Below are 50,837 nucleotides of genomic sequence, written 5' to 3' on the forward strand. Positions count from 1 at the left end.
AAACCAGAATTTTAGCTAAAACTACTGCACTTACTTTGGTTCAGTACATTAATAAAACATACTTTAATCGAAATATTAATAATCTAAAAACTCAAATTATTTAATATGCACAACGGGTAAGAATCATTCATTTTCAGAATAACTTCTGTCTTGGTAAATGGATATTTAATTCTTTTCAGAATTTTCTCTAAATCTTCTGTTGTATATTAGGAGTGGAGTCAAAACCTGTAATTCCTTTTTGTAATTTCATAAATTTTGGTCGTCAATATATTTTAAAAGTAATATTTATTCTTTCAATTTATTTGATTCTCAATTTTAGGAAATTGTTAAATTTTTAAATTATATTTTATGAATCTGATATGATTTATTGTGCCTTATTTAACAAATTCATTACCTTTGTTTCTTTACTTTTGAGAATAACAAAACCATAAATTATTATAACATGAAAAAACTTATATTTTCGGTATGTTTTACAACTATTTCGTCTATTATTTCTTTTGCACAAACTAAAAAGGAGAACATAAAAGTAATCTACAACACAGATTTTATTTTAGATTTCGATAAGATCAAAAGTAGTATCCCTGCTGCGTATCAAGCGAGTTTCAAAAGTGAAATAGATCGCGGAATTTCGGTGAAATTTGAGCTGGAAAGTAATGGCAAAATGTCTTCTTTCAAACCTGAAATTAAAATTGATAATAATCAATCCAATGACAATTCTATTGTGCAGATGATTATTGCTGCAGAAGCAAATCCACAATATAAAGATTATGAAAAAAATGAATTTTATAATGTGAAAGATTTTGGCGTGAAAACCTTTTTGATTAAAGATAAAATCTTTGATTATCAATGGAAAATCACAAAAGAAAAAACAGAAATAGCAGGTTATAACGCGACAAAAGCAGTTGGAATAGATGAGGAAGGAAGAGAGGTGATAGCGTGGTATACAACAAGTTTACCTTATAGAGATGGTCCTTATCGTTATGCAAATTTACCAGGATTGATTGTGAAAGCAGAAATGTCAGAAGATGAGTTCAAGGCTATTTTTACAATGAAAGAAATCGAAATTTTAGATAAAGATATTGTGATTACTTTGCCAACAAAGGGAAAAGTTGTGACAGACAAAGAATTTATGGCGGAAATGAAAGCAATGAATGAACGTCATAAGCAAGTAAATCAAGGAGTTGATAAATAACAAAAGAAGGGTTGCAGAAATGTAACTCTTTTTTTGAATAAATATTATTGATTTAATCAATCAATTAAACGAATAATCATTTTGATTTTTGATAATTCTAATCTGTTAGTTTTGGAAAAACTAGAGATATGACAAAGAAAGGAAATCACTACAAATTAACATTAGAACAGACCGAATTATTAGACAAAGATGCACCATTACAGGCTCCAATCGTTTTAGATTTTATGAATCATGATGAGATTTTTAAGATTATTGAAATGATAAAATCTAAAAATCCGTTCGAAAATGAAAATCAATCAGTAGAATTTGCAATAGGTTTAAAGTTGTTTTTGGAAGTGGTTATGAAGAATAAAAACAATCCAATTTTTGAGGATTTACTTCCTGCGATAAAAGCTTTTATGCCTAAATTGAAAGAAAATTTAAAGTAAAAAAAGATGATTTGGCAAAATGAACTAACAGCATTATTTGGCGTAAAATATCCGATTATTCAAGCGCCAATGTTTGGAGTAACGACATCAGAAATGGTTGCTGCAGCAAGTAATTGTAACTGTTTAGGTTCTTTGCCAATTGCTGATTTGGATGCAGAAAATTCATTGAAGCGAATTTATCAAACCAAAAAATTAACGAATAAACCTTTTGCTATCAATATTTTTGCGAACGATATTCCTGAAATCACACCAGAATTAAAGCAAAAGTATAATGCAACAAAAAATAAGTTAATTGAGCTTGCGCGTCTACAAAACTTTGATATCGTTTTTCCTGAGATTGAAGCTGTAAAACCAAATGGTTATAAGGAACAAATAGAAGTAATTTTACAAGAAAAGTGCAAAATCTTGAGTTTCACTTTTGGCAATTTTGACGATAATTCTATTAATCGTCTTAAAGAACATCATGTGACATTAATAGGGACTTGTACAACGCTGGAAGAAGCGATACAATTGGAAAAATCGAATATTGATGTGATTTGTGTACAAGGAATTGAAGCAGGTGGGCATCGTGGAACATTTAATCCAGATATTTTGCCTCAAATTGGTGGCTTTTCATTGTTTTCGCAAGTAAAGGATGTTGTAAAAAAGCCGTTGATTTTTGCTGGTGGAATTTATGATACGAAAACACTTTTGGCTGCTAAACAATTGGGTGCAGATGCTTTTCAGATTGGTAGTTTGTTTTTGTGTTCCAATGAAAGTGCTTTAAAATCCTTCGAAAAAGAACGATTAAAAAATGTAAGGGAAAGTGAAATTATCTTGACGAAAAGTTTTTCTGGAAGATATGCACGAGGAATTGAGAATGAATTTATTCATTTATTTGAAAACTCTGAGTTTGTTTTACCTTATCCTTATCAAAATAAATTAACAAATCCGTTGAGAAATGCTTCTAAATTGAACGAAAATACAGCGTTTACTAATTTATGGTTAGGACAATCTTTTAAAAATTTTGAAAAAGATTCTACATCTAATCTTCTTCAAAAATTAATTGATTCTGTGGAAAATTATCAATAATTATCGCATCGATTTTTCAATTCTTCTATCTGGAATTAGCCATAGTAAAGCAATTAAAGCATAAATGACAATACCAATTTCTGGTTTTACAAATGAAATTCCGATTCCAGCCAAATAACCAATACTCGAAGAAATTTCTTTAAAACTTCTACTCACAGATTTCCCAATTATTGATTCTTTTCCTTCTTGTTTTACAGCGATTTTTTCAATAATCATAAATGCTACACTGCTCATAAATAAGACAAATCCATAAAAAGCAACTGGAAAAGTTGAGTCGTAATTTTCGCCCATCCAACCTGTGGAAACTGGTAATAAAGACAACCAAAAAAGCAAGTGCAAATTACTCCATAAAATTCCGCCATTTACTTTCTCAATCGCCTGAAAAAGATGATGATGATTGTTTCAATAAATTCCAACATAAATAAAACTGAACAATATAATTCAGAAATTTTGGGATATAAGGTTTCAAACTCATTATATCATCTCCAAGCGGAACTTTCAGATCCAAAACCATAATGGTAATAATAATTGCAAGAACGCCATCGCTAAAAGCTTCTAATCTGTTTGTAGTCATAGATTTTATTAGTTTTTTTATTATTCAGAATGATGCTAATTTATCAAAATTATCGTAACAATTAGGGATTTGTTTTAAAATTTCTATTATATTTATTTTCATAATTTTAAACAAAGTTTCTCGTAAATAGAGATAGTTTTATGAATACTTTTATTGCAATTCTGAGAGGTATAAATGTGAGTGGTAAAAAAATCATCAAAATGGATGTTTTAACCAAACTTTTAGAGGAACTTAGACTGGAAAATGTTACCACTTACGTGCAAAGTGGAAATGCAGTTTTTCGACAAATTTGACTGATATCAAAGAAATTGGAGATTTAATTCACGATAAAATTGTAGAAAGTTTATCTTTTGAAGTTCCAATTTTGATTTTAACCATCGAAAAATTAAAAAACATCATCGAAAATAATCCATTCTTAAAGGATTTTAGCATCGATAAAGAGTTTTTGCATTATACATTTTTAGCCAATAAACCTGAGGAAATAAATACTGAAAAAGTTGAAAATTCGAAAACTGAAGATGAACAATATTTTATTGCTGATGATGTCGTTTATTTGTATTGTCCTTCTGGTTACGGAAAAACAAAATTGACCAATAATTTTTTCGAAAATCTATTTAATGTAAGTGCTACTACACGTAATCAAAATACAACAACTGCTTTATTGCAATTAGCATTGATGAGAGAAAATTAAATTACAGATATAAAAAAAACCGTTATTAATCATTTAATAACGGTTTTTTATCTTTTTGAATGAAATTATTCAGCGATTAATTTATCTAATAAATCATTAATTTCTTTATCGTTCCAATCTCTCGTTTTTGTTTCTTTCAACACAACTTCACCTTTTTTATTTAAGATATAAGTTGTTGGAAAAACCTTTGGTAACATATTATTCGAAATTGGACTATTTGGCTCATAAACTGGCATTGTATAATTATTTTTTTGCAAAAAAGGATTAAAAACTGTCGGTTTATCCTGAATAGCAATCAATACAAATTTTACTTTTTGTCCTTTTGCTTCATACAATTTCTGAATTGTTGGCATTTCTGCAACACAAGGAGGACACCAGCTTCCCCAAAAATTTAGGAAAACAACTTCACCACTTTTCTTGAAATCAATCAAGTTTGTATTCGCAGCGCCGTTATGACCAATTAAATCAATATCATAATCACTTTCTGTTAATTCTATATCAGAACCAGCAACGTGGCTATTATCTTCCATTTTACTTTTAAAAAATGTACCAATTGGCGTAAACATAATAGCGACTAAAGCGACAACTACAACGATGGCAAAAATAATTTGCTTATTTCCTTTCATTTTTCTTTTTCAATAAAATCTTACACAAAGATGCGAACAAATATCAAGTTGAACAAATAGAAAAAAATGATTAATTACCGATGTTTTCGTCAATCAAATCTAAAATTTCATTTACAATATCTTCACCTTTATTATTGTTGTAATATTTTTGTAAATCTTCGTGAAAATCATCTGCTGAATACGTATCAGGATTACTTTTGAAACGCGCCAACATTTCCATTCCAGCTTGTGGACGAGGACCAAAACGGAAAGCTTCTTCATTTTCATCATTCACTCCAATAATAATCGGAATAGAAGCTGCACCATTTGTTTTGTATTTTTCCATCAACTCCATGTTTTCATCACGTAAAACATAATGCGTCGAAACTTGAAGTGCATTTGCCAATTTCTCCACAACAGGTAAAATTTGAGATGCATCTCCACACCAACCTTCTGTAATTACTAATAATTTTAAATTATTTGTAGTTGATTTAACGCGTATTTCTTGAGCAGGATTTAAACTGAATGTTTTAAAAATTCTGTTCATGCGTTGCAATCCCAAAGCATAATATTGTACATATTCTTTCGGATCATCGTTTTCGATTTCGTTTTCCAAATCATCTTCAACGCGTGTGATATAATCTTCGTATGATAAACCTTTGTTGATGTATTCTGTTAAATTCATTTGATTCTAATTTGTTACAAATATAAAGCAATTCTACGAGCTTATTTTGTAACAATGATGACATTGTTTATCGTTAAAATTTGGTAAATTGCGACTTTCGAAAGTAGAAAAATGTATCAAAATCCATTAAAAAAAACAATAGAATATTTAAAAGGTGCTGGACCTGAGCGTGCTAAAACACTGCAAAGTGAATTCAGAATTTTTAGATACGAAGATTTGATACAGCATTTTCCTTTTCGTTATGTTGATAAATCGAAATTCTATAAAATTTCTGAAATTTCTTCAACAGCTGCCGAAATTCAATTGAAAGGTAAAATTGTTAGTTTAGAAGAAATTAACCAAGGAAAAGTAAAACGTTTAGTTGGGAAATTTCAAGATGGAACTGGAACTTTAGAATTAGTTTGGTTTAAAGTTTCTTCTTGGCAAAAGGAGAAATTAAGAAATGATCTTTACAAAGAAGTTGTGATTTACGGAAAACCAAATGTGTTCAATAATAATTTTAGTATTACACATCCTGAAATTGAATTAGTTGAAGACGCTAAAAATATTCCGCTTGGATTATTTCCTGTTTATCCGAGTACTGAAAAGTTGACGAAAAAAGGAATTACGAATCGTGTTCTTCAAAAAATGATGATGAATCTTTTTGCTGAAAACATCGATATTCCTGAAAATTTACCATTAAATGTTCTTGATCATTATAAATTAATTGGAAGAAATTACGCGTTGAAAGCAATTCATTTTCCGAAAGATATAACGGAATTAAATGCAGCAATTCGTCGTCTGAAATTTGAAGAATTTTTCTTTCTAAATCTTGCAAATCTCTCTCAAAAAACAGTCAATAAACAAAAGAATAGAAGTAATCCTTTCCCAGAAATTGGTCATTATTTCAATACATTTTACAATGAATATTTACCTTTTGAATTGACAAATGCACAGAAAAGAGTGATGAAAGAAATTCGCTTTGATCTTCGTCAACCTGCGCAAATGAATCGTTTGTTGCAAGGTGATGTTGGTTCTGGAAAAACGATGGTCGCATTATTAACGATGTTAATTGCTGTCGACAATGGTTTTCAAGCAGCTTTAATTGCACCAACAGAAATTCTTGCGCAACAACATTACGAAAGTATTACAGAATTATTGAATGGTTTGGATGTTTCGGTTGAGTTATTAACTGGTTCGGTGACAAAAAAAAAGCGTCAACCAATTTTAGAAAATCTTGAAAATGGAAAACTTAAAATCATTATCGGGACGCATGCTTTGTTAGAAGATAATGTGATTTTTCAGAATTTAGGATTAGCGATTATTGATGAACAACATCGTTTTGGAGTCGCTCAACGTGCTAAATTTTGGAGAAAAGCTAAACTACCACCACATATTTTAGTGATGACAGCCACACCAATTCCACGTACACTTTCGATGACAATGTATGGCGATTTGGATGTTTCGGTGATTGATGAATTGCCAAAAGGACGAAAACCAATTAAAACGCTTCATAAAACGGATGCGCATCGTTTAAGTGTTTTCAAATTTATGAAAGATGAGATTGCGAAAGGTCGTCAAATTTATGTGGTTTATCCACTAATTGAAGAATCAGCAAAGTTAGAATTGAAAGATTTGATGGATGGTTACGAGAGTATTTCTCGTACTTTTCCGTTGCCAGAATATGCGATAAGTATTGTGCATGGTCGTCAAAAACCTGCGGATAAAGAATTTGAAATGAATCGTTTCAAAAATAATGAAACCCAAATTTTGGTGGCAACAACTGTGATAGAAGTTGGTGTAAATGTCCCAAATGCGTCGGTGATGATTATTGAAAATTCTGAACGTTTTGGTCTTTCTCAATTGCATCAGCTTCGTGGTCGTGTAGGTCGTGGTGCGGAACAATCGTATTGTATTTTGATGACAGGTGGAAAATTGAATGAAGTTTCGAAACGTAGAATTCAGACAATGTGTGAAACTAATGATGGTTTTCAGGTAGCGGAAGTTGACTTGGAATTGCGTGGTCCTGGTGATATGATGGGAACGCAACAAAGTGGAGTTCTCAACCTTAAAATTGCTGATTTAGCGAAAGACAAAGAGGTTTTGTATGCTGCAAGAAAATGTGTAGAAGCTATTCTTTCACAAGATCCAACACTTTCTTCTTCGATTTATGAGCCAACAAAAAAATATTTTATTGAAAATCATAAAGATAAAGTTGGCTGGAGTCAAATTTCTTAAAATTTAACATTAAGGATATGATTAGATGATTTTTTTGGTATAATTTATGGTAAATTAAAAACAAATATAAAACACTGAATTTTATTAGAAACTTTTAATTTTATCAGTTGTGTTAAATGAAATTAACATTAAAAATTATTTTTAACACAATATTAGCGTCAACCAAAAAATTATAGATTATGATGTACACAAATTTAGAACTTATCAGAACTCCACAAGGAGTAGAGGTTGAAGGAAATTCACTATGGATGTTCAATCAGCATTTGAATTTAATGGTATTAATAGCTAATGAATCGATAAAAATTAAACCTTCTATGTCTTTTCAACGATTTAGAAAAAATTAAATAATATATCTCAAAACCGCTAAATAAGCGGTTTTTTTTATTTCTAAAATTCTTAATCATTTTTATTTATTCATTTATTGCGAAATAATATATCACCTTTTTCTTCCTTGTAAAGGATTGGGTTATAATTATTATAAAAATTAATTATATCTAATAGATTTTATAGATTTGATTTATAGTTATAGTCGATTTAGTTTTGCTCTGTCTTAAAATGATAAATAAAGAATAAAACTATAATTATGATCAAAAGAATTTTAGTATTAAGTTTAGCATTCCTTTGTACGATTGGATTTGTCGAACAATTAACAACAAACACAGGTGCTCTAGTTGGTGATAATCAAAATTCTAAAACAATCGGAAATAACGGACAAGTTTTGTTGGAGGACATTCATTTAATTGAAAAATTAGCAGCATTTGATCGCGAACGTATTCCAGAACGTGTTGTTCATGCGCGTGGAGCTGGAGCTTTCGGAGAATTTGTAGCTGATAAAGATTTTTCTGATGTGACAATGGCTGATTTCTTGTCAACAGCTGGTAAAAAAACACCATTATTTGTACGTTTTTCAACTGTAACGCATCAACAAGGTTCGCCAGAAACTTATCGTGATCCACGTGGATTTGCTGTTAAATTTTACACAGAACAAGGAAATTACGATTTAGTTGGAAACAATTTACCTGTTTTCTTTATTCGAGATGCGATCAAATTCCCAGATATGGTGCATGCTTTCAGACCATCTCTTGTAACAAATGGTGCATCTGATCCAAATCGTGTATTTGATTTTTTCTCTAATTTACCAGAGTCTACGCATATGTTAACGTGGTTGTTTTCAGATTACGGAATTCCTGCAAATTTTCGCCAAATGGAAGGAAATAGTGTACATGCTTACAAATGGGTAAATGCAAAAGGTGAAGTAACTTATGTGAAATATAAATGGATTCCTGAACAAGAAACGAAAAATTTAACACAAGAAGAGGCGAATAAAATTCAATCGACTGCAATAGAACATGCAACATTAAATTTACGTAATGAAATCGACAAAGGAAACTTTCCGAAATGGGATTTATATGCTCAATTATTGAAACGAGAAGATTTTGATAAATTAGATTTCAATCCTGTTGATGTAACGAAAATTTGGCCAGAATCTGTTGCAAAATTAGGTAAAATTGGAACAATGACATTGAATGAGAATCCAACGAATTATTTTCAACAAGTTGAGCAAGCAGCATTTGCTCCAGCAACGTTGGTTCCAGGAATTGAAGCTTCTGAAGATAAATTGTTACAAGGTCGTTTGTTTTCCTATTCTGATACACAACGTCATCGTTTAACGGGTAATTTCCAACAAATTCCTGTTAATGCACCAAAAAATAGTGTAAAAACATATAATCAAGACGGTTATATGTCGATCCATGAGCAAAAAGGTGATGTAAATTATCAACCTTCAACTAATCTTCCTGAAATTGTAGATAATGCAAAATTCAAATATTCAAAATCTGTTTTTCCTGCAGGAGCTATTACAACTCAGCATGTCATTGATAAAGAAAATAACTTTGTACAAGCTGGAGATTTGTACAAATCATTCTCTAAAAAAGATCAAGATAATTTAATCAAAAATTTATCTGGAGCTTTAAATTCGGTTAAAAATAAAGTAATTGTTCATAAAATGATTGCACATTTTTACCAAGCAAATACAGAATATGGAACACGTTTGATGAAGGTTACAAATACTTCTATGAACGATGTAAAGCAATATTTACCAAAATAATTTATTGGATTGGAGTCGATTGAGTTTGGCTCCAGGACTTTAATAAAATCAATATTATCATGAAAAAGCATATATTTTTAGCCTTATTTCTATTCAGTTTTTCTTCAATTTATGCACAAGATTTGTTTAGTGCGGCGAGAGAAAATAATGTGAAGCAAATAGAAGAACTAATTTCGAATGGAAAACATGTAAATGAAGCAAATCAACGTGGATTTACACCTTTAATTTTAGCGATTTATAATAACAGTTCAGACGCTGCGAAAGTATTATTATCAAAAGAAGCAAATCCTAATGCGCAAGATTTATCTGGAAACAATGCGTTGATGGGATCCGCCTTTAGAGGATTTCCTGAAATGGTAAATTTACTAATTGTGAATAAGGCTGATGTTAATCAAGTGAATTTTAATGGAGCTTCTGCTTTGATTTTTGCTGTAACATTTGGTCAAAATGAAATTGCCAAAAAACTAATCGAGGCTGGTGCAGATTTAAACATTAAAGATAATAATGGTAAAACTGCTTTAGATCATGCTATTTTACAAGAAAATAAAGAAATGATTGAATTATTATCGATCAAATAATTTTTATATTTTAATCTAATCAAAAAGCCATTCAGAAAAATTCTGAATGGCTTTTATTATTTTGCAATAAAAACAGGAATATTAACGCGGTGTCTTAACTTATTAATCGTTTCTCCAAAAATAAAATCCATAAAACCTCGGTGTCCGTGCGAACCAACAATCAACAAATCTGCTTGATTTCGTTTACAAATTTCAGCAATCGAATTGATTCGATTATTGTAACCTAATTCGATCTTAGTTTCATTAAACAAAGGATGAATGATTTCTGCATATTGTTCCAAACGTTTCAAATCTGATAAAGATTCCTCATCATTCGTACGTTCTCCCGTATATTTCGCAGAAGCACTTTCAACAATATGAACCAAAATAATGGCAGATTCAGTAGTAGCTAATTGCGTCGCATAATTAATCACTTTTCGATCCGTTTTCGAAAAATCTAACGCAACCACAATCTTTTTGAAATGTTGATTCGAGATTTCTTCTAATGTAAACTTATCAAACGGTTTATGAATTTCTTTTTGATTTTCTTCATTTTTCTTCAACATAATTGGAATAAAAAATGTCAGCAATAATAAAACTAAAAGTCCTATTTCTAATGCTACAAGAAAAATATTTAAAGTGTAAGATTCACTATTTGCCATCCATTTATTCACCTCTTCATACACCAATTGCGCATTCAGAAAAGAAATAATAAAAGCGATTGTCCATGCAAGAAATTTGGTTGTTGTATTTATTGCAAAATTCCCCATTTTCGCTTTATCACTCACAAAATGAATCAATGGAATTACGGCAAAAGCCAATTGCATACTTAGAATAACTTGACTGAAAATCAATAAAGATCCAACTTCTTTTTCGCCAAAAATAAGAATAACCACAACAGCTGGAACAACGGCTAATAATCGAGTTAAAATTCTTCTCAAAACAGGATTAATACGCAAATGTAAATATCCTTCCATCACAATTTGTCCAGCTAAAGTTCCTGTAACTGTAGAGCTTTGTCCTGCTAAAATTAAAGCAACTGCGAATAATTTTGGAGCCAAATCTGTTCCTAAAGTTGTCCCCAATAATCTATAAGCATCGCTCAGTTCTGCAACATCGTGATAACCATTTTTATGAAATACAGACGAAGCTAAAATTAAGATTGCAGCATTGACAAAGAAGGCTAAATTCAGAGCAATTGCGCTATCCCAAAAGTTATATTTGAGTGCTTTTTTGATTGAAAAATCATCGCGTTTTATTTGTCGTGTTTGGACGAGTGCAGAATGTAAATAAAGATTATGCGGCATTACAGTTGCGCCGATAATACCAATGCTGATATACAATGCAGCGCTATTTGGAATAGATGGAATAAATCCTTTTGCAACTTCTCCAAAATCTGGTTTTGCTAAAAACATTTCGGTTAAAAAACATAAACCAATCATCGTGATTAAACCAACAATGAAAAGTTCCATTTTTCGCATGCCTAATTTTTGAAGATAAAGTAGGAGAAAAGTGTCTAAGAAACTGATTAAAACACCATAGATCAAATCTATTCCAAAAAGTAAATTTAGACCAATTGCCATTCCCAAAATCTCAGCTAAATCACAAGCTGCAATAGCTATTTCGGCTAAAATATACAAGATGAGATTCATTCCTTTCGGATAAGTTTCTCGGTTACATTGCGCCAAATCTTTTCGTCGAACAATTCCCAAACGTGTACATAAACTTTGTAATAACAAAGCCATTATGTTACTCATCAATAAAACCCAAATCAAAGTATAACCAAATTGGCTACCGCCTGCTAAATCGGTTGCCCAGTTTCCCGGATCCATGTAACCAACGCTTATTAAGTAGGCAGGTCCAAAAAAACTTAGGATTTTTCTAAACTTTCCTTTTTTGATTTGAACACTTTCGTGCACATCTTCTAATGATTTTGATTGATTTGGCATTGAATGATATTTCTAATTCAAATTTATGTAAAAATGAATAAAAAAAACAGTAATAGTAGGAATTACTGCTTTTGAGATAGTGAATGAATAAAATGGATTATATTGACGAAATCGCAAAGGCTAGACCTACGTTTCTTCTTGAAAATTCGTGAATTAATTCATCTAAAACTGTAGCATCATCAATTGTAGATGGAATTGTGAATGGTGTTCCGTCTGCAATTTGAGATAAAGTTTTGCGTAATATTTTTCCGCTTCGTGTTTTTGGTAGTCTGTTAACTATTATAGATGTTTTGAAACAGGCAATTCCGCCAATTTCTTTGCGTAATAAAGTAATCAAATCTTTTTCGATTTCTTCTTCCGATTTTGATGCGTTTTCTTTTGTAACAATCAAACCTATTGGAATTTGACCTTTCAATTCATCTTTAATTCCCACAACCGCACATTCTGTAATATCAGGATGAGAAGAAACCAATTCTTCCATTGTTGCAGTACTTAACCTATGACCAGCGACATTAATAATTTCATCAGTTCGACCTGTAATAAATACAAAACCATTTTCATCTCTAAAACCTCCGTCACCAGTTAAATAATGATTCGGAAATTGTTGAAAATAACCTTTTATAAATCGGTGTTCATTTCGCCATAAACTTGTCATACAACCAGGAGGAAGTGGAAGCTGAATCACGATAGAACCTTCCTCTCGTATATCATTTTCTTGACCTTCATCGTCAACAATTTTAATATTATATCCAAAAACAGGCAATCCAGCTGCACCAGGTTCTGGCATTATATTTTCGACTCCAGCACAAATTCCTAACATTGGCCAACCGCTTTCTGTCTGCCACCAATGATCAATAACTGGTAATTTTGAAATTTCTTTTAACCAATAATAAGTAGATGTATCACAGCGTTCTCCTGCTAAGAATAAACGTTTCAGACTTGACGTATCGTATTTTTGGAATAATTTTCCTTCTGGATCTTCTTTTCGAATTGCTCGAATTGCTGTTGGAGCTGTGAAAACATTTTTGATTTTATGTTCTTCAACCATTCTCCAAAAAGCTCCAGCGTCAGGAGTTTTGATTGGTTTTCCTTCATAAATAACCGTTGTAACACCATAAATTAACGGCGCATAAACGATATAGGAATGTCCAACAACCCAACCAATATCACTTGCAGTAAGAATTGTATCACCTGGTTCTAAATCATAAAAATAGTTCATTGTCGAATTTAGTGCAGTTGCATAACCTCCTGTATCGCGTACGACACCTTTTGGCGTAGAAGTTGTTCCAGAAGTATACAAAATATATAATGGATGTGTACTTGGAACTTCGATAGGTTCTATAGGTTGATGTTGATACATTTCATCATAGGTATGAACGTTTTCTGCTGATAAATCATCGGTGTGATTTGGACGTTCAAAAATGACAATGTTTTTTGGTTTGTAAAGTGTTAATTCAATTGCTTCATCAATCAATGGTTTATAGTTGATTTGACGATTAATTTCTACTCCATAAGACGCAGAAATAATAACATCAGGTTGAGCATCATCAATACGAATAGCTAATTCTGGCGCTGCAAAACCTCCAAAAACAACAGAATGTATTACACCAATTCTCGCACAAGCAAGCATCGCAACAATTGCTTCTGGAATCATAGGCATATAAATAATTGCTGTATCACCTTTTGATAATCCTAAGGATGTAAGACCTCCTGCAAAACGACTTACTTTTTCTAAAAGCTGATTGTACGTAATTTTTTGAACAACTTCTGTAACAGGAGAATCGTAAATTAAAGCAAATTGTTCTCCGCGTCCAGCTTTTATATTTTCCTCCAAAGCCAAACGGCTCATATTTATTTTTCCGTCAACAAACCACGAATAATATCCGTTTTCATTTTGTTTTAAGATTTGTTCAGGGTAAGTTGACCATGCTAATTTCTGCGCTTCTTCTTTCCAAAAAAGTTCAGGTTCTTCAATACTTTTTGAGTATAAAGTTTTGTAATCCATTTATGTGTGTGCTGTGTTTTATTTGTTTTGTTAAGTTAGAAAAATGTTTAGAATTAATAATAAAGTTTAAAATGTTTGTTTTAGGACAGTTAATTATTTATCAACTATACAATAAAAAGTAGTATATAATTGTAAATTGATAAAATCAGATTATATTAATCAACTTTTATTATTAAATTAATAGTGTAAAAAGTACGTTATAAATTAGATTGATTAAAAATAAAGACTTAAAAAACGTGATAAAATCAGTTGAATATTATAGTCAATAAAAAATAAAATATTGTATATTTAATCCTTCGAAGAAAGCAGATAAATAAAGGGAATTAAAGCTTTTTTCTAAATCAACAAAAACATAAGAAAGATGGATACGCCTCATGTTATTACAGACGAACAATTAGAGAGAGAGAACATTGAGATAACGAGACGTTATAAAGAGATGCTTCAAAATACATATGTCACTTTATCAGATGAAGATAAAAAGCTGATTCGTAAAGCTTTTGATTTGGCTGTTGATGCGCATAAAGATCAGCGTAGAAAAACAGGCGAGCCATATATCTATCATCCGATTGCTGTTGCCAAAATTGTTGCTGACGAAATTGGGCTTGGTGCTACATCAATTTCTGCGGCTTTAATGCATGATGTAGTAGAAGATACTGAATATACGTTAGAAGATATTGAGAAACTTTTTGGAAAAAAGATTGCAAAAATTATAGATGGATTAACAAAAATTGCTGTCTTAAATAAACAAGATGTTTCGATACAATCTGAAAATTATAAAAAATTATTACTGACTTTATCTGAAGATGTGCGTGTGATTTTGATCAAAATTGCCGATCGTTTACACAATATGCGTACGTTAGAAAGTATGCGAGAGGATAAACAGTTAAAAATAGCATCCGAAACTATTTTTATATATGCGCCTTTGGCTCACAGAATGGGATTGTATAACATCAAATCTGAACTAGAAGATTTGAGTTTGAAATACACTAAACCAGATGCATATTTTAATATTGAACATAAATTAACAGAAACTGAAGCCGAAAGAAAAAAATACATTGATGATTTCTGTAAGACTATTTCAGAAAAACTTGAAGCCGAAGGTTTAGAATTTGAGATAAAAGGTCGTTCAAAATCAATCAATTCAATTTATCGAAAAATGATTAATCAAGGAATTCCTTTCGAGGAAGTTTTTGATTTGTTTGCGATTCGTGTAATTTATCGTTCAGATAAAAAGAATGAAAAATTCTTAGCTTGGAAAATTTATTCGTTGGTGACGGATTTATTTATTCCAAATCCAAAACGTATGCGCGACTGGATTTCTCAACCCAAAACTACTGGTTATGAATCGCTTCACGTAACGGTTATGGGACCACAAGCGCGTTGGGTAGAAGTACAAATTCGTTCCGAAAGAATGGACGAAGTTGCCGAAATGGGTATCGCAGCACATTATAAATACAAAGAAAATATATCGGACGACGAAACGAAAGTTGATGAATGGATTCATCAAGTTCGTGAAATGTTGGAGCAAGAAGATACTAAGGATGCGATTGAGTTTATGGATAATTTCAAGTTCAATTTGTACTCCAAAGAGATTTATGTTTTTACGCCAAAAGGAGACTTGCATTCGTTACCAAAAGGAGCGAGTTCGTTGGATTTTGCTTACTCTATTCACACCAATGTTGGTGACCATTGTTTGGGTGCAAAAGTGAATGGAAAATTGTATCCGCTGTCGCATCAATTGCAAAGTGGTGATCAAGTAGAAATCATTACATCAACACAACAAAAACCAAAATTAGAGTGGTTAGAATATGTTGTAACGAGTAAAGCGAGAAGTAAAATTAAAGCTTCTTTAAACTCAGATAAACGTAAAGTTGCAGAAGATGGAAAAGAAATTATTCAACGTAAATTAAGACATTTAAAGGTTGATTTTAGTGAAAATACGATTAATCAGTTACAGCAATACTTTAAGTTAAGTTCGAGTCAAGATGTATTTTATAATGTTGCAATGGGAATTATTGACAACAATGATTTACGTAAATTTGCAGAACGAAATACTGGTTTCACAGGATTGATTAACCGTTTCAGAAAATCAACATTCAATACAACTAAAAAAGATAATATTTCTATCGACAAAACGAAATTAGATAGTCTTGTTTTTGGGAATGATGAAGAGCGTTTAGATTATGAATTAGCGAGTTGTTGTAATCCAATTCCGGGTGACAAAGTATATGGTTTTATCACAGTTTCAAAAGGAATAAAAGTACATAAGGTAGATTGTCCAAACTCAGTTTCGTTACAAGCAAATTATGCGTACAGAATTATAAAAGCGAAATGGATTGATTCTTCTCAACAAGAATTTAAAGCGTTGATTGAGTTACAAGGTTTGGATCGAGCTGGAATGGTGAGTGATATTACGTTAGTTATTTCAAAAAATAACTCGTTGAACATGCATAGTATTAATTTATCTGAGGATGCAGGTATTTTTGATGGAAAGATTACAGTTTCAGTTAAAAATAAAGCCGAATTAGAAAAAATCATGATGGAAATGAAAAATATTGAAGGAATTCAATCTGTAAAACGAACATATAAAAATTAGTTTTTATAAAATATTTAATTAACTTTATATAAATTAACGATTTATGAAAAAAATATTATTAGCTTTTGCATTTCTTCCAATGTTGAGTTTTGCACAAGAAAATTCAAATGAAAAAGTTTTAAATAGAATTGTACCAAGTTCTATATCTATTTCTGAATATGAAAATAGTAGACCTGCAATTTTTATTGATGGAGAGAGAGTTGATAAAAGTATTTTTACGAAAATGAGTCCAGATGAAATTAAATATATTACAGTAATCAAAACAGATAAAAAATATCCAAACGGAAAAATTGATATTGTTTCCAAAAAAGAGAAAGAATCATAACATAAAAGTTTGAGAAATTATGGAACAAATATTAATGATATGAAAAAATTACTATTAGCTTTTTTATTTCTTCCATTGTTGAGTTTTGCACAATCTAAAACTTTGAATGATACAATTCCTGGAATTAAAAATTCTAAATTAATCATTTCTTAACCAAAAAAAGATTTAAAAATAGGTTATTCAATTGACGGAAAAGATGTTGATTATGCAAGTTTTATTGCAGTAAATATGGATTTAGTAGATGATTTAAAATTTACAAAGCCTAATTCAAAATATCCAGATGGTAAAATAGAACTTTTTCTTAAAAAAAATAAACAAACAAAAAAGTCCAACTATTGTTGGATTTTTTTTGCTTGCTCATGTTACTAACAAAGGCACAAAGTTACAGAAATCTTTTTGATAATATCGCTTCATTTCTATTGAATAATCTTGTTAATTTTACATCCCGAAAACAAACAAACTCACGATGAACAAACAGAACTATAATCCAATTGAAGAAGTACTTGAAAAAATCAACGAAAAAGGAGGTTGGGTTAATACGCATTCACACTTAGATAGAGCTTATTCATTGACTTCGGACACTTTCGCATTATCAAATTCTTACTTAAAAGAAAAATGGCATTTAGTTGATGATATGAAACGTAATTCATCTGTTGATGATATTTATTTCCGAATGGAAAAAGCGATTAATTTCATGTTAGAGCAAGGTTGTCAAGCAATTGGTTCTTTTATTGATGCGGATGAAGTGATTGAAGATCGTAGTATACAAGCTGCTCAACGCTTAAAAGATAATTACGGAAAAGACATCGAAATGCGTTTTGCAAATCAAGTATTGAAAGGAGTTATCGATCCAAAAGCGCGTGAATGGTTTGATATGTCTTCTGATTTTGTGGATATAATCGGAGGTTTACCTGCAAAAGATTTCGGTCGAGAAGATGACCATTTAGATATTTTATTATCAACTGCAAAAGCAAAAAATAAATTGGTTCACGTTCATGTTGATCAATTTAACACAGACGAAGAAAAAGAAACCGAGCAATTAGCATTGAAAACGATCGAACATGGAATGCAAGGAAAAGTTTCTGCGGTTCATTCAATTTCTGTAGCAGCTCATCCAAGAAAATATCGTTACGAATTATATGATTTAATCAAAGAAGCAGATATGCACATTGTGTCTTGTCCAACTGCATGGATTGATCATAATCGTACAGAGCGTTTAGCGCCTTCGCACAATTCGGTAACTCCAGTAGATGAAATGATTCCAAGAGGAATTAACGTTGCCTTCGGAACAGATAATATTAATGATATTTATAAACCTTTTTCTGATGGTCATTTACTTACAGAATTGAGAGTAATGCTAGAGTCTTGTCACTTTTATGATGTGGAACAACTTTCAAATATTGCAACAGTAAATGGTTTGAAAGCTTTAGGAATTCAAAAATAAAATGTATATTTATACAAAATTAAATCTCGCTATTGCGGGATTTTTTTTGGAACATAAAATTAAAAACTACAATAAATTATGCGATTAAATGTACAGAATGAAACGGCTCAACTGCAAACTGTAGTCTTGGGTCGAGCAGAATCTAACGGAGCTAATCCAACACTTGATCAGACGTTCGATGCCAAATCTTATGAAACCGTAAAGAATAACGATTATCCAAAAGAAGAAGATTTGATTGCGGAAATGTCAGAATTTGAACAAGTTTTGAAAAAATATAATGTTAAAGTTTTACGTCCAACAATGATCGAAGATTGTAATCAAGTTTTTTCTCGTGATGTCGGTTTTGTAATTGATGATGAATTCTTTATCTCGAATATTATTCCAGATCGTTTAGAAGAATTACAAGCCTATTGCGAAATAAAACGTCAATTCAAAGGGAATAAAATCAATGCTTTACCAGAAGAAGTTTATGTAGAAGGTGGCGATGTGATTTTGTACAACGATTATATTTTTGTTGGAACGTACAAACAAGCTGATTTCAAAAATTATAAAACAGGACGTACAAATGTTGAATTTGTAGAGTATATCAAAGCCAAATTTCCCAATAAAAAAGTCTTGGATTTTGAATTGAAAAAGAATGATGAAAATCCTTACGAAGGAATCTTACATTTAGATTGTACATTCAATCCTGTTGGGAAAGACAAAGCAATTATTTACAAAGACGGCTTTTTATTTGAACACGAATATCAGCAAATTGTCGATATTTTTGGGAAAGAAAATTTATTCGAAGTGACAAAAGAAGAAATGTATTGGATGAATCCTAATGTGTTTTCAATTTCTCCTGAAGTTGTTGTTTCTGAGAAAAATTTTACACGTTTAAATGATCATTTAGAAAATGTATGGAACATAAAAGTGGAGCGAATTAATTACCGCGAAGTCTCTAAAATGGGAGGTTTATTGAGATGTTCTACAATGCCATTAATCAGAAAATAACATGAAACAAAAACAATATACATCAACTATTTTGATGGTTGAGCCAACAGCTTTTTATTACAATCCAGAAACTGCTGTTAACAATTATTTCCAAACAGAAACAACAGATTCTCAAGAAGATATTCAGAAACAAGCTTTAGAAGAATTTCAAGAAATGGTTTCTGCTTTGCGTTCGAAAGGTGTAAATGTTATCACGATTAAAGATACTGCATCGCCACATACACCAGATTCAATTTTCCCAAACAATTGGATTTCATTTCACGATAACGGAAATGTAGTATTGTATCCGATGTTTGCGAAAAATAGGAGACAAGAGCGTCGTGAAGAAGATGTCTTGAGTTTGTTGGAAGAAAAAGGTTTTCATATTGATGATGTGATTGATTTTACATCGGCAGAAGAAGACGAAATTTTCCTGGAAGGAACAGGAAGTATTATTCTTGATCGCGAACATGAATTGGCTTATGCATGTATTTCTCAACGAACTGATGAAGATTTATTGATTGAATTTTGTGAGGAATTAGAATATACACCTGTTATTTTTCATGCGAATCAAACTGTAAATGGAGAACGCAAACCTATTTATCATACCAATGTAATGATGTGTATTGCAGATAAATATGCGATTATTTGTTTGGATTCTATCGATGATAAAAAAGAAAAGAAAGCGGTTTGTGAGTATTTATTAGAAACTGGAAAAGAAATTATTGCAATTACAGAAGCACAAATGCATCAATTTGCTGGGAATATGTTGCAAGTTGGCGGTTTAGGACAATCATATTTAGTGATGTCACAAACAGCTTATAATTCTCTTGATCAAGAACAAATTTCTAAAATTGAGGCTTATAATCCAATATTACCTGTTAAGATAGATTTGATTGAAAAATTAGGAGGAGGAAGCGCTCGCTGTATGATGGCGGAAGTTTTCTTACCAAAAAATAAAAACATTTAGCTTAAAATTTACAAATCCGAGTTTTTTACTCGGATTTGTAAATCATGCAAAATAGTTTTAAACTATCTTTCAATCGGTAAATTTTCGTCAGCGCCCCATTCAGACCAAGAACCATCATAAACTTTTACCTTATCAAAACCTGCAATTGTCGAAGCCAAGGCTAGGATGGAAGCTGTAACACCAGAACCGCACGAAAAAATATTTTCTTTGGATGAATCTGTCAATTTTTCGAAAATTGCTTTCAGTTTTTCTTTTGATTTATATGATGTATCAGCCAAAACATTTTCAAAAAATAAATTCTTAGAAGCTGGAATATGTCCGCTTCGTAAACCTTGTCTTGGCTCAGGAGAAGTCCCCTTGAAACGCCCTTCTGATCGAGCATCTATAATCATTTTTGAATCATCATTTATTGCATTTAACATAACTTGTGTATCAGCAAACCAATTCGATTGAAAGTCAGCAATAAAGTCACCTTTTATAGTAGGTAGAAAATAAGTAGAAGTTGTGACAAAATTATTATCCATCCAAACAGGTAATCCGCCATCTAAAACATATATTTCATTGTGTCCCATTACTTTGAACATCCACCAAACTCTCGGACTCGAATAAACTCCCCAACGATCATAACAAACGATGATAGAATCTTGATTAATGCCCAAATTTTGAGCTTCTTTTGTAAAAGTTTCTTCATCAACAAATGTATGAGGAAATTGCGAAGAATGATCAGAAAATTTTCCTTCCAAATCAAAGAAAAGAGAATTCGGAATTAATTTTAATTCTTGATCTTTTATTGATTGTCCAACTTTATCAATCGTACAATCTAAAATAATTAAATTTTTAAGATGTAGATTATCATGTAATTCTTGTGTTGATATGATTGGTGAATTGAAAGTCATTTCTGTTTTATTTTTTATAAAAGTAAAAAAACGCAACCATTTTTGGTTACGTTTTCTTATCTATCTTATTTATTTTTTCTTTAACTGATAATTTTGTGCTAAAGCTCCAGTAATTTCATTTCCTTCTAAATCTAATTGGAATAAAATATTCTCTCCAACCTTATAACGTTTATATTCATCGTCTTTTGTTTTTAATGAAATTGAATTACCATCATCAGTCCACGTAATATTACCTTGATTTTCAACCTTTAGGTTTTTGTCGATATATTCCTCTGTTAAGGTATATGTATTATCTTGATTTAAAGTTAATTCTGTTTTAATTCCTTCACAATCAGCACAAGGGATCACGCCCTCATAAGTTCCGTCCCAATCTAAAGCAGATTGAGAAGTGGAGTCATCGATTTTTTGTGATGATTTATTTTCAGTGGCAGGAGTACTTTCAGTCTTTTTTTCGCAAGCTGTGAATAATATGCTTGTAAAAGCACATAATACAAATAATTTTTTCATAATATATTTATTTTAAGGTTATTATTTTAAGTTAAAGCCAATTTTTATCATTGGTCCAAACATATCCATATCATAAACAAAGTTGGAATTGTTACTTCCTTTCTCGTAGTCCATACTTATGATTTGATAGCCCGCCATTGCGTAAAATAAATCAGAGAATTGATAACCAGCCAATCCTTCTAATTGCCATGCTAATTTTGAGCCGATTCCAAATCCTCCAATTTCTCCAGAAACATTATACAAAAACTTTTTGTTTGGTAAACTTCTTGTTCTTGCAACTAACATTGGATCTACCCAAGTTTTAGAAATACTACGATCTAAATGCATTGGTTTTAAAGAAACTGGATTGATTAGATTTACATCAAATCCAGATTTAATATTTACAAGGTTCATACTAATACCAGCTTCTAGCCAAGGTGTAATTTTTCTCAATAAACCTGCTTCAAAAGAGAATTGTTTTGCTGTTAATTTACCATCCAAAACTAAAGGGTCTTTTTTAACATTTGCAGCTAAAGAAGCATAAATAATATCAGATGTAATCACCCAATCTTTGTTTTCGGCTTCAAAAATTAACATTCCAGCAAATTTCAAATGCTCAAAAAAGTCTGAAGGGGATTGACTTACATGTACATTCGGAAGTCGAGAAACACTCGCTTTTCCTTTCATATGAGGCAACATCATATTTGGCTCTACTTTGAAATGCCAAGAATCATCTGGCTGAATTGAGTCTTGAGCAAAAGTTTGCGTACTTGATGCTAATAGAATTAAAAATGTGCTTTTTTGAAAAAAGTTAAACATAATTTTTTAAGTTTCGTTTTATTAATTATTTCAAATGATAGAGAGAAAAGTTAAGTTAGTTGTGGTTTTATTATAGGTTAAGTTTCTTATTAAATTGTCTAGATAAATCTAGTTTCATTCCCAATGTAAAAACACTTTGTTCTTTTTTACCAATATAATTTTTACCAAAAGAGATACGCTGTTCTGTATATAATTGTACATATTTCATCGGATAATATTCTAATCCTGTAATGAAATCACTTCGTCTGAAATTTTTATCAATGATTATATTTTCTACAGATTTCTTTGTTTCAGGAACATATAAATTATAACCTCCTAAAATTGAAAATTTATTTAGTTTATATTTCAACGCTGTCTCAAAACCTTTTGCATCAAAAACATATGAAGGATTAATTGTATTTTCAGATTGATATGAAATAGGTATAAAATCACCATTTTGCTGTAAAATTCCAAGTAGACTAACATCAAATTGTTTACTCGTATATTTTAAACCAATTGAATAAAAAGTTGGATGTCCTGATAAACCTAAGATATGATTATCATCAATTAAGTTTTGAGCTATAAAAGCACGGTTAAATGCAGCTCCAATACTAATATTTTGATTTAATTCTAATTGAGCTGAAAAACCAAAACCATCAATAATCTTATCATCATTTCCACCTTTTGTTTGGATTTGAGCACCAAATTGAAAAGCTTTAATTTTATTTCTATAAATTATTGATTGATCTGCTCGTCCTGTTCCTAGCAAACCACCATCTGTTCCACCTGTAAAAGTTGCAGAAGCGCGTCCTCCAAATACATTAAAACGATCTGTATAAGCTGTAACATCACGGTAAACACTCCATTGTTTACCAAATGTTATTTTACCATATTTAGACAAATCAATACCTAAGTAACCCAAGCGATTACCAAAAACTTGTTGTTTTTGTTCTGAAACAATTGTCAAAAGATCACTATCTAAATTTCCATCAACATTAAACGACGAGTTACCTTTGAACATATTTATTTGGAGTTCAATACCAGCTACAAATGCAATATTTCCTTTTTTTAGATTAATTTCAATTCCAGCACGAGAGGCATTTTCTTGTAGCTCCATTACTTTATCATGCACAGCAAGATGACCTCTCAAACTAGTGTAAGGTCTTATCGAAATATCAATTGTATCATTTGATTTTTGAGCATAAACAATAGATCCTAATAATAAAAAGGCAGATATAAAATGTTTGTTATTGGCAATCATATTGAATGTTGATTTAGAACTATTTGCAAGAAAAATATTGATTAATTTTTCGATCTAAATTCCAACAAATGTAAATGGTTTTGTATCACTAAAAAGTTGTGAAGTTTCGCCAGCATACGTTTCATTTTTACTTACGCTTAATCGTTTTGTTTTTGCATTTTTACCAAAATCAATTTTCTTTAAATCAACCCAAAATGTATTTGGAGTTTTTGTAGTTTCAAAGTAATAAACAAGATTTTTATGATCAGAAACTGATCTCCATCTTGTAGACGATATGTTAGGTTCTGCTTCTGAAGAAATTCCTAACGGAACCGATACATTTCTGATAACACTAAAAACACTTGCAGTAGAAGTGCGAGTATCAGCGGTTTGCGGAATTGCATTAATGTAATATGATGCTCTTACATAACGATCAGCAGCTCTGTTAGTTCCTGGTAACATAATTGTTCCTGGAATCCCTTTCCAATATTGATTAATTGCTAATTGCTCATCAAAAACTGGAGAATTTGTCATTACTGTATAAGAAGGATCATGGTGTATTTTTAATTTCCCGTTTACATATTCGAAAATTGCATTGTCTCCATTTGCATCAGAAATTGAAAGATGTAAAGTTGTAAATTTTTGAGTACCTGGAATGTAGTCAGAAACAATTACAAATTTTTCTTTTCTCAAATCATCTACAGCTTCTTTTACTGTAGCATAATTATCTAAAACATATTGTGCCCAAGCTGCAATTGTAACACCTGGCTTTGTTCCTTTTGGATTAAATTGAGGATACTGGCTTTCTACTAACCACAAAACATTCGCAACAAGTCCTTTTTCGTTCATGCCATCTGTTGTCGCAATGTCCCAAGCACTTGCAATTACACTTCCGTATTTTGAAGTCCATTTTTCCGAAGCATTTCCAACGTTGCCAGATCGATCTATACCTCTAGGAAAAACCCAAATATTTGCATCAATTTCATCTTTCCAATCCATAGAACGAGCTGTGATTACAGTATTTTCTGGACCTTTATAGACAACTCTTGTGCAAGCATCTAGTTGTGGAGATAATAAAAAAAATAGGTTGGTAGAAAATAATGTCAAAGTTAATTTACTTAAAAAAGTCTTTTTCATTATGATGTATTTAGAATATTAAAGTTATTAATTTAATTGGAGAAAATTATACTCTTTTACTAATATTGTGCAGAATATTAAAAATTATCCATTTATACAATGTTGTTTTTGGAATATTATAACGTTCTATAATTTCTCATGATTTTGTATAATTATCTTCTATTACAAATCAACGAAAAATGCTGATTTTCCTCTTAAAACAAATCCCTCATTACCCCCTCTTATTTATATTTTTCTCATTATCAATAATATGAGCTTATTATTTATCAAAATAATGTTATAGATGTTAATCGTTAATTTCTTTAATTATAAAATTTAAACAATTGAAATAGAGTAAATAATAATTATAGAAACAAAAAAAAACGCAACTAATTAAGTTGCGTTTTTAGAATTATCTTTTATAAGATTATTTTGGATTTGTTACTTCAGAAACTGGTTCGCCAATATTTCCGTTTGGCTCTTCTATATGTAGCAAAGCGGCAACTGTAGGTGCGATATCTGTCATATAAACACGGTTATTATTTTTACCATGTTTTATACCCCAACCCATCAAAACAAATGGAATGTGAGCATCGTAAGCCCCCCAAGTTCCGTGTGTTGTTCCTCCAGCATTTTGTTTTCCGCCGTACCATTGTGGTTCTAAAATATAAGTAATAGCACCGCTACGTTTACGATTGTAACCGTTAACCATTCGTTCTTTGATAATCGCAGGAATAGAAGCTTCTCCAATTTTATCCATATCAGCTACGAAAGAAACACCATCAACTTTTTGCATAAACTTTACGATTTCTTCTTTGATATCTTCTTCGTCTAATTTATTTTGTTCGATCGTTTGATAATTCAAATGAACCTGATAATTTGTCAATGAGCGTACAATATCAGTAGATTTGAATTTCTCTTGTAATTTAGCATTTAATGCTTTTTTTACTTCTCCAGTTGGAAAGTATCCTGCATTACCTTTTTTATCTTGGAAATATTTAGGATTATGAGCTCCACCATGATCTGCAGTTAAGAAAACTAAATATTGCCCTTTTCCAACTTTTTGGTCTAAGTGATTAAATAATTGTTCCAAGTCTTTATCTAAACGCAAATAAGTATCTTCGGCTTCGATTGTATTTGGAGAAAATTGATGTCCAACATAATCAGTAGAAGAGAAACTAACCGCTAAAAAATCTGTAATTCCTTTCTCATTTTGACCTAATTTTTCGTTATCAATAATTTCAATCGCGATATCTTTTGTTAACGAATTTCCGAAAGGAGTAGAGCGAATCAAACCTAAACCATTTTCTTTTTTCAACGCTTTCAAATCATAAGGAAATTGCATTTTATCTAATCCTTTATAATTTTCGCGATATGGATTTCCATCTTTTTCACTTTGTACATAAGTATCAATCGGATAAAGTGTGTTCCATTTGTCTAAATATTTTTCAGGAACTTTTTTATCGTTGAATTTTTGTAACCATTTTGGCAACTCATTCATATAAAATGTACTCGAAACCCAGTTACCAGATTCTCCATCAAACCAAAAAGCAGCATCAGCAAAATGACCTGCAGGTAATATTCCTCCACGATCTTTTAACGAAACTCCATATACTTTTGAACGGAAATTTGTTGATAATTTTAATTGATCAGTAACTGTAGAAGTTAACAAGTTTTTTGGAGACATTTTTCCTGCTTTTGATGAAGTTCCAACCCCATTTACAGCATCATCTTGCGTACAATACATTTCTTGTCCTGTTGCTTGAATGATAAAATCGTTCCCAGCAATTCCGTGAATAGCAGGCACAGAACCTGTATAAATAGTGCTATGACCGATAGCTGTATAAGTAGGTATATAAGGAATATAGGTATTTTCGTTGCTAAAACCTTCGTTTAACATACGATTGAAACCTCCTGTAGAATATCTATCTTGGTAACGATATAAATAATCCCATCGCATTTGATCGACAACGATACCAACTACTAGTTTTGGACGGCTAACCTCTTGTTGCGCATATAGCGAAAGACCAGCAAATAACCCTAAAACACTTAAAAAAGTTTTATTAAATTTCATTTTAAAAATTTTACACATAGCAAATGTAACAATTAAATTTTGGGCTAAATTTAAATAATAATTAAAAAATTAGTAAATTAAACAAAATCATAAAAAAATAGAATATGAGTGCAAAGCCTGTAGAAATAGTAGAAATTTTTGATGTTTCAATTGATAAAGTGTGGAATGCCTTAACGACAAAATCTGCTTTTGATAAATGGTATTTTGATATTAAGAAGTTTGTTCCAGAAGTTGGATTCGAATTTGAGTTTTATGGCGGATCGTATTTACATCACTGTAAAATAGTAGAAGTAGAGCCGACTAAATTGTTAGCTTATACATGGAAATATCCTGTCTACGAAGGAAATTCTGTTGTTACATTTATTTTGGATGAATTAACAGATGAAATTGTTCCGCAAACAAAATTAACGTTGATTCATGAAGGAATTGAAACTTTTCCGCCTGATGATAAAAATTTCTCGCGCGAAAGTTTTGAAGCTGGTTGGACAGAAATTATCCGAATTAGTTTGAAAAATTATTTGGAAGGAAATTATGAAGAAGATTCGAAAGTCGAATAAATAAAAAAAGGAACTTCGTCAAGTTCCTTTTAATTTTTTTTTACAGCTTATTATTTTTTGAATAATACTGTGATTCCTTCTTGATTTGGTAAAATCGGACGAGGATCTTCTGCTGTTACTATTCCAGCTTTTTCTTTTCTTAAATTCGCAACCCAAAATGGAATCCAAGAAATAGCCATCGTTGCAAAAAAGATGATACCCCAGAATCCGCATAAAGCGATTGTTAAGAATAATAAGAAACCTAAAAATTGAATCATGATTTTATTTTTATGTGATACAAACTTAGTAAATAAAATTTATAGAAATACTAACATTAATCACTTTTCTTTCATCAAACGATTTCTTAAATTTGTGAGATAAGTAAACAATATATAAATAATAAAAAATACCAAAATGGAATACAGAATTGAGAAAGACACCATGGGGGAAGTAAAAGTTCCTGCAGATAAATACTGGGGTGCTCAAACAGAACGTTCTCGTAACAACTTTAAAATTGGTCCTGCGGCTTCTATGCCTCACGAAATTGTAGAAGGTTTCGCTTATCTTAAGAAAGCTGCTGCTTATGCAAATGCTGAATTAGGTGTTTTACCAGTTGAAAAACGTGATGCTATTGCTGCTGTATGTGACGAAATTTTAGCAGGAAAATTAGATGATCAATTTCCTTTAGTAATTTGGCAAACAGGTTCAGGAACTCAATCTAATATGAATGTGAATGAAGTTGTTGCTAATCGTGCGCAAGTTTTAGCTGGATTCAAAATTGGAGAAGGTGAACCAGTTCTTAAAGCGAATGACGACGTTAACAAATCTCAATCTTCTAATGATACTTTCCCAACAGGTATGCACATTGCTGCTTACAAAGCAGTTGTTGAAGTAACAATTCCAGGTGTTGAGCAATTACGTGATACATTAGCTAAGAAAGCTGAAGAATTTAAATCTGTTGTAAAAATTGGTCGTACACACTTAATGGATGCAACGCCATTAACATTAGGTCAAGAGATTTCTGGATATGTAGCGCAATTAAATCACGGTTTAAAAGCTTTAAGAAATACACTAGAGCATTTATCTGAAGTTGCTTTAGGTGGAACTGCTGTAGGTACAGGTCTTAACACGCCAGAAGGATACGATGTTTTAGTTGCTAAATACATTGCTGAATTTACAGGTCATCCATTTGTAACAGCAGAAAATAAGTTCGAAGCATTAGCTGCTCACGATGCAATCGTAGAAACTCACGGAGCTTTGAAACAATTAGCTGTTTCATTAAACAAAATTGCAAATGACGTTCGTATGTTAGCTTCTGGACCTCGTTCAGGTATTGGAGAAATTATCATTCCAGAAAACGAACCAGGATCTTCTATCATGCCAGGTAAAGTAAATCCTACTCAATGTGAGGCGTTAACAATGGTTGCAGCTCAAGTTATGGGTAACGATGTTGCGATTACAATTGGAGGAACTCAAGGTCATTATGAATTGAATGTTTTCAAACCAGTTATGGCTGCAAACTTCTTACAATCTGCACGTTTATTAGGAGATGCTTGTGTGTCTTTTGATGAGCATTGTGCGCAAGGTATTGAGCCAAATTATGCTCGTATCAAAGAATTAGTTGATAATTCATTAATGTTAGTTACAGCACTTAATACGAAAATTGGTTACTACAAAGCTGCTGAAATTGCTCAAACAGCTCACAAAAACAACTCAACGTTAAAAGAAACTGCAATCGCATTAGGGTATGTAACTGCTGAAGAATTTGACGAATGGGTAAAACCAGAAGATATGGTTGGTTCTTTGAAATAAGAATTTTTAAATCATTATATAGGAAGAGGTTGCTTAGGCAACCTCTTTTTTTGTTAAATTTATTTAAATTTGAGAAAAAGTTCCTTTATTAAGTGGAAAAATTGTAACTTTAATAAAAGTTTAGAATTATGGCAACTGTTAAACTAAAAAAATACGAACAAATCATAAATGAAATCCCTGAAGTAAGAGATTTTACGAGTGTTTATTTTTACGTAAATCGTTATAATATTGATCAAAAATATATTCAATATCTTGATGAATTATCAACGTTAAAAGACGAAATAATCTCAAGTTGGTTAAATATCACAACGCGTACATACAGAAATTATAAAACGAAAGATGTTTCTCTAAAAGATAATACAAAAGAGCATATTGTTTTATTGATTTCTTTATACAAACACGGTATGGAGGTTTTCAATACAAAAGATGATTTCGAGAAATGGTTAACGACGCCTAATGTTTTGTTAGATAAAAAATCGCCAGCAGATTTTCTTGATACAGTTTCAGGTCTGAAATTTATCGATAATCGTTTGACTGCGATAGAATACGGAGAAAACGTCTAACAATGTTAGTTTACAATATTCGTAAAGCGAAATATTCAAAATCATTACAAGCTTCTGGAGTTGCCAACAGATGGAATAAAAATGATGAATTTGTTATTTATGCAGGAAGTTCTCGCGCGCTTTCAACCTTAGAATTGGTGGTGCATAGAAGTTCTATTAGCATTGATAACTCGTACAAATTATTAGTGATAGAAATTGATTGCGAAGAAGATGAAATTTATGAAATTAAAAAGTCTAAATTACCTAGGAATTGGCAATCTGTAGAGGCTTATCCCGAGTTACAAGAGATTGGTTCTGCTTGGTATCAGGATTTTAAATATTTGGTTATCAAAGTTCCATCGTCAATCATTCCAAAAGAATATAATTATTTAATCAATACAAAACATCCTGATTTTTCTTCAAAGGTTAAAATCAAAGAATTAGAAGATTATAATTGGGATGATCGTTTGTTATAAAACACAAAAAAATCGACTAAATATTTAGCCGATTTTTTTATGAATATTTTAAAGTTTTTTAAATCTTTTTATACTTTAACAATAAACTATTTGTTACAACACTTACACTACTCAAAGCCATTGCAGCACCAGCAATCATAGGATCTAACAAAAATCCATTAATTGGATAAAGTACTCCAGCAGCGATTGGAATTCCGATTACATTGTAAATAAATGCCCAGAATAAATTTTGATGAATTGTTTTGACTGTTTGTGTTGAAAGATTAATCGCATGATCGATTTTTGTCAAATCTCCTCCAATCAATGTAACTTCTGCCACATCAATCGCTATATCAGAACCATTTCCCATCGCAATCGAAACATCTGCTTGAGCCAACGCTGCACTATCATTAATTCCATCACCAACCATTGCGACAACTTTTCCTTTTTGTTGCAAATCTTTGATAATACTCATTTTATCATTTGGTAAAGCATTTGCGACAACTTGATCAATTCCGACTTGTTTTGCAATTGCATTTGCCGAAAATTCGTTGTCACCAGTCACCATCCAAACTTCAATTCCTTTTTCGTGAAAAGCTTTAATAGCTTCAACAGAAGTTGCTTTTATTTCATCAGAAATTCCAATTAATCCCAAAACTTTTTTATCATTTCCAAAGAAAGAAGTAGTATAATTTTTAATCGAAAAATCTTGAATAGCTTGTTTTACATTTTCATCAATTTGAATATTTAATTCAGTAATCCAACTTGTTTTTCCAACATAATAAGTGTCATTTAAAATATTAGCTTTCAATCCTTTTCCAGATATATCTTCAATTTTTAGTTCAGGTAAAATATCTTGTTTTCCAATATGTTCTGTAATCGCTTTTGCCAAAGGATGTTGCGAATTATTTTCGATTGTATAAAGCATATTTTTAGCAGAATCATCAAACCAAATCAATTCTTGTACTTTTGGTTTTCCTTCTGTAATTGTTCCTGTTTTATCTAAAATAATTGTATCAATTTTCTTCGCTAATTCTAAACTTTCAGCATTTTTGATCAAAATTCCTTGCTCAGCACCTTTTCCCATTCCAACCATAATCGCGGTAGGTGTTGCTAAACCAAGCGCACAAGGACAAGCGATAACAAGGACAGTAATCATCGATAAAAGGGCCATTGTAAAAGCATTTTCTTGACCTAAAACTAACCAAGTAATGAACGTTAGAATTGCAATAATAATTACAATCGGAACAAAAACACCTGCAATTTTGTCTACCAATTGTTGAACTGGCGCTTTACTTCCTTGTGCATTTTTAACCGATTGAATAATTTGAGCCAAAAGTGTATCATTCCCTACTTTCAAGGCTTTATATTGAATAGGAGAGTTTTGGTTTAAGGTCCCTGAAAAAACATTTGCATCAATTCCTTTTTCAACTGGAATTGGTTCTCCTGTCAATGAACTTTCATCGATAAAAGATTCTCCCGAAACAATAATTCCATCAACCGCAATTTTATCTCCAGGTTTTGCAATAATCAAATCACCAATTTGTACATCTTCAATTTTCACTTCAACCTGATCTCCATCTTTCACAACCAACACAGTATTAGGTTGTAATCCGATTAATTTCTTGATCGCTTCGGAAGTATTTCCTTTCGCACGTTCTTCCATCAATTTACCAATCAAGATAAAAACGATGATTAAACCAGCAGCTTCAAAATAAGGATGCGCATGCAAACCTTTGCTGTGCCAATATTCTGGAAATAATGTATTGAAAACGCTAAAAAGATAGGCTACACTTGTACTCAAAGTAACCAAAGTATCCATATTAGCCGATTTATTTTTCAATTGTTTCCAAGCACCGACGAAAAATTGTTGCCCAAAAATGAAAAGAATTGGCGTAGAAAGTGCCCACATAATGTAATTTCCGTAAGGCATATCCATAAAAAACATTCCAATAATAAATAAAGGAACTCCAAAAATTAAAGCCCAAATCACTTTATTTTTCAGCGTTTTGTATTTTTCTTCGTGAAGTTGTTCTATTTCTTCATCTTGATTTTTAGACTCATCAATCACCAAATCATAGCCAACTTCTACTAAAGCATTTTTCAAATTTTCTGGAGAAACTAGAGTAGGAATGTACTCTATTTTTCCCATTCCATTTCCGTAATTCACTTCCGCATTTACAACACCTAACTGACGATTAAGATTCGCTTGAGAACTACTCGCACACGAAGCACACGTCATATTGAGAACGGGATACGATTTTTCGACAGAATCTATTTTGAAGTTATTTTGCTTTAAAGTTTCGTAGATTTTAGGGGAAACTTTCCATAATTTCTTTGCCGAAACGTTAATCGTTTTAGCATCTAAATTCACAGCATATTCATCAAGATTTTCTATTTCAGAAAGTAATTTATTGATGAGTTCAACATCTTTTTCTGAATTCAAATTGATAATCGGTATAGTAAGTGTTAGTGCATTCATAACAGTAATTTTATGGGACAAATTTCCAAAGATTTTGGCGAGAAAGTATTATATAATTAGAGGTTAAAGTTACACTTTTTACTAATTACTTTAAGATGATATTAAAACGTTTCACGCCATCATTTTGTTGATAATACAAATAACCTTTGTGCGCTTCTATAATGTTTTTGGAAAGTGTTAAGCCAATTCCTGCACCATCTTTTCGAGTTGTATAAAAAGGTAAAAATATTTTGGAAATGATTTCTTCATCAATCAATTGTCCAGAATCTTGAATAATAATTTGCAATCGATTATCAGTTTGTTTCGATGAAATTTCAATAGATTTAGTTTCTACATTTTCTAATGAATAAATCGCATTTTTGATTAAGTTAATCAAAACTTGTTCAAATAAGATACGATCAATTTCAACTTCAATATTTTGTGGAATTAAATTCTGAAAAACAATATTTTTTTGATGAAATTCAGCCGAAAAAGATTGTTCAATTCCTTGGACAATTTCATACAAATTTTGTAACGATTTAACAGGGTTTGGTAACATGGTCAATTTACGATATTGCTCTACAAACGTCTGTAAATGCTGACTTCTATTCATAATTGTATCCAAACTCAAACGAATATCATCATAATCATTTTTGTCTAAATGATTCGCTTCAAAATAAGTTTTTGTGGTATTTGCTAATGAATAAATAGGCGTCAAAGAATTGATGATTTCATGCGCAATAACTTTCATAATATTCATCCAAGCCTCTTTTTCAGTGGAATCAATCACGCGCTGAATCGAATCAATAAAAATAATCGCATATTCATCATGAGCAATCAACGTTTTTGTGTTCTGAATCAGATAAGTTTGTCGCTCTTCATCATTAATTTGTATGTCAATTGTACTTTTAAAATCATCAAATTCTTTATTTTCTAAAGTTTCACAAAACTGTGGAATCAATTTTTTTAGATAATTCCACGAACTTGATTTTGGAACGCTAAATATCTTTTGAAAATGATGATTGATAAATATAATTTTTCGATCATTTTCTTCTTTTTTAAGAATCAAAAAGCCAAACGGAACTGCATTCAATAATTGATGATAAATGATTTCTTTAGACGAATTTAAAACATGTTCTTCTCTAATTTTATGATATAATTTTAATACAGAATTGTCTTTTTTATATTGATTTTGATTAATATTTAAGCTAAAGTCATTGTACAATAAAGCATCTATAATTTTCTGATTTTTAGAAAGATAATTTTTAGAAAAATGAATTATTTCCGTAATCGAAACAATTGTAATAATACATACAAATGTAAATGAAAACCAATAATTTTTGATTCCAATAAAAGCCAACATAAACAAAAGAAATGCTAAAAAAAGTATTCTGAGTACTAACTGAAAAATAAGAGAATTGCGTTTCATTATTTATAATTCGTAATGTTATATTTTTCTAATTTTCGATATAAAGCAGCACGAGAAACACCTAAATTTTCGGCTGTTTTACTAATATTTCCTTCAAAAAAATGTAAACGTTCTACAATTTTATTTCGCTCTATTTCGTTCAAATTATTTGAATTATCTGTTATTTTTTGAGGAATAAATGTTGTGAAACCTATATTTTCAATCGTAATTTCATTTTCTTCAGCCAAAATAATTGCACGTTCGATTCTGTTTTGCAATTCTCGAATGTTTCCGTTCCAATCGTAGTTTTCTAATTGATGTAAAATTTGTTCATGGATAATAGGTTTTTCTACTTCATATTTATCAACATAAAGTTCTAAAAAATAATCAATCAAAGGTTTAATATCTTCTTTTCGTTCGCTAAGACTTGGCATTGTAACTGAAATTGTATTGATTCGATAATATAAATCTTCCCTAAAACGACCTTCTTTTACTGCATTTTCAAGATTCGCATTCGTAGCAACAATAATCCGAACATCAATTTTTCTTGGTAAACTTTCTCCTAAACGAATAATTTCTTTATTCTGAATTACTTGCAAAAGTTTTGCTTGTAAATGATTTGGTAAATTCCCAATTTCATCTAAAAAAATTGTTCCATTATTTGCTGCTTCAAATCGACCAATTGTATCTTCTTTTGCATCGGTAAACGCACCTTTTTTATATCCAAATAATTCACTTTCAAATAGATTTTCGTTTAAAGAACCTAAATCAACATGAACAAATTTTTCTGTATTTCGAGAAGAATTTTCATGAATTGATTTTGCCAAAACTGATTTTCCTGTACCATTTTCGCCTAAAATCAAGATTGTTGCATCGGTTTTTGCAATTTTATTGGTGATTTTATATACTTTTTCGATACTCGGAGAATTTCCGTAAAACAACTTATTTTCTTTCGCTTCTTTTATTTTCCTCGATTTTCTAAGTTGTTTTATCGCTTCTTTTATAAGATTAACTAATTTATCATTATCCCATGGTTTTAAAATATAATCAATCGCACCAAGTTTTAAACCTTCAACCGCAGTTTCTACACTTCCATAGGAAGTCATTAAAATTACTCTCGTTTTTGGTTGCGCATGTTGAATTTCTTTCAGCCAAAAAATTCCTTCTTTTCCATCTTCATAACCTGTTCTAAAATTCATGTCCATTAAAACAACATCAATTTCATTTTCTACCAAGATTTGAGGAATCTTTTTAGGATCAGAACAAGTGATAATTGTTTCGAATTGGCGTTTCAAAAGTAGTCGACTTGCAATTAATATTTCTTCTTGATCGTCTAAAATCAGTATAGTGGCTAAAGTTTTCTTCATATTCAGTTTTGTCATGTGTCCGTTTCTGAACAAATAAGTGTTCGTTTTCGGACAGTCTATTTTTTATATAATTTTTTAAAAGAATTGATTTCAATGCTTTAAGAAATTATAAATTTTGGGCATATTTATTACGTATTGATAATTAGTAAAATAACCATAAATAAACGGTTGTTTGGTAAATTTAATAAATAATGGATACGAAAATCAATCAAAAAAATAAAAAATATAAACGCCTCGGAATAATTGCTGTAACGACCATAATTTTAGGCGGTTCGAGTTTTTATTTGATGAATCGACCGCGAACTTTAACTGTAAGTGCAAATGAATTGATGATAAAAGACGTTTCTGAAGATTATTTTGAAGATTTTGTTGTTTTTCAGGCACAAATAGAACCAATTAATTCAATCTTTATCAATGTGATAGAAGGTGGTTCTGTTCAAGAAATATTTGTAGAAAATGGTGAGAAGGTGACAAAAGGATTACCAATTGCACGATTATATAATCCGAATACGGAACTTAATTTTTTGACGCAAGAAACGGCAATTATTGAACAAATGAATCAATTAAATGTTGCAAAACTATCTATTCGGAATCAAGAATTAGATCTATCAAAGGATTTTGTAGGAATTGAACACGATTTTAATCAATCAAAATTAGATTATGAACTAAATCAAAAGTTATATGATCGAGAAGTGTTAGCAAAAAATGAGTGGGAGAATACGAAGGAAAAAATGCGCTATCAGCAAGAACGAAAAGCAATTATTCAAAAAAGTTTGGTAAAGGAACGTGAATCAAATTCGATTCAATTAAAGCAAATTAATGAAGCTTTAGCTATCATGCAAAAAAGTCTAGTAACGCTTCGGAAAAACAAACAAAATTTCTTGGTTTTAGCACCTGAAACTGGTCGTTTAAGTTCTTTTGAAGCGACATTAGGACAATCAATAGAAGCAGGAAAAAGCATAGGAAAAGTGGATATTCTAAGCGGTTATAAATTAGTTGCAATGGTAGATGAATATTATTTGGATAGAATTCAAGAAAATCAATATGGACAAATCGAAATTAAAGGAAAAATCATAAAAGTGAAAGTGACTAAGATTTCTCCAGAAATAAAAAATGGAAAATTTAAAACAGAATTAGAATTTATTGATAAAATTCCTGAAAATTTACAAGAAGGTTTATCCGTAGGAGTAAAATTGATTTTATCCGAGAAAGAGAAGAAATTAGTGATTCAGAAAGGTTCCTTTTATACAACCACACAAGGGAAGTGGATTTTTGTTGTTAATAATGATAAAGCAACACGAAGAAAAATTGAATTAGGAAGAGAAAATCCGAGTGTTTATGAGATATCCTCAGGATTAAAAGTAAATGAAAAAGTAATTATTTCGAATTACGAAGATTATAAAGAAGTACAAGAATTAACGATAAAAAAATAATAACACACAATTTTAGCTGTCATTTCGAGCTTATCGAGAAATCTATAAAATACAGATTCCTCATTTCGCTAAAAGCTATGTTCGGAATGACAAAAAATAAATTAAAAAAATAACATCATGATTAAAATAGAAAACTTATCAAAAATATTTATCACAGAAGATATTCAAACAAAAGCGTTGAATGAGATTAATTTAATAATCAATTCTGGAGAATTTATTTCCATTATGGGCCCTTCAGGTTGTGGAAAATCAACTTTATTGAATATTATTGGATTATTGGATTCTTTCAATGGAGGAAGTTATACCTTGAATAACCTTGAAATGTCTAATGCAAACGAATCGAAACGCTCTCAAGTTAGAAAAGAAAACATAGGATTTATCTTCCAAAATTTCAACTTAATTGATGAATTATCAGTTTATGATAATATCGAATTACCTTTGATTTATTCTAAAGTTTCGAACTCGGAACGAAAAAAACGAGTGCAAGAAATTGCCGAAAAATTAAACATTGTCCATCGTTTGCAACATTATCCACAGCAACTTTCTGGTGGTCAGCAACAACGTGTTGCAGTAGCAAGAGCTTTAGTGATTAATCCTAAAATAATTTTGGCTGATGAACCAACAGGAAATTTGGATAGTATTAATGGAAATGAAGTCATGGAGCTTTTGACCGATTTGCATGCGCAAGGATCTACAATTTTGATGGTGACACATTCGGCTCATGATGCGGCTTACTCTGATAAAATTATTACCATGAAAGATGGTGAAATTCTTTCTGAAAAAATGAATCAGAAAAATGTAAATGTTTTTGAGAAAACTAAAATTTAAATTCAATGCTAAAAAATTGGCTTAAAATATACTTAAGAAATACGATCAAGAATAAAGGGTTTACATTTCTTACAATTCTTGGTTTAGCTATCGGAATTGCTGGTGTTATTTTTTCGACTTTATATTGGAAAGATGAAACGAGTTACAATCAATGGAATCCGAATATTGGTCGCGTATTTGAAACATTAACTGTATTTCAGAGAGGTGGAGAAACTTGGCCTACAAGTGTTGAACCTTTGCCTCGTTACTTAAAAGAAAAATCAGATAAGATAGAAAGTTATTGTTGGTTTGAAGGTTGGTATGGGCAAGAAACTTATTACGTCAATAATAAAAAAGTTTATGTTACTGGAATTACTAGTACAGATCAGAATTTTTTTGATTTTATTCCATTCAAGTTTATAAAAGGAAGTGTAGATGATTTTCGCAAAAACAGATATGGTGTTGCAATAGAAGAGAGTGAAGCAATCAAAATCTTTGGTAAAGAAAACCCTGTAGGGAAAATCTTGACAACATATGATGGAATAAAGATGCCGATTTATGGTGTTTTTAAAGCAGAAAAATACACAAGCTTTCAACCTAAAATGGTTATTTCTAATATTTATTCACGTTTAGAGGATATTAAGGATAACTGGGGAAATTATGGCACAGGACTATTTATAAAGCTTAAAAATCCTGCAGACAAACTAGAAGTAGAGAAACTGGCTACACAATTATTTTATGAGAATAATACAGTTAAAAATGCGCAACGAGAAGGAGTTTCAGTAGAAGAATTTTCAAAGATATACGAACCTGTTAAAGTACAATTACAGCCTTTAAAAGATTCGAGATTAAATGCCAAAGTTTCAAGACTTCCGGAAGGAATGGGAAACAAACTGTTTTTACAGATTAACCTGGGATTATCTTATCTGATTTTAATTTTATCCATCATCAATTATATTAACCTTTCCACTGCACAAGCAATTAGAAGAGCAAAAGAAGTAGGAATCAGAAAAGTGGTTGGAGCAACCAAACGAAATATTGTTGTCCAATTTATTGTAGAAACAACCATTACAACTGTTTTGGCATTTGTGGTTGCTTTGGCTTTGGTTGAAGTAGGTTTACCCAGTTATAATCAGCTGATTGACAAAAACCTGGAAATAGAAATTATCCCGTTTATCCCATATCTTGTAGCGATTTTCATTGTAGTTGTGATTATTGCCGGAATTTTTCCTGCCATTTATGTGTCAAATTTTAAAGAGCTTAACGTTCTAAAAGGGAATTTTTCAAGAAGCAAGAATGGAATTTGGTTACGAAATGGAATGTTGATTTTACAATTTTCTATTGCTACATTCTTTATTGTAGCTGGAACTCTTGTTATTCAACAAATGAATCATATTGCAAAAAAAGATTTGGGATTTTCAGGAGATCAAGTGATTAGTATTCCGTTTAAAAGACAGGATTTAGGAGAAAATAAGTTCAATTTTTACGAAAGTTTCCAGCAAGATTTAGCAAAAATTAAAGGCGTACAAAGCATTAATGCAACGGCATTTAAGTTTGGTTCCGGTGGAGCAATATCCAACACAAGTTTTAGAGTAAAAGATAAACAATTGGTAACAGATAATATGGCGATTGACTTTGGCTTTCTAAACATGATGAAAATTGAAGTAAAAGAAGGACGAGATTTAGATCCTAAAATCTCATCTGATACAATTTCCAGTGTTCTTATTAATGAAACCGCAAAAAAACATTTTGGAGAAACATTAAAGTTAAATGACGAGTTCGATTGGAATAATCAAAAATTAAAACTGGTTGGAGTAATAAAAGATTTTAATTTGGGAGAGCCACAGGCTAAGATTAGACCAATGATGTTTTTTCATTTTAAAGTTGTAAAGTGGATGCCTTCCAATCTTCAAAATATACTGATTAAAATAGACACAGAAGATACAAAAGAAACCATCGATAACATTGAAACGTTTTGGAAAGCTAAAGTTAATCAAGATTATCCATTTGAATATGAATTTGTTGATAAGCAATTTGCTCGTTCGTATGAGAATTACACAAAACAAGAGAAAATGTTCAAAATTCTAAATGTTATTGTGATTACAATCGCATTATTTGGATTGTTTGCGCTTTCATCTTACACAATCGAACGTAAATACAAAGAAATTTCTTGAATTATTCTTACGGAACTTTTTATGCGCAGAAAATTAAGAGTTTGGCGGATACTAATTTTCAGTTTGGAAATCAATTAAAAGACAACAAAAGTCAATATATTGGATTGAATCTTTCTATTCCAATTTATTCGAGAGGAAATACAGCGCAACAACGAGAATTGAAAAAAATTGAATTACAATTAAATGAAGTGCAAAAAGATAAAGAGGAAAAACGATTAAATGATCTCGTTAATCTTGAAATAAAAAAATTAAATTTATTGAAAGATTTGACCAATTCTTTAATTGAAATTGTAAAAACTTCTGAACAATCTTTTGAAACCACAGAAACAAAATATAAGTTTGATAAAGTTGATGCTTCTGTTTACAAATCGTCTAAAAATCAAGTGTTAAAATCAAAATATAATGAACTCAATAATAATTTGAGTCAAGTATTTATTCAAAATCAATTAAAAATTTTAGTTGAAAATTAAAACTATACAAAATAAAAAACGACTCAATTATTGAGTCGTTTTTTATTTATAATTTGTTATTTATTCGGTAATTGCGGTGGACGCATTTTGTATTGATTCTGTTTCAAACTCATCAAAAAAGCTTCTAATGCATCCATTTCCGAAGCAGTTAAATTCAATTTCTGAACTAACTCTGTTGTTTTCGGAAATAATGAATCATTTTCTGTTTCTCATTTGGTTGAAAATGGAACATTCCTGCATTGTACATATTGATTACACCACGAATCGTAGGAAAAAGTCCGTTGTGCATATAAGGAGCATTTTGAGGAACTTCTCGTAATGAAGGTGTTTTGAATTCACCAACATTCTTAGCCAATTTAGTTGTATTGTATAATCCTAAATCCTCGTATTCTCGACCATAATATGTCAAACCTATATTATGAAATTTATTATCCGAAAAATATGCTGTATTGTGACAATTGATGCAACGCGCTTTTGTACGGAAAAGATGTAAACCTTCAATTTCTTGATCAGTTAATTCATCCGATTTTCCTGAAATAAATTTATCAAATCTATTTTTTGGTGATAAAATCGTACGTTCAAAGGTTGCAATTGCTTTTGTAATACGGTCATTCGTTACTTTTTCGTCACCAAAAGCAGCTTTAAATAATTCTTTGTAACCATTAATTTCAGCAATTCGTTTTGTTGCAAAATCAATATGATGATTCATTTCTTTTTTATCACGAATCGGAAATTCAGCTTGTTCTTCCAATGTTTTTGCACGACCATCCCAAAACATCACTTTTGAGTAAGCAACATTCATCAAACTCGGCGAATTACGCGCTCCCAATTGTCGATCTTCGCCATAAGGAACACGACGACCATCACCCCAATTCAGCTCAGGATCGTGGCAATTTGCACAAGAAATTTGATTTGAATTTGATAAACGAGGATCAAAAAATAAGGATTTTCCTAACTCAGCTTTTTCTTTAGAATACGGATTATCTTTAGGAAAAGGAACTTCGCCTAATGTACCAATATCTTCAAAACCATCTTTCAAAACACTTTCGTCAACAGTTGGTTTAGGCCATTTTGACTGATCTCCGCTACTATACAATGCACGTAATTCGGTAACTGTATAACCTTGATCGATTATTTTGTTACTGTTAAACGCATAAAATAGAGTAGTCGCACCAAATGCAACGATTGGAAGCATTTTTTTCATCTTCATTCTAATAATTTAATTGAATTCCGAAATTCATTAAATACGTATTATCTGTATTGATTTCGGTAAAATTGCTCTTATTTGTTGCAAATATACCTTTTAACTGCGTATATACTTCGATTGTTTTATTGTTTTTTACAGGTAAAATGTAGCGAATAGAAGTTGAAGCATCAAAATGATTGGTTGTATTGTACGCATAATCATAAGCCGCTACATTGTCATAGAAAGTATCTTCGTTGATTCCAGTCATTTTTGTATAATCAAAATAAGAATCCAATAAAGCATAATAATTAAAAGCTAAACCAATATTTATTTTCGAATTATCATTCAACATTAAATCTTTATTTCCATAAATACCAACATCTAACGATTTAATTTTCATGTCATAAATAGCTAAAGCATCGTAATATTTGTTCTGATTATAGCTTGTTTTGAATCCAAGAAAATAATTCATTTTCGTAACATCACGATTAGCTAAGTTAACATCAAAATTTAGATTTTGTATACGATTTTGATAATTCATTCCACCGATAGAAACATCGTAATTTTCACCATCTTTTCTCGAAAAATCTAAACGTGTATTGATTGTATTGTTATCAAATTTTGTCATAAAATTCGCATAAGCAAAATGCTCGTTGATATCCCAAACATAGATAAAGAACTTATCTTCTTTTGTTTTGCTATCATACATTCGCTGTTGATTTTCTTGGTAATTGTAACCTAAAATCAACTTTGTATTGTCTGAATTAAATTGATATCCACCACCGATTTTAGAAATGATATTTCGTGTAAAATATTCGTAAATTGTTTTTTCGTTATCTATTTTATTTCTCAATGGATTATTAATTTCGCGACCATAACCAGCCATGTAACGCAAATAGGTATTCGAATTTTCTTCTACATCTTGATTTCTACCTTTATACTTTAGACTATAATCTTTATCTTTTCGACCATATGAACCTAACACAAAAATCTGATGTCCCTCAAAAAGTTCATAACCAACTTGAATTTCTCCAACTAATTGATTGTTTTTAATCTCTGGACGAGGATCTAATTTACGCGCCATTTTGTTGACATTCAATTCAGCTTTTGCAGCCAAAGTTAAATTGCCAAAATTTTTCGAAACTCCACCACGAATCAAATATTGCTGATTATCCCAATCTGCTGCACGCGGAACGTAGAAATATTGAGGAGAAAGCACTTGTTGCTCATCTGTACGCTCGTCAGAAAGGTTCCATGAAAGATTTTTTTCATTGAATTTCTGCAAGTCAATCATTCCGAAAATTCTAAAACCATTTTCAGTTGTATATAAACCTTCGCTCAAAAAACCGTAACGACTTGTTTCTTCTGCTGTTTGTTTACGCGAAAATTGATTGTTTTTATGACTGAAATAAATTCCAGTATGCGTATAATCTTTAATCGGTAAAGAATGTGTCGCAACAGGTAATTGCCAATTCAAATCCTTTATAACTTGTTCAGCTTCGTTAGAAGTTACTTTTATCGAATCATTTTCTTGCGCAAATGATGTACTTCCTAAAAGTAAACAAGCAAAAGAAACAATTTTCAATAATTTGTTATCGTATGTTGTTAAATCAATTGATTTCATGTTTTTTAATTTCTATTGCGCAAAAATCTTTGGTTCAGCTTTGATGTTTACAAAATCGTTTGTCGAATTGTTTGTATCCTTCAAAATTATACGACCATTAATTGTTTTTTGAGTTTTACGAATAATAGATGTTGATGTATAAGATCCTGCTGTTAAATAGGCGTAACCAGCATCTTGTTTGTTCTGTAATTTTTTCGGAACCAATTTAGTTCCCATGTCTTGTGTTGTTTCTACAGCATCTAAAATAAAATAATTCGGCAATTGTAAATACTGATACGTCGTTTTATTTGATGGATTTTTAACTTTTCCAAAACCATTTATATCATTTTCATCAGCCCTAAAAAGAATATAAGCTTGACGACCTAAATTATCTAACAATAAATCTTTATTTCCATTTGCCCACCAAACAATATCTAAATCTGGAACAGCAGGATTTTGAATATCATATGAATATTGAGAACCTAAATAGCTCGTCATATTTACCTCAAAATCTGCATTTGATAAATCGACCGTCAACTCTGGTTTTAGAATTTCGATTACTTTACCATTTGCATCGGTGTAATTTCCTTTGTGATTTATCGCCGTTTGCGCAATTGTAATACTTTGTCCTGGTTGAACTGGATAAGTCGTTCCATTTCCTGGAATACGAACCGCATTCGCAACATACACATAACCTGTATTTGCTTCTGCACCTTTTGTGTTTCCTTCACCTTTAGACCAATCTAATTGTCCATTTGCTTGGGAATATGGTTGAGATTCGACTGTATTTGCGCCAAATAATTGTCCAAAAATTAAACCATCTGCATAAATTACTTCATTCGTCATTCCTGTTTGTATATTTTTTAGAATTGTTTTCGCATTTACAGGTAATTTTGAAGCATCAAAATCGCTATCAAAAGTAACTTTTGTTGTAAATGTAACGGGTTGAACCGCTGAATTTCCAAAATCATCATCAGAACAAGAATTAAATAATAAACTTGCTAAAATAGGAGTGAGAAGTATATATTTTTTTAACATAATAATCTTTTTTGAAATTGTTTAGAATTAGAAAGTATATTCAATTTTACCTCCCAATGAAAATTTTGCGATTTTTGAAACAATTCTTTCACCAGAATCGTTGATATAAGTAGGTTTTAAACCAAAAACATTTGTTGTATAAACAGATACTTTGAATCCATTTAAGAAATCTTTCGAAATACGTAAATGAAAATTATGCAATGAATTTTGTAATTCTGCTAATGTTTTTTGTGGAGCTTTAATCAAATGTCCGTATAATTCTGTATTTCCTCGATCTTCGACAGGAATTTCGTGATAAACAGAATTTTCATCTAAGTAACCAATTGGATTTCTATTGTTGTATTTATCGTGATTTTGAATAAAAATATGTTCTGTACGAAGAGATAAAATCAATCCAACTTTTTTTAAATGATAATTAAAATTTGTTCCAAACATTAAAGCTTCATCATTCGATTTTGGATTATAATAAACAGCATATTTCTCTTTTGCTAAAACATTTGTAGAAGCCGAATATTCATAAACAGGCTTATTATTTGTAGTTTTTGTATACGAACCATTCACTGAAATATCTAAATTTAGAGGTTTGATTCGGTTAAAATTCATAAACATTTCAATACCTTTATCTGTCGATTCTAAATTATTTTCCAAAGTATTATAAATAATTTGATAGGCTTCTTTCCCAATAACAGAATAAGTTGGAGTAGAAGTGGATGTGTCGACACTAATTGTAGAACCTTCTAAAGTTGCTACATGATCAACTCTTGAAATTCCATCCTTCAATTGATTATAATACCCTGTTACATTTAATGATCCAAAAGGTAAATTAACATCAAAACCAATTTCTGAATTGTAAGATCTACTTGGTTTCAAGTTTAAGTTATTTCCTTCCAAAAGAAACGTTTCAATCCACCCATATTGTTTATTGTTGACATAATAAATTCCGTCTCCCAACAAACGATCATAAATTCGATCTCCCGTGAATAGCTGATTTAACGAAGGTGCTTTAGAAGCAATACCGTATCCACCACGAATTCTAAACACTTTATTGAACGCATAAGATGTATTTATACGCGGTTGAAATGTGTTATTTCCATACTGATTATCGAATCTAAATCCTAAATCTAATTTGAAAACATTGTCATTTTCGCCAAATTTTACAATTCTATCTTCTGCATAGACAGACAATTGCCATTGCGTTTTGGTATTTTTGAAATTATAATCACGATAACCTAAACCACCTTTTGCACCGCTTAATGTATAATAATTAGGCGTTGTATTTTCGTCCGTATATGTCCCTCGACCTTTGTTAGAGCTTGATCGAGAAGATAAACCAACAGAAAAAGTATGGTTCCAATTATTTTTAGATTCGTAATTTTTCACACCTTCTATATTTAAGAAAGTAGACATCGGAATTCCTTCTACATTTTTGACAAACGTGTATTGATTTGGTAAAAATATCGCATCCGAAATTCCATTTTCCGTAGAAGTTGTAACCGCAGCAGTTGCGACATTATTCCAACGTTCTTCTTTCGAATTTTGCTTTTCATAACTGATATTTGCATCAACATTCAAAGCATCAATCCAATCTTTTTTCAAGTTCCATTTCAGATTATTAGATAATCGAATCGAAAACTTGTCATTCTTTATTTTAGGATCCGAAATATCATCTGGATCATATTTTATTTTATCATTATTGATTGCGAAACTTCCTTCTAAAGTATTAACCAATGTATTGATTTTGTTTGATGATTTCCACGCCGCATTTGTTGTTATACGATTATAGGATTTTAAATTATCGCGAACATCTTCATTAGAAGCCAAATAATTACCCGACAAACTCAAGAAATTTCTATCATTAATTTTAAAACCTTTTGACATATTATATTCAGTCGTCGCATCTAACATCGAAATGGAAGCGCGTAGGGGAGTTGCACTAACTTTAGAATTGATGATGATTAATCCTGAAGTTAAATCACCATATTTTGCAGGAGCTATTCCTTGAATAATTTTTACTTCATCGATATTAGCAGTTGTAATTTGACGTAAATCAACACCATAACTAGGGTTATTAAAATCATTGAAACCACCACCAGATAAGGAAGTAAACGCTTGCATATTTTCATTGTTCGAAATTGGAATATCGTTGACTACAATCGACGTCCCAAACGCTTTATTCTGAAAATAATCTTTGCGATCATTATTTGTATTACTTGACAAACTTCCTGATAATCCCAAATTATTTGAAGAAATCGCAGTTCTAAAAACAACATTTTTGAACTCGTTATTATTAAAATCCATTGTTACTTGTCCTGGTAATTGTTGCAAAACTTCGTTTAACGAAAACGCTTGCACATTTTCTATTGCTTCTTTACCAAGCGTAATCTCGGAATATTCTTTCTTTTTTTTTGGGAAAATATCAACTTGTTCCAAACGTAAAGTTTGATTGTATAACACAATCGAAACGTTATTTTCTGAAGAATCTACAACAATTTCTTGTGTTTCTTTTCCTTTTTGAGAAAAAGACAAATTAGTATTCTCGTTCGTTAATTCTATTGTAAAAAAGCCATCCGAATTTGTTTGTGTCCATCGTTTCGTTTGAGGATCCTGAACCTGAACGTTAGATAATTTTTGACCATTTTCATCCGTCACAGTACCAGTTAAAATTCGTTGGGCATTTACAAAACCAAATTTTAATAAAATGAGTAAAGAATATTTAATTCCAATTTCTGTAAAAGGAATCGTTATAATTAATGGAAAATATTTGTTAGTTAAAAACAATAGAAACGAATGGGAATTGCCTGGAGGAAGATTAGAACAAAATGAATTAGTAGAAGAAACTGTTGTTAGGGAAATCAACATTTAAAATTATAAATAATGGATATATAAAAGAGCTTAATAAAATACTTTATTTAACATAATATATATTATAATAATAATATTTCATAGAAATATTATTATTAATAATCTTTATTATGTAAAGTTGAATAATGTCGTCTACCTATTATTTGGGATTATCTATACAACTTTGAAGGTTTTAGATTAGGAATATATTTTAGAACAATATAATTTGCAAACTATTTAAAACTATAATATGTCCATAATAACTATTTTTTATTGTGTCTGTTACAAAAATAATTTTTGATAATTTATTTTGTAAACTTTTATACAATTTTATGTCTTTCTTCTCTAATTTAAATTGATATGAACCTCCATACTCTGTTTCCGCATAATCATCAAATTGATTAATTTCTATATTTACTTTTTAAATAAAGTTTATAGAATATGTGTATTCATAGTCATTTAATTTCCACTCTAGCTCATCATCTTTTGTATAATTATAATATACTATTATACCATCTTTCTCTCTAGCTCCATTAAGACAGTTTATAAAAATTCCGAAAAAAATAACTATTAAGAAAAATCTATTTAACATAATATATTTAGTTTAAAATAAAAAAACCTCTAACAATTAGAGGTTTTAATATACTATAAATTATTGTATTATTATTACATTTTTGGCATTCCTGGGAATCCACCTGCAGGCATATTTTTAGACATTGTTTCCATCATCTTTTTACCATTTGCAGAATTCATAAATTTCATCATTTTTCCCATTTCAGAGAATTGTTTCAATAATTGATTCACTTCTTGTAAAGATGTTCCAGAACCAGCTGCAATTCTTTTCTTACGAGAATTATCGATAATATTTGGATTTTTACGCTCTTTTTTCGTCATTGAGTGAATAATCGCTTCAACCCCTTTAAAAGCATTGTCGTCAATATCTACATCTTTCAACGCTTTTCCAGCTCCAGGAATCATTCCAACCAAATCTTTCATATTACCCATACGTTTGATTTGCTGAATTTGTTTTAAGAAATCATCAAAATCGAAGCTATTTTTTGCAATTTTCTTTTGCAAACGTTTTGCTTCTTCTTCGTCAAATTGCTCTTGAGCACGCTCTACTAACGAAACAACGTCACCCATTCCCAAAATACGATCCGCCATACGTTCTGGATAGAAAACATCTAAAGCTTCCATTTTCTCACCAGTAGAAATAAATTTGATTGGCTTATCAACAACAGTTCTAATCGTTAAAGCAGCTCCACCACGTGTATCACCGTCTAATTTTGTTAAAACAACTCCATTATAATTCAATACTTCATTGAAAGCTTTTGCAGTATTCACCGCATCTTGACCTGTCATAGAGTCTACAACAAATAAAGTTTCGGTAGGATTAACTGTTTGGTGAACGCGACGAATTTCATCCATCATTTGCTCATCAATCGCCAAACGACCAGCTGTATCGACAATAATTACATTATTTCCATTTTGTTTTGCTTGTGCAATCGCTGATTGAGCAATTTCTACAGGATTTTTGTTTTCTAAATCAGCATAAACATCTACACCAATTTGCTCTCCTAAAACTTGTAACTGATTGATGGCAGCTGGACGATAAACATCACCAGCAACTAATAATACTTTTTTGTTTTTCTTAGTTTTTAGGAAATTAGCTAATTTACCAGAAAAAGTTGTTTTACCAGAACCTTGCAAACCAGCAATCAAAATAATTGTCGGATTATCGTCTACTTTCAGTTCAGTAACCTCACCTCCCATTAATTTTGCTAATTCATCATGAACAATTTTTACCATTAATTGTCCAGGATTAAGCGACGTAATTACGTTTTCACCTAAAGCCTTTTCTTTTACCGTATTTGTAAAATCTTTTGCAACTTTATAACTAACATCGGCATCAACAAGGGCTCTACGCACCTCTTTTACGGTTTCTGCAACGTTAATTTCTGTAATTTGTCCTTTTCCTTTTAAGGTATGTAATGCTTTATCTAATTTATCCTGAAGATTTTGAAACATTTTGAGTCAATTTTAGGACACAAATATAAAAAAATTATACCGAATAATATAAAATCACACAACAAGGGTTTTAATTAAGTTATAATGATTAACTTGCGTGCTCAAATTTTGGTTGAATGAAAAAAGGTTTAGTACTATTTTTATTCTTTGTTACTGGGGTGGTTTTCAGTCAAACAAAGAATAACCAAACTTATTATTTTTTTTCCATCGCTTATGGACAAGATAATGAAGTTTATGTGACAGATGTTTATGAAGCAAACATCGATAACAAAGATATCTACGGCAAATTGGCAGATAGATATACAAAGTTTCAGAATTATTTATTGAAAAATGGAACGATTGGTTCTTTAAAAGAAATTCAAACGGGTTACGAAAAGAATTATCAGAAAAAAGAACAAGCTGAAGCTGAACAAAAATATTTTCTATCTACATTAGAAAAACAACAATTTACAGCGAAAATGGTTAATTATTCGCTTTAAAGCATAAAAAATCCACTTCAAATGAAGTGGATTTTTTTATTTTTATTTTGAACTGATTTATTGATCGTTCAATAATCTTGCTGCTTCTTTTGCAAAATAAGTTGAAATTAGGTCTGCTCCTGCTCTTTTGAAACAAGTTAAAGACTCTAAAATTACTTTATCATTATCTAACCAACCTTTTTCTACAGCAGCTTTTATCATCGCATATTCACCTGAAACCTGATAAACAGAAACCGGAACTTGTAAATTATCTTTCACTAATTTAACAATATCCAGATATGCCATACCTGGTTTTACCATCAAAATATCTGCACCTTCTTCTACATCCGCAATTGCTTCGCGCAATGCTTCTTGTGAATTATGGTAATCCATTTGATAGGTTTTTTTGTCTTTCGGAATTTCTTGAGAATCAACTGGTGCAGAATCTAAAGCTGTACGGAAAGGTCCATAAAAAGATGATGCATATTTCGCAGCATACGTCATAATTCCTACATTATGAAAACCGTTCTCCTCCAACGCAGCGCGCATCGCTCCTATTCGACCGTCCATCATATCAGAAGGCGCAACAAAATCTGCACCAGCTTCTGCATGAGATAATGTCATTTTTACCAAAGCATCAACTGTTTCATCATTAATAACTTCTCCATTTTTGATGATTCCGTCATGACCATAAATTGAATATGGATCTAAGGCAACATCAGGCATTACAATCATTTCTGGAACAGCATCTTTAATTGCTTTGATTGTATTTTGCATCAATCCGTTTGGATTCCAAGCCTCTTTACCTGTATTATCTTTTAAGTTATCACTAACTTTACAATATATGTTAACTGATTTTATACCTAAATCCCAAATTTCTTTTACTTCTTTTACAGTATTGTCAAGAGATTGGCGGTAAATACCTGGCATTGCAGCAATTTCTTCCTTCACGCCTTCTCCTTCAGCCATAAAAATTGGTAAAATAAAATCGTTTGGTGACAAATGATTTTCGCGAATCATACTACGAATTGATTCGTTTTTGCGTAGTCGTCTATGTCTGTTATATAAAAACATTTGATTAAAATTTTAGACAAATTTACTCGATTTCATTTGAATAAGGCTAATGAATAATATCAATTATATTTATTGATTTTAAAAGAAAATCAATCATTTGAATAATCAATTAAAATATTTATCATTCTGTAATCTTCCCCTTGTTA

Annotated in this window: 44 protein-coding genes and 2 pseudogenes; 24 read left to right on the forward strand and 22 right to left on the reverse strand. The window is 30.8% G+C overall.

What is annotated here, in order from left to right; all coding sequences use genetic code 11:
* From B3792_RS00935 to B3792_RS00950, 4 genes and pseudogenes are all read left to right on the forward strand, one after another.
* Window positions 1-104, forward strand: a pseudogene (locus B3792_RS00935) (IS982 family transposase); the annotation flags it as partial.
* Window positions 105-442: 338 nt separating this feature from the next.
* Window positions 443-1,192, forward strand: coding sequence for a GLPGLI family protein (locus B3792_RS00940; protein ID WP_291068624.1), 750 nt, complete (start codon window positions 443-445; stop codon window positions 1,190-1,192).
* 128 nt (window positions 1,193-1,320) lie between these two features.
* Window positions 1,321-1,620 (forward strand): DUF3861 domain-containing protein, encoded by a 300-nt coding sequence (locus B3792_RS00945; RefSeq protein ID WP_115000261.1) that lies wholly within the window; start codon window positions 1,321-1,323, stop codon window positions 1,618-1,620.
* Window positions 1,621-1,626: 6 nt separating this feature from the next.
* Window positions 1,627-2,691 carry an NAD(P)H-dependent flavin oxidoreductase gene (locus tag B3792_RS00950; protein ID WP_291068626.1) on the forward strand — a complete coding sequence of 355 codons (1,065 nt, stop codon included), beginning with the start codon at window positions 1,627-1,629 and terminating at the stop codon, window positions 2,689-2,691.
* Here the strand turns inward: B3792_RS00950 and B3792_RS14075 are convergent, their stop codons facing one another.
* Window positions 2,692-3,012 (reverse strand): hypothetical protein, encoded by a 321-nt coding sequence (locus B3792_RS14075; protein WP_312068461.1) that lies wholly within the window; start codon window positions 3,010-3,012, stop codon window positions 2,692-2,694.
* Between the two features lie 49 nt (window positions 3,013-3,061).
* Complete coding sequence (locus tag B3792_RS14080) at window positions 3,062-3,265, reverse strand: TMEM175 family protein (RefSeq protein WP_312068462.1); 204 nt, start codon at window positions 3,263-3,265, stop codon at window positions 3,062-3,064.
* Between the two features lie 200 nt (window positions 3,266-3,465).
* On the opposite strand from B3792_RS14080, the pseudogene B3792_RS00960 reads away from it, so the two are divergent.
* A pseudogene (locus tag B3792_RS00960) lies at window positions 3,466-3,956 on the forward strand (DUF1697 domain-containing protein).
* A 65-nt stretch (window positions 3,957-4,021) separates the two neighbouring features.
* Here the strand turns inward: B3792_RS00960 and B3792_RS00965 are convergent.
* The gene (locus tag B3792_RS00965) at window positions 4,022-4,582 is read right to left on the reverse strand and encodes a TlpA family protein disulfide reductase (RefSeq protein WP_115000255.1); all 561 of its coding nucleotides are present in this window, start codon (window positions 4,580-4,582) and stop codon (window positions 4,022-4,024) included.
* Between the two features lie 70 nt (window positions 4,583-4,652).
* Window positions 4,653-5,246 (reverse strand): thioredoxin family protein, encoded by a 594-nt coding sequence (locus tag B3792_RS00970; RefSeq protein WP_115000253.1) that lies wholly within the window; start codon window positions 5,244-5,246, stop codon window positions 4,653-4,655.
* A gap of 111 nt (window positions 5,247-5,357) precedes the next feature.
* Here B3792_RS00970 and recG point away from each other — a divergent pair, with 111 nt between their 5' ends.
* The 4 genes from recG (at window position 5,358) to B3792_RS00990 (ending at window position 10,148) form a co-directional block, all read left to right on the forward strand.
* A complete protein-coding gene (recG, locus tag B3792_RS00975; RefSeq protein WP_291068628.1) occupies window positions 5,358-7,463 on the forward strand; it encodes an ATP-dependent DNA helicase RecG in 2,106 nt (701 codons plus the stop codon).
* 179 nt (window positions 7,464-7,642) lie between these two features.
* The gene (locus B3792_RS00980; protein WP_181816300.1) at window positions 7,643-7,807 is read left to right on the forward strand and encodes a hypothetical protein; all 165 of its coding nucleotides are present in this window, start codon (window positions 7,643-7,645) and stop codon (window positions 7,805-7,807) included.
* A gap of 239 nt (window positions 7,808-8,046) precedes the next feature.
* Window positions 8,047-9,570, forward strand: coding sequence for a catalase (locus tag B3792_RS00985; RefSeq protein ID WP_291068630.1), 1,524 nt, complete (start codon window positions 8,047-8,049; stop codon window positions 9,568-9,570).
* 59 nt (window positions 9,571-9,629) lie between these two features.
* On the forward strand, window positions 9,630-10,148 hold the full coding sequence (locus B3792_RS00990) for an ankyrin repeat domain-containing protein (protein WP_291068633.1): 519 nt from the start codon (window positions 9,630-9,632) through the stop codon (window positions 10,146-10,148).
* Between the two features lie 56 nt (window positions 10,149-10,204).
* On the opposite strand, the gene B3792_RS00995 is transcribed toward B3792_RS00990, so the two are convergent.
* Window positions 10,205-12,076, reverse strand: coding sequence for an Nramp family divalent metal transporter (locus tag B3792_RS00995; protein ID WP_291068635.1), 1,872 nt, complete (start codon window positions 12,074-12,076; stop codon window positions 10,205-10,207).
* Between the two features lie 97 nt (window positions 12,077-12,173).
* On the reverse strand, window positions 12,174-14,081 hold the full coding sequence (locus B3792_RS01000; protein ID WP_291068637.1) for an AMP-binding protein: 1,908 nt from the start codon (window positions 14,079-14,081) through the stop codon (window positions 12,174-12,176).
* Window positions 14,082-14,442: 361 nt separating this feature from the next.
* Between B3792_RS01000 and B3792_RS01005 the strand changes: the two genes are divergently transcribed.
* From B3792_RS01005 to ctlX, 5 genes are all read left to right on the forward strand, one after another.
* Entirely contained in the window at window positions 14,443-16,677 is a 2,235-nt protein-coding gene (locus B3792_RS01005; RefSeq protein WP_291048205.1) for a RelA/SpoT family protein, read from the forward strand.
* Window positions 16,678-16,720: 43 nt separating this feature from the next.
* Window positions 16,721-17,002: a hypothetical protein gene (locus B3792_RS01010; RefSeq protein ID WP_038335788.1), complete on the forward strand. Its 282-nt coding sequence runs from the start codon at window positions 16,721-16,723 to the stop codon at window positions 17,000-17,002.
* A 466-nt stretch (window positions 17,003-17,468) separates the two neighbouring features.
* Entirely contained in the window at window positions 17,469-18,446 is a 978-nt protein-coding gene (locus B3792_RS01015) for an amidohydrolase family protein (protein WP_291068639.1), read from the forward strand.
* A 78-nt stretch (window positions 18,447-18,524) separates the two neighbouring features.
* Window positions 18,525-19,439, forward strand: coding sequence for a dimethylarginine dimethylaminohydrolase family protein (locus B3792_RS01020; protein WP_291068641.1), 915 nt, complete (start codon window positions 18,525-18,527; stop codon window positions 19,437-19,439).
* 1 nt (window position 19,440) lies between these two features.
* Window positions 19,441-20,388 carry a citrulline utilization hydrolase CtlX gene (gene ctlX, locus B3792_RS01025; protein WP_291068643.1) on the forward strand — a complete coding sequence of 316 codons (948 nt, stop codon included), beginning with the start codon at window positions 19,441-19,443 and terminating at the stop codon, window positions 20,386-20,388.
* Between the two features lie 62 nt (window positions 20,389-20,450).
* On the opposite strand, the gene B3792_RS01030 is transcribed toward ctlX, so the two are convergent.
* From B3792_RS01030 to pafA, 6 genes are all read right to left on the reverse strand, one after another.
* On the reverse strand, window positions 20,451-21,284 hold the full coding sequence (locus tag B3792_RS01030) for a sulfurtransferase (RefSeq protein ID WP_291048214.1): 834 nt from the start codon (window positions 21,282-21,284) through the stop codon (window positions 20,451-20,453).
* Window positions 21,285-21,353: 69 nt separating this feature from the next.
* Window positions 21,354-21,791, reverse strand: a complete 438-nt coding sequence (locus tag B3792_RS01035; protein WP_286494814.1) for a copper resistance protein NlpE — start codon at window positions 21,789-21,791, stop codon at window positions 21,354-21,356.
* Between the two features lie 21 nt (window positions 21,792-21,812).
* Complete coding sequence (locus B3792_RS01040; RefSeq protein WP_286494815.1) at window positions 21,813-22,589, reverse strand: hypothetical protein; 777 nt, start codon at window positions 22,587-22,589, stop codon at window positions 21,813-21,815.
* Between the two features lie 70 nt (window positions 22,590-22,659).
* A complete protein-coding gene (locus B3792_RS01045; protein ID WP_286494816.1) occupies window positions 22,660-23,829 on the reverse strand; it encodes a porin in 1,170 nt (389 codons plus the stop codon).
* Between the two features lie 54 nt (window positions 23,830-23,883).
* Window positions 23,884-24,945, reverse strand: a complete 1,062-nt coding sequence (locus B3792_RS01050) for a linear amide C-N hydrolase (protein ID WP_286494817.1) — start codon at window positions 24,943-24,945, stop codon at window positions 23,884-23,886.
* Window positions 24,946-25,351: 406 nt separating this feature from the next.
* On the reverse strand, window positions 25,352-26,998 hold the full coding sequence (gene pafA, locus B3792_RS01055; RefSeq protein ID WP_286494818.1) for an alkaline phosphatase PafA: 1,647 nt from the start codon (window positions 26,996-26,998) through the stop codon (window positions 25,352-25,354).
* A 104-nt stretch (window positions 26,999-27,102) separates the two neighbouring features.
* On the opposite strand from pafA, the gene B3792_RS01060 reads away from it, so the two are divergent.
* On the forward strand, window positions 27,103-27,555 hold the full coding sequence (locus tag B3792_RS01060) for an SRPBCC family protein (RefSeq protein WP_115000556.1): 453 nt from the start codon (window positions 27,103-27,105) through the stop codon (window positions 27,553-27,555).
* A 50-nt stretch (window positions 27,556-27,605) separates the two neighbouring features.
* Here B3792_RS01060 and B3792_RS01065 read toward each other — a convergent pair whose 3' ends face one another.
* Window positions 27,606-27,812: a hypothetical protein gene (locus B3792_RS01065; protein WP_038334195.1), complete on the reverse strand. Its 207-nt coding sequence runs from the start codon at window positions 27,810-27,812 to the stop codon at window positions 27,606-27,608.
* 136 nt (window positions 27,813-27,948) lie between these two features.
* Between B3792_RS01065 and fumC the strand changes: the two genes are divergently transcribed.
* From fumC to B3792_RS01080, 3 genes are all read left to right on the forward strand, one after another.
* Window positions 27,949-29,346 carry a class II fumarate hydratase gene (gene fumC / locus B3792_RS01070; protein WP_180904387.1) on the forward strand — a complete coding sequence of 466 codons (1,398 nt, stop codon included), beginning with the start codon at window positions 27,949-27,951 and terminating at the stop codon, window positions 29,344-29,346.
* A 128-nt stretch (window positions 29,347-29,474) separates the two neighbouring features.
* Window positions 29,475-29,909, forward strand: coding sequence for an antitoxin Xre/MbcA/ParS toxin-binding domain-containing protein (locus tag B3792_RS01075; RefSeq protein ID WP_221854470.1), 435 nt, complete (start codon window positions 29,475-29,477; stop codon window positions 29,907-29,909).
* 2 nt (window positions 29,910-29,911) lie between these two features.
* Window positions 29,912-30,364, forward strand: coding sequence for an RES family NAD+ phosphorylase (locus tag B3792_RS01080; RefSeq protein ID WP_180904386.1), 453 nt, complete (start codon window positions 29,912-29,914; stop codon window positions 30,362-30,364).
* A gap of 58 nt (window positions 30,365-30,422) precedes the next feature.
* Here the strand turns inward: B3792_RS01080 and B3792_RS01085 are convergent, their stop codons facing one another.
* From B3792_RS01085 to B3792_RS01095, 3 genes are all read right to left on the reverse strand, one after another.
* Window positions 30,423-32,825 (reverse strand): heavy metal translocating P-type ATPase, encoded by a 2,403-nt coding sequence (locus B3792_RS01085; protein WP_286494820.1) that lies wholly within the window; start codon window positions 32,823-32,825, stop codon window positions 30,423-30,425.
* Window positions 32,826-32,910: 85 nt separating this feature from the next.
* The gene (locus tag B3792_RS01090) at window positions 32,911-34,167 is read right to left on the reverse strand and encodes a sensor histidine kinase (protein WP_286494821.1); all 1,257 of its coding nucleotides are present in this window, start codon (window positions 34,165-34,167) and stop codon (window positions 32,911-32,913) included.
* Window positions 34,168-34,232: 65 nt separating this feature from the next.
* Window positions 34,233-35,579, reverse strand: a complete 1,347-nt coding sequence (locus B3792_RS01095) for a sigma-54-dependent transcriptional regulator (RefSeq protein ID WP_286494930.1) — start codon at window positions 35,577-35,579, stop codon at window positions 34,233-34,235.
* Between the two features lie 191 nt (window positions 35,580-35,770).
* Between B3792_RS01095 and B3792_RS01100 the strand changes: the two genes are divergently transcribed.
* The 4 genes from B3792_RS01100 (at window position 35,771) to B3792_RS01115 (ending at window position 40,463) form a co-directional block, all read left to right on the forward strand.
* Window positions 35,771-37,012 carry an efflux RND transporter periplasmic adaptor subunit gene (locus B3792_RS01100; RefSeq protein ID WP_291048238.1) on the forward strand — a complete coding sequence of 414 codons (1,242 nt, stop codon included), beginning with the start codon at window positions 35,771-35,773 and terminating at the stop codon, window positions 37,010-37,012.
* Window positions 37,013-37,129: 117 nt separating this feature from the next.
* Window positions 37,130-37,840 (forward strand): ABC transporter ATP-binding protein, encoded by a 711-nt coding sequence (locus tag B3792_RS01105; RefSeq protein ID WP_286494823.1) that lies wholly within the window; start codon window positions 37,130-37,132, stop codon window positions 37,838-37,840.
* 5 nt (window positions 37,841-37,845) lie between these two features.
* On the forward strand, window positions 37,846-39,993 hold the full coding sequence (locus tag B3792_RS01110; RefSeq protein ID WP_286494824.1) for an ABC transporter permease: 2,148 nt from the start codon (window positions 37,846-37,848) through the stop codon (window positions 39,991-39,993).
* The gene (locus B3792_RS01115) at window positions 39,990-40,463 is read left to right on the forward strand and encodes a TolC family protein (RefSeq protein WP_286494825.1); all 474 of its coding nucleotides are present in this window, start codon (window positions 39,990-39,992) and stop codon (window positions 40,461-40,463) included. The genes B3792_RS01110 and B3792_RS01115 overlap by 4 nt, the downstream gene beginning before the upstream one ends.
* A 166-nt stretch (window positions 40,464-40,629) precedes the next feature.
* Here B3792_RS01115 and B3792_RS01120 read toward each other — a convergent pair whose 3' ends face one another.
* From B3792_RS01120 to B3792_RS01135, 4 genes are read right to left on the reverse strand one after another with little or no spacing between them, the layout of a single operon-like run.
* Window positions 40,630-41,673: a cytochrome-c peroxidase gene (locus tag B3792_RS01120; protein ID WP_286494826.1), complete on the reverse strand. Its 1,044-nt coding sequence runs from the start codon at window positions 41,671-41,673 to the stop codon at window positions 40,630-40,632.
* A gap of 1 nt (window position 41,674) precedes the next feature.
* A complete protein-coding gene (locus tag B3792_RS01125) occupies window positions 41,675-43,273 on the reverse strand; it encodes a DUF6850 family outer membrane beta-barrel protein (RefSeq protein ID WP_291068647.1) in 1,599 nt (532 codons plus the stop codon).
* Between the two features lie 12 nt (window positions 43,274-43,285).
* Window positions 43,286-44,290, reverse strand: a complete 1,005-nt coding sequence (locus B3792_RS01130; protein WP_219035311.1) for a DUF4876 domain-containing protein — start codon at window positions 44,288-44,290, stop codon at window positions 43,286-43,288.
* Between the two features lie 27 nt (window positions 44,291-44,317).
* Complete coding sequence (locus tag B3792_RS01135; RefSeq protein ID WP_291048252.1) at window positions 44,318-46,939, reverse strand: TonB-dependent receptor; 2,622 nt, start codon at window positions 46,937-46,939, stop codon at window positions 44,318-44,320.
* A 49-nt stretch (window positions 46,940-46,988) separates the two neighbouring features.
* Here B3792_RS01135 and B3792_RS01140 point away from each other — a divergent pair, with 49 nt between their 5' ends.
* Window positions 46,989-47,153 (forward strand): NUDIX domain-containing protein, encoded by a 165-nt coding sequence (locus B3792_RS01140; RefSeq protein WP_219035308.1) that lies wholly within the window; start codon window positions 46,989-46,991, stop codon window positions 47,151-47,153.
* Window positions 47,154-47,797: 644 nt separating this feature from the next.
* Here B3792_RS01140 and ffh read toward each other — a convergent pair.
* Complete coding sequence (gene ffh, locus B3792_RS01145) at window positions 47,798-49,159, reverse strand: signal recognition particle protein (protein WP_219034600.1); 1,362 nt, start codon at window positions 49,157-49,159, stop codon at window positions 47,798-47,800.
* A 116-nt stretch (window positions 49,160-49,275) separates the two neighbouring features.
* Between ffh and B3792_RS01150 the strand changes: the two genes are divergently transcribed.
* Window positions 49,276-49,638: a hypothetical protein gene (locus B3792_RS01150; RefSeq protein ID WP_219034601.1), complete on the forward strand. Its 363-nt coding sequence runs from the start codon at window positions 49,276-49,278 to the stop codon at window positions 49,636-49,638.
* A 57-nt stretch (window positions 49,639-49,695) separates the two neighbouring features.
* Here B3792_RS01150 and hemB read toward each other — a convergent pair whose 3' ends face one another.
* Window positions 49,696-50,691: a porphobilinogen synthase gene (gene hemB, locus B3792_RS01155; protein WP_038334133.1), complete on the reverse strand. Its 996-nt coding sequence runs from the start codon at window positions 50,689-50,691 to the stop codon at window positions 49,696-49,698.
* Between the last annotated feature and the right edge of the window lie 146 nt (window positions 50,692-50,837).

Source organism: Empedobacter sp. UBA5924, assembly GCF_002431085.1.
Taxonomy (GTDB): Bacteria; Bacteroidota; Bacteroidia; order Flavobacteriales; family Weeksellaceae; genus Empedobacter; species Empedobacter falsenii_B.

Excerpts from the sequence above, each read along its gene's own strand:
- pafA (WP_286494818.1), bottom strand. The coding sequence starts at position 26,998 with ATGAAATTTAATAAAACTTTTTTAAGTGTTTTAGGGTTATTTGCTGGT.
- B3792_RS01120 (WP_286494826.1), bottom strand. The coding sequence starts at position 41,673 with ATGAAGATGAAAAAAATGCTTCCAATCGTTGCATTTGGTGCGACTACT.
- B3792_RS00965 (WP_115000255.1), bottom strand. The coding sequence starts at position 4,582 with ATGAAAGGAAATAAGCAAATTATTTTTGCCATCGTTGTAGTTGTCGCT.
- B3792_RS01030 (WP_291048214.1), bottom strand. The coding sequence starts at position 21,284 with ATGACTTTCAATTCACCAATCATATCAACACAAGAATTACATGATAAT.
- B3792_RS01095 (WP_286494930.1), bottom strand. The coding sequence starts at position 35,579 with ATGAAGAAAACTTTAGCCACTATACTGATTTTAGACGATCAAGAAGAA.
- B3792_RS01130 (WP_219035311.1), bottom strand. The coding sequence starts at position 44,290 with ATGTTAAAAAAATATATACTTCTCACTCCTATTTTAGCAAGTTTATTA.
- B3792_RS00980 (WP_181816300.1), top strand. The coding sequence starts at position 7,643 with ATGATGTACACAAATTTAGAACTTATCAGAACTCCACAAGGAGTAGAG.
- B3792_RS01015 (WP_291068639.1), top strand. The coding sequence starts at position 17,469 with ATGAACAAACAGAACTATAATCCAATTGAAGAAGTACTTGAAAAAATC.
- B3792_RS01085 (WP_286494820.1), bottom strand. The coding sequence starts at position 32,825 with ATGAATGCACTAACACTTACTATACCGATTATCAATTTGAATTCAGAA.
- B3792_RS01110 (WP_286494824.1), top strand. The coding sequence starts at position 37,846 with ATGCTAAAAAATTGGCTTAAAATATACTTAAGAAATACGATCAAGAAT.
- ctlX (WP_291068643.1), top strand. The coding sequence starts at position 19,441 with ATGAAACAAAAACAATATACATCAACTATTTTGATGGTTGAGCCAACA.
- fumC (WP_180904387.1), top strand. The coding sequence starts at position 27,949 with ATGGAATACAGAATTGAGAAAGACACCATGGGGGAAGTAAAAGTTCCT.
- B3792_RS14080 (WP_312068462.1), bottom strand. The coding sequence starts at position 3,265 with ATGACTACAAACAGATTAGAAGCTTTTAGCGATGGCGTTCTTGCAATT.
- B3792_RS01100 (WP_291048238.1), top strand. The coding sequence starts at position 35,771 with ATGGATACGAAAATCAATCAAAAAAATAAAAAATATAAACGCCTCGGA.
- B3792_RS01040 (WP_286494815.1), bottom strand. The coding sequence starts at position 22,589 with ATGTTTAACTTTTTTCAAAAAAGCACATTTTTAATTCTATTAGCATCA.
- B3792_RS00990 (WP_291068633.1), top strand. The coding sequence starts at position 9,630 with ATGAAAAAGCATATATTTTTAGCCTTATTTCTATTCAGTTTTTCTTCA.
- B3792_RS00945 (WP_115000261.1), top strand. The coding sequence starts at position 1,321 with ATGACAAAGAAAGGAAATCACTACAAATTAACATTAGAACAGACCGAA.
- B3792_RS00950 (WP_291068626.1), top strand. The coding sequence starts at position 1,627 with ATGATTTGGCAAAATGAACTAACAGCATTATTTGGCGTAAAATATCCG.
- B3792_RS00985 (WP_291068630.1), top strand. The coding sequence starts at position 8,047 with ATGATCAAAAGAATTTTAGTATTAAGTTTAGCATTCCTTTGTACGATT.
- B3792_RS01125 (WP_291068647.1), bottom strand. The coding sequence starts at position 43,273 with ATGAAATCAATTGATTTAACAACATACGATAACAAATTATTGAAAATT.
- B3792_RS01065 (WP_038334195.1), bottom strand. The coding sequence starts at position 27,812 with ATGATTCAATTTTTAGGTTTCTTATTATTCTTAACAATCGCTTTATGC.
- B3792_RS01080 (WP_180904386.1), top strand. The coding sequence starts at position 29,912 with ATGTTAGTTTACAATATTCGTAAAGCGAAATATTCAAAATCATTACAA.
- hemB (WP_038334133.1), bottom strand. The coding sequence starts at position 50,691 with ATGTTTTTATATAACAGACATAGACGACTACGCAAAAACGAATCAATT.
- B3792_RS01150 (WP_219034601.1), top strand. The coding sequence starts at position 49,276 with ATGAAAAAAGGTTTAGTACTATTTTTATTCTTTGTTACTGGGGTGGTT.
- B3792_RS01090 (WP_286494821.1), bottom strand. The coding sequence starts at position 34,167 with ATGTTGGCTTTTATTGGAATCAAAAATTATTGGTTTTCATTTACATTT.
- B3792_RS01020 (WP_291068641.1), top strand. The coding sequence starts at position 18,525 with ATGCGATTAAATGTACAGAATGAAACGGCTCAACTGCAAACTGTAGTC.
- B3792_RS01035 (WP_286494814.1), bottom strand. The coding sequence starts at position 21,791 with ATGAAAAAATTATTTGTATTATGTGCTTTTACAAGCATATTATTCACA.
- B3792_RS01105 (WP_286494823.1), top strand. The coding sequence starts at position 37,130 with ATGATTAAAATAGAAAACTTATCAAAAATATTTATCACAGAAGATATT.
- B3792_RS01000 (WP_291068637.1), bottom strand. The coding sequence starts at position 14,081 with ATGGATTACAAAACTTTATACTCAAAAAGTATTGAAGAACCTGAACTT.
- B3792_RS01060 (WP_115000556.1), top strand. The coding sequence starts at position 27,103 with ATGAGTGCAAAGCCTGTAGAAATAGTAGAAATTTTTGATGTTTCAATT.
- B3792_RS00940 (WP_291068624.1), top strand. The coding sequence starts at position 443 with ATGAAAAAACTTATATTTTCGGTATGTTTTACAACTATTTCGTCTATT.
- B3792_RS00995 (WP_291068635.1), bottom strand. The coding sequence starts at position 12,076 with ATGCCAAATCAATCAAAATCATTAGAAGATGTGCACGAAAGTGTTCAA.
- B3792_RS01140 (WP_219035308.1), top strand. The coding sequence starts at position 46,989 with ATGAGTAAAGAATATTTAATTCCAATTTCTGTAAAAGGAATCGTTATA.
- recG (WP_291068628.1), top strand. The coding sequence starts at position 5,358 with ATGTATCAAAATCCATTAAAAAAAACAATAGAATATTTAAAAGGTGCT.
- B3792_RS01010 (WP_038335788.1), top strand. The coding sequence starts at position 16,721 with ATGAAAAAAATATTATTAGCTTTTGCATTTCTTCCAATGTTGAGTTTT.
- B3792_RS01045 (WP_286494816.1), bottom strand. The coding sequence starts at position 23,829 with ATGATTGCCAATAACAAACATTTTATATCTGCCTTTTTATTATTAGGA.
- B3792_RS01005 (WP_291048205.1), top strand. The coding sequence starts at position 14,443 with ATGGATACGCCTCATGTTATTACAGACGAACAATTAGAGAGAGAGAAC.
- ffh (WP_219034600.1), bottom strand. The coding sequence starts at position 49,159 with ATGTTTCAAAATCTTCAGGATAAATTAGATAAAGCATTACATACCTTA.
- B3792_RS01050 (WP_286494817.1), bottom strand. The coding sequence starts at position 24,945 with ATGAAAAAGACTTTTTTAAGTAAATTAACTTTGACATTATTTTCTACC.
- B3792_RS01075 (WP_221854470.1), top strand. The coding sequence starts at position 29,475 with ATGGCAACTGTTAAACTAAAAAAATACGAACAAATCATAAATGAAATC.
- B3792_RS00970 (WP_115000253.1), bottom strand. The coding sequence starts at position 5,246 with ATGAATTTAACAGAATACATCAACAAAGGTTTATCATACGAAGATTAT.